Source organism: Asticcacaulis sp. P2_C5, from assembly GCF_056404555.1.
In genome coordinates, this window is sequence record NZ_JBFUDU010000011.1 from 173,015 (window position 1) to 230,685 (window position 57,671).

Annotated in this window: 44 protein-coding genes, 2 tRNA genes and 1 pseudogene (2 of these 47 running past the window's edge); 15 read left to right on the forward strand and 32 right to left on the reverse strand. The window is 61.7% G+C overall.

Annotated features, from left to right (window positions below):
• The 5 genes from AC1DXO_RS19350 to AC1DXO_RS19370 all read right to left on the reverse strand — a co-directional run.
• Positions 1-1,183, reverse strand: the 5' portion of a protein-coding gene (locus tag AC1DXO_RS19350; RefSeq protein ID WP_476979821.1) for a M13 family metallopeptidase. Its footprint begins 869 nt before the window's first position; 1,183 of the gene's 2,052 nt are visible here — the first part of the coding sequence; the start codon lies at positions 1,181-1,183; its stop codon lies beyond the left edge, outside the window.
• A 114-nt stretch (positions 1,184-1,297) separates the two neighbouring features.
• Positions 1,298-3,346, reverse strand: a complete 2,049-nt coding sequence (locus AC1DXO_RS19355) for a M13 family metallopeptidase (RefSeq protein ID WP_476979822.1) — start codon at positions 3,344-3,346, stop codon at positions 1,298-1,300.
• 410 nt (positions 3,347-3,756) lie between these two features.
• A complete protein-coding gene (locus tag AC1DXO_RS19360; RefSeq protein WP_476979823.1) occupies positions 3,757-4,110 on the reverse strand; it encodes an Hpt domain-containing protein in 354 nt (117 codons plus the stop codon).
• A 114-nt stretch (positions 4,111-4,224) separates the two neighbouring features.
• The gene (locus AC1DXO_RS19365) at positions 4,225-5,997 is read right to left on the reverse strand and encodes an ABC transporter ATP-binding protein (RefSeq protein WP_476979824.1); all 1,773 of its coding nucleotides are present in this window, start codon (positions 5,995-5,997) and stop codon (positions 4,225-4,227) included.
• On the reverse strand, positions 5,997-7,706 hold the full coding sequence (locus AC1DXO_RS19370) for an ABC transporter ATP-binding protein (RefSeq protein ID WP_476979825.1): 1,710 nt from the start codon (positions 7,704-7,706) through the stop codon (positions 5,997-5,999). The genes AC1DXO_RS19365 and AC1DXO_RS19370 overlap by 1 nt, the downstream gene beginning before the upstream one ends.
• A gap of 651 nt (positions 7,707-8,357) precedes the next feature.
• On the opposite strand from AC1DXO_RS19370, the pseudogene AC1DXO_RS19375 reads away from it, so the two are divergent.
• Together AC1DXO_RS19375 and AC1DXO_RS19380 are read left to right on the forward strand one after the other, a co-directional pair.
• Positions 8,358-8,618, forward strand: a pseudogene (locus tag AC1DXO_RS19375) (DnaB-like helicase N-terminal domain-containing protein); the annotation flags it as partial.
• 45 nt (positions 8,619-8,663) lie between these two features.
• Positions 8,664-9,860 (forward strand): AAA family ATPase, encoded by a 1,197-nt coding sequence (locus tag AC1DXO_RS19380; RefSeq protein ID WP_476979896.1) that lies wholly within the window; start codon positions 8,664-8,666, stop codon positions 9,858-9,860.
• Between the two features lie 33 nt (positions 9,861-9,893).
• Here the strand turns inward: AC1DXO_RS19380 and AC1DXO_RS19385 are convergent, their stop codons facing one another.
• Both AC1DXO_RS19385 and AC1DXO_RS19390 read right to left on the reverse strand, forming a co-directional pair.
• Entirely contained in the window at positions 9,894-11,417 is a 1,524-nt protein-coding gene (locus tag AC1DXO_RS19385; protein WP_476979826.1) for a glycosyltransferase family 39 protein, read from the reverse strand.
• Positions 11,418-11,695: 278 nt separating this feature from the next.
• A complete protein-coding gene (locus AC1DXO_RS19390; protein ID WP_476979827.1) occupies positions 11,696-12,001 on the reverse strand; it encodes a hypothetical protein in 306 nt (101 codons plus the stop codon).
• 143 nt (positions 12,002-12,144) lie between these two features.
• Here AC1DXO_RS19390 and AC1DXO_RS19395 point away from each other — a divergent pair, with 143 nt between their 5' ends.
• On the forward strand, positions 12,145-12,579 hold the full coding sequence (locus AC1DXO_RS19395) for a hypothetical protein (RefSeq protein WP_476979828.1): 435 nt from the start codon (positions 12,145-12,147) through the stop codon (positions 12,577-12,579).
• Between the two features lie 115 nt (positions 12,580-12,694).
• On the opposite strand, the gene AC1DXO_RS19400 is transcribed toward AC1DXO_RS19395, so the two are convergent.
• The 5 genes from AC1DXO_RS19400 to AC1DXO_RS19420 all read right to left on the reverse strand — a co-directional run bounded on the left by AC1DXO_RS19400 (position 12,695) and on the right by AC1DXO_RS19420 (position 19,620).
• The gene (locus AC1DXO_RS19400; protein WP_476979829.1) at positions 12,695-13,843 is read right to left on the reverse strand and encodes a PDZ domain-containing protein; all 1,149 of its coding nucleotides are present in this window, start codon (positions 13,841-13,843) and stop codon (positions 12,695-12,697) included.
• Positions 13,844-14,077: 234 nt separating this feature from the next.
• The gene (locus AC1DXO_RS19405) at positions 14,078-14,596 is read right to left on the reverse strand and encodes a nuclear transport factor 2 family protein (RefSeq protein WP_476979830.1); all 519 of its coding nucleotides are present in this window, start codon (positions 14,594-14,596) and stop codon (positions 14,078-14,080) included.
• Between the two features lie 167 nt (positions 14,597-14,763).
• Positions 14,764-14,839: transfer RNA gene (locus tag AC1DXO_RS19410), tRNA-Lys, on the reverse strand.
• Between the two features lie 328 nt (positions 14,840-15,167).
• On the reverse strand, positions 15,168-18,740 hold the full coding sequence (locus tag AC1DXO_RS19415) for an ABC transporter permease/M1 family aminopeptidase (RefSeq protein ID WP_476979831.1): 3,573 nt from the start codon (positions 18,738-18,740) through the stop codon (positions 15,168-15,170).
• Position 18,741: 1 nt separating this feature from the next.
• The gene (locus AC1DXO_RS19420) at positions 18,742-19,620 is read right to left on the reverse strand and encodes an ABC transporter ATP-binding protein (RefSeq protein ID WP_476979832.1); all 879 of its coding nucleotides are present in this window, start codon (positions 19,618-19,620) and stop codon (positions 18,742-18,744) included.
• Between the two features lie 210 nt (positions 19,621-19,830).
• Here AC1DXO_RS19420 and AC1DXO_RS19425 point away from each other — a divergent pair, with 210 nt between their 5' ends.
• Positions 19,831-20,361 carry a hypothetical protein gene (locus AC1DXO_RS19425; RefSeq protein ID WP_476979833.1) on the forward strand — a complete coding sequence of 177 codons (531 nt, stop codon included), beginning with the start codon at positions 19,831-19,833 and terminating at the stop codon, positions 20,359-20,361.
• 11 nt (positions 20,362-20,372) lie between these two features.
• Here AC1DXO_RS19425 and AC1DXO_RS19430 read toward each other — a convergent pair whose 3' ends face one another.
• Positions 20,373-21,773, reverse strand: coding sequence for a hypothetical protein (locus AC1DXO_RS19430; protein ID WP_476979834.1), 1,401 nt, complete (start codon positions 21,771-21,773; stop codon positions 20,373-20,375).
• A 235-nt stretch (positions 21,774-22,008) separates the two neighbouring features.
• Here AC1DXO_RS19430 and AC1DXO_RS19435 point away from each other — a divergent pair, with 235 nt between their 5' ends.
• From AC1DXO_RS19435 to AC1DXO_RS19445, 3 genes are all read left to right on the forward strand, one after another.
• Positions 22,009-22,830, forward strand: a complete 822-nt coding sequence (locus tag AC1DXO_RS19435; RefSeq protein ID WP_476979835.1) for a DUF2336 domain-containing protein — start codon at positions 22,009-22,011, stop codon at positions 22,828-22,830.
• A 160-nt stretch (positions 22,831-22,990) separates the two neighbouring features.
• Positions 22,991-23,749 carry an NAD kinase gene (locus AC1DXO_RS19440; protein WP_476979836.1) on the forward strand — a complete coding sequence of 253 codons (759 nt, stop codon included), beginning with the start codon at positions 22,991-22,993 and terminating at the stop codon, positions 23,747-23,749.
• Between the two features lie 106 nt (positions 23,750-23,855).
• Positions 23,856-24,347: an Hpt domain-containing protein gene (locus tag AC1DXO_RS19445; protein WP_476979837.1), complete on the forward strand. Its 492-nt coding sequence runs from the start codon at positions 23,856-23,858 to the stop codon at positions 24,345-24,347.
• Positions 24,348-24,549: 202 nt separating this feature from the next.
• Here AC1DXO_RS19445 and spbR read toward each other — a convergent pair whose 3' ends face one another.
• Positions 24,550-25,746, reverse strand: coding sequence for a SpbR family protein (gene spbR, locus AC1DXO_RS19450; protein WP_476979838.1), 1,197 nt, complete (start codon positions 25,744-25,746; stop codon positions 24,550-24,552).
• A 204-nt stretch (positions 25,747-25,950) separates the two neighbouring features.
• Here spbR and AC1DXO_RS19455 point away from each other — a divergent pair, with 204 nt between their 5' ends.
• Both AC1DXO_RS19455 and AC1DXO_RS19460 read left to right on the forward strand, forming a co-directional pair.
• A complete protein-coding gene (locus AC1DXO_RS19455; RefSeq protein WP_476979839.1) occupies positions 25,951-27,744 on the forward strand; it encodes a sensor histidine kinase in 1,794 nt (597 codons plus the stop codon).
• Between the two features lie 283 nt (positions 27,745-28,027).
• Positions 28,028-29,668 (forward strand): winged helix-turn-helix domain-containing protein, encoded by a 1,641-nt coding sequence (locus tag AC1DXO_RS19460; protein ID WP_476979840.1) that lies wholly within the window; start codon positions 28,028-28,030, stop codon positions 29,666-29,668.
• On the opposite strand, the gene AC1DXO_RS19465 is transcribed toward AC1DXO_RS19460, so the two are convergent.
• The 16 genes from AC1DXO_RS19465 to AC1DXO_RS19540 all read right to left on the reverse strand — a co-directional run bounded on the left by AC1DXO_RS19465 (position 29,660) and on the right by AC1DXO_RS19540 (position 50,678).
• Positions 29,660-31,681, reverse strand: coding sequence for a TonB-dependent receptor plug domain-containing protein (locus tag AC1DXO_RS19465; protein ID WP_476979841.1), 2,022 nt, complete (start codon positions 31,679-31,681; stop codon positions 29,660-29,662). The genes AC1DXO_RS19460 and AC1DXO_RS19465 overlap by 9 nt on opposite strands.
• A 179-nt stretch (positions 31,682-31,860) precedes the next feature.
• On the reverse strand, positions 31,861-35,589 hold the full coding sequence (locus AC1DXO_RS19470; RefSeq protein WP_476979842.1) for a beta strand repeat-containing protein: 3,729 nt from the start codon (positions 35,587-35,589) through the stop codon (positions 31,861-31,863).
• A 152-nt stretch (positions 35,590-35,741) separates the two neighbouring features.
• Positions 35,742-36,665: a transglycosylase SLT domain-containing protein gene (locus tag AC1DXO_RS19475; protein ID WP_476979843.1), complete on the reverse strand. Its 924-nt coding sequence runs from the start codon at positions 36,663-36,665 to the stop codon at positions 35,742-35,744.
• Positions 36,666-36,720: 55 nt separating this feature from the next.
• Positions 36,721-37,797: an NAD(P)/FAD-dependent oxidoreductase gene (locus AC1DXO_RS19480; protein WP_476979844.1), complete on the reverse strand. Its 1,077-nt coding sequence runs from the start codon at positions 37,795-37,797 to the stop codon at positions 36,721-36,723.
• Between the two features lie 100 nt (positions 37,798-37,897).
• Positions 37,898-37,973, reverse strand: a tRNA-His gene (locus AC1DXO_RS19485).
• 240 nt (positions 37,974-38,213) lie between these two features.
• On the reverse strand, positions 38,214-38,675 hold the full coding sequence (locus AC1DXO_RS19490) for a hypothetical protein (RefSeq protein ID WP_476979845.1): 462 nt from the start codon (positions 38,673-38,675) through the stop codon (positions 38,214-38,216).
• Positions 38,672-39,418 (reverse strand): M48 family metallopeptidase, encoded by a 747-nt coding sequence (locus tag AC1DXO_RS19495; protein ID WP_476979846.1) that lies wholly within the window; start codon positions 39,416-39,418, stop codon positions 38,672-38,674. Before AC1DXO_RS19495 ends, AC1DXO_RS19490 begins: the two co-directional genes overlap by 4 nt.
• Positions 39,419-39,574: 156 nt before the next feature.
• The gene (locus tag AC1DXO_RS19500) at positions 39,575-40,279 is read right to left on the reverse strand and encodes a hypothetical protein (RefSeq protein WP_476979847.1); all 705 of its coding nucleotides are present in this window, start codon (positions 40,277-40,279) and stop codon (positions 39,575-39,577) included.
• Positions 40,280-40,529: 250 nt separating this feature from the next.
• Positions 40,530-41,159, reverse strand: a complete 630-nt coding sequence (locus AC1DXO_RS19505; protein WP_476979848.1) for a TonB family protein — start codon at positions 41,157-41,159, stop codon at positions 40,530-40,532.
• 90 nt (positions 41,160-41,249) lie between these two features.
• Positions 41,250-41,684: a biopolymer transporter ExbD gene (locus AC1DXO_RS19510; RefSeq protein WP_476979849.1), complete on the reverse strand. Its 435-nt coding sequence runs from the start codon at positions 41,682-41,684 to the stop codon at positions 41,250-41,252.
• A 5-nt stretch (positions 41,685-41,689) separates the two neighbouring features.
• Positions 41,690-42,577, reverse strand: a complete 888-nt coding sequence (locus AC1DXO_RS19515; protein ID WP_476979850.1) for a MotA/TolQ/ExbB proton channel family protein — start codon at positions 42,575-42,577, stop codon at positions 41,690-41,692.
• Positions 42,578-43,291: 714 nt separating this feature from the next.
• A complete protein-coding gene (locus tag AC1DXO_RS19520; protein ID WP_476979851.1) occupies positions 43,292-44,824 on the reverse strand; it encodes an ATP-binding protein in 1,533 nt (510 codons plus the stop codon).
• On the reverse strand, positions 44,821-47,367 hold the full coding sequence (locus AC1DXO_RS19525) for an Hsp70 family protein (RefSeq protein ID WP_476979852.1): 2,547 nt from the start codon (positions 47,365-47,367) through the stop codon (positions 44,821-44,823). The genes AC1DXO_RS19520 and AC1DXO_RS19525 overlap by 4 nt, the downstream gene beginning before the upstream one ends.
• A gap of 23 nt (positions 47,368-47,390) precedes the next feature.
• Positions 47,391-47,732: a hypothetical protein gene (locus AC1DXO_RS19530; RefSeq protein ID WP_476979853.1), complete on the reverse strand. Its 342-nt coding sequence runs from the start codon at positions 47,730-47,732 to the stop codon at positions 47,391-47,393.
• A gap of 1 nt (position 47,733) precedes the next feature.
• Positions 47,734-49,500 (reverse strand): hypothetical protein, encoded by a 1,767-nt coding sequence (locus tag AC1DXO_RS19535; protein ID WP_476979854.1) that lies wholly within the window; start codon positions 49,498-49,500, stop codon positions 47,734-47,736.
• Between the two features lie 221 nt (positions 49,501-49,721).
• Entirely contained in the window at positions 49,722-50,678 is a 957-nt protein-coding gene (locus AC1DXO_RS19540) for an SAM hydrolase/SAM-dependent halogenase family protein (RefSeq protein WP_476979855.1), read from the reverse strand.
• Positions 50,679-50,916: 238 nt separating this feature from the next.
• Here AC1DXO_RS19540 and AC1DXO_RS19545 point away from each other — a divergent pair, with 238 nt between their 5' ends.
• The 6 genes from AC1DXO_RS19545 (at position 50,917) to AC1DXO_RS19570 (ending at position 56,475) form a co-directional block, all read left to right on the forward strand.
• Entirely contained in the window at positions 50,917-52,182 is a 1,266-nt protein-coding gene (locus AC1DXO_RS19545) for a hypothetical protein (protein WP_476979856.1), read from the forward strand.
• A gap of 121 nt (positions 52,183-52,303) precedes the next feature.
• Positions 52,304-53,836, forward strand: a complete 1,533-nt coding sequence (locus AC1DXO_RS19550) for a PAS domain S-box protein (protein WP_476979857.1) — start codon at positions 52,304-52,306, stop codon at positions 53,834-53,836.
• Positions 53,837-53,838: 2 nt separating this feature from the next.
• Entirely contained in the window at positions 53,839-54,453 is a 615-nt protein-coding gene (fixJ, locus tag AC1DXO_RS19555) for a response regulator FixJ (protein WP_476979858.1), read from the forward strand.
• A 43-nt stretch (positions 54,454-54,496) separates the two neighbouring features.
• On the forward strand, positions 54,497-54,844 hold the full coding sequence (locus AC1DXO_RS19560; protein WP_476979859.1) for a hypothetical protein: 348 nt from the start codon (positions 54,497-54,499) through the stop codon (positions 54,842-54,844).
• A gap of 92 nt (positions 54,845-54,936) precedes the next feature.
• Positions 54,937-55,584 (forward strand): helix-turn-helix domain-containing protein, encoded by a 648-nt coding sequence (locus AC1DXO_RS19565; RefSeq protein WP_476979860.1) that lies wholly within the window; start codon positions 54,937-54,939, stop codon positions 55,582-55,584.
• Between the two features lie 192 nt (positions 55,585-55,776).
• Positions 55,777-56,475 (forward strand): VIT1/CCC1 transporter family protein, encoded by a 699-nt coding sequence (locus AC1DXO_RS19570; protein ID WP_476979861.1) that lies wholly within the window; start codon positions 55,777-55,779, stop codon positions 56,473-56,475.
• 17 nt (positions 56,476-56,492) lie between these two features.
• On the opposite strand, the gene AC1DXO_RS19575 is transcribed toward AC1DXO_RS19570, so the two are convergent.
• Both AC1DXO_RS19575 and AC1DXO_RS19580 read right to left on the reverse strand, forming a co-directional pair.
• The gene (locus AC1DXO_RS19575; RefSeq protein WP_476979862.1) at positions 56,493-57,386 is read right to left on the reverse strand and encodes a universal stress protein; all 894 of its coding nucleotides are present in this window, start codon (positions 57,384-57,386) and stop codon (positions 56,493-56,495) included.
• A gap of 75 nt (positions 57,387-57,461) precedes the next feature.
• Positions 57,462-57,671: the 3' portion of a hypothetical protein gene (locus tag AC1DXO_RS19580; protein ID WP_476979863.1), read on the reverse strand. 93 nt of this gene lie beyond the right edge of the window; only the last 210 of its 303 coding nucleotides appear in the window; its start codon lies off the right edge, out of view; its stop codon occupies positions 57,462-57,464.

Consider the following 57,671-nt stretch of genomic DNA (forward strand, 5'->3'; position numbering starts at 1 on the left):
CGGCGATCTCTGCGTCGACCAGGGCCTGGATCTTGGCCTTGGCTTCCGGCGGGAAGTAGCGTTCGACATAGAGCTGGCCGACCGCCTCACCCAGTCCGCCATTGGTGGCGCTGATGGCGCGCTTCCACCGGTCGCGCATCTGCGGCGTGCCCTGCAGCGTCCTGGCATAGAAGTCGAACACCTCGGCATAATAGGCCTTGGGCAGGACGGCGGCGTAATGCTCGATGACCCGAAAGGTCAGGTAGTCCTTCCACGTATCGAGCGGCTGGCTGGCGGTCAGGGCCGAAATACCGACAATGGCCGTCGGGTGCCACAGGATGAAGTCCTGCTGCGCGCCCAGGCTGGCCGCGCCGAAATAGGCGTCCCAGTCGAGGCCCGGCGCCTTGGTGGCGAAATCGGCGCGCTTCCATGGGTTATTGGCCTTGTTGACGTCGATCGAGTCGACACGCGAGGCGTGGGTCTTGGCGATCTCGGTTTCCAGCGCCATGATCTTCGCCGCCTTGGCGTCGGCGTCGGTAATGCCGGCCAGGGTCAGCATGGCGGCGACATGCGCCTGGTACTTGGTGCGGAACTCGGCCATCTTGGGCGACGGGTCGAGATAGTAGTCGCGGTCGGGCATGCCCAGCCCACCCTGCATCAGATAGGGCACGACGTGTTGCGGATCTTCGAAGGCCTGCTGCGCCCACATGCCGAAGATATTGTCGGTATAGAAGTCGGTGGCGTTCAGCGAGTCGACGTCGGCGCGCAGGTTGCCGCCCAGATAGGCCGACAAGGATGTGCGGTCGTGGATGGCGGCGATGGCGGCGAAATCGCCCTGCAACGGCGTCAGGCCCTTGGCCTCGATGCCCGCCTCATCCATGAAGCTGGCATAATAGTCGCCGACCTTCTGCGCCATGGTGCCCGGGGCGGGGTTGGATGCCGCGGCTTCCTGGATCAGACCCTTGACCTGTTCGCTGGTCTTTTCGATCAGCACCGTGCCCGGGCTGAAGCTGGAGCGGTCGGGCGCAATGACGGCGTTTTTCAGCCAGGTGCCATTGGCATATTTGTAGAAATCGTCGCCCGGCTTGACCGTCTTGTCTATGCCGGTCAGGTCGACATCGTGCGTCGCCGTTTGCGCCAAGGCGGTTGTTGACAGAAAGGCGGTGAAAATAACGGCCAGAGCCGTCGTTTGGCGAAGGGACATATGTCTGCCTCATGAAAGGAGCGCCCTACCCGGCGCTGATGATATCAGAATCCGGGCGGGCCTGCACAGGGTCAAGTTACAAAGCGGCAATGTTTCAGCCGTAACAACTGGCGCCTACCAGACCTTTACGCGGTCTTCCGGCTTCAGATACAGCTTGTCCTCGGGTTTGACATCGAAGGCGGCATACCAGGCATCGAGATTACGCACGGTGTCGCCGCGATATTCATGCAGGGCGTGGCCGTTGGTCAGGACACGCTGGCGCACGGCGGCTTCGCGCATCTTGATCCGCCAGCTCTGGGCAAAGGCCAGGAAGAAGCGCTGGTCGCCGGTCAGACCGTTCTTCACCGCGTCGGGCTTGCCGCCCAGCGACAGCATATAGGCGTCATGCGCCGCCGAAAGCCCAGCCACATCGGCGATATTCTCGCTCAACACCTGATGGCCGTTCAGGCACAGGTCGGTGAAGGGGCAATAGGCGTCATATTGTTTGGCCAGGGCCTCGCCCGCCGCCTGGAAATGCGCCAGGTCCTCCGGCGTCCACCAGTTGCTCAGCCGGCCTTCCGCGTCGAACTGAGCGCCCTGGTCGTCGAAACTGTGGCTGATCTCGTGGCCGATCACCGAACCGATGGCGCCGTAATTATAGGCGGCGTCGGCCTCGGCGTCGAAATAGGGTGGCTGCAGGATGGCGGCCGGGAAGTTCAGCGCATTGGCCATGGGCAGGTTGACGGCATCGACCGTCTGCGGCGTCATCACCCATTCGCCGTGGTCGGGCGTCTTCCCAAGCTTGGCCAGGCTGAGACGATAATTGTACAGTTCGGCGCGTTTGATATTGCCCAGTGCATCGCCGGGCTTCAATTCGAGGCCGGAATAGTCGGTCCACCTGTCCGGATAGCCGACCCCGACCCGCAGCGTGGCCAGCTTGGCCAGGGCCTTTTCCTTGGTAGCCGGCGACATCCAGGTCAGGTTCTCCATGCGCGTATGGTAGGCGGCGACCTCGGCATCGACCAGGGCCTGAATGCGCGCCTTAGCCTGGGGCGGGAAGTATTTCGCGACATAGATCTGTCCGACCTCTTCGCCGATGGCAAGGTTGGTGGCGTCCAGCGCCCGCTTCCAGCGCTCGCGAATCTGCGGCGTGCCGGTCAGGGTGCGGCCGTAAAAGGCGAAATTTTCGTCGGCATAGGCCTTGGGCAGGACAGCCGAATAGTGGTCGAGCAGGCGGACGGTCAGATAATCCTTCCACACGTCCAGCGGCTGGCTGGCCACCAGGGCCGAGATGCCGGTGATCGCCGACGGATGCCAGATGATAAACCTGGCCTGCCCGTCCAGCGACGCAGCGCGGAAATAGGCGTTCCAGTCCAGGCCCGGCGCCTTGCTGTCGAAATCGGCCCGCGTCCAGGGATTATTGGCCTTTTGCACGTCGATCGAATCGAGCCGGCTGGCATGGGTCCCGGCCATGGCCGTTTCCAGCGCCATGACCCGTGCCGCCTTGCCGTCGGCATCCGCAATACCGGCCAGGGTCAGCAACTTCGCGACATGCGCCTGATATTTCACCCGGAACTCGGCCATCTTGGGCGATGGATCGAGATAGTAGTCGCGATCCGGCATGCCCAGCCCGCCCTGCAGGAGATAGGGCACAACATGATCGGGGTCTTGGAAACCCTGCTGGGCCCACAGGCCGAAGATGTTGTCGGTATAAAAGTCTGTGGCGTTCAGCGAGTCGACATCGGCGCGCAAGGTGCCGCCCAGATAGGCCGACAACGACGTCCGGTCGCTGATGGCGTTGACGGCGTCGAAGTCGCCCTGCAACGGCGTCAGGCCACGCGCCTCGATCGTCGCGTCATCGAGATAGCTGGTATAGAAGAGGATGACGTCGCCCAGCGGCCCCGGGCCGACATCGTCACTGGCCGCCTGTTCGATCAGGTCGCGCACCTGCACGGCCGTCTTTTCGTTGAGCGTGGCGGCCGGACCGTAGCTAGATCGGTCGGCCGGTATCTCGGCCGTGGCGATCCAGGCGCCATTGGCATATTTGTAGAAGTCATCACCCGGCTTGATGGTCTTGTCGATTCCGGCCTGGTCGACATCGTGACGGGCCTCCTGGGCGAGAGTGGCGGTGGAAAAGCAAACGGCGAAAATAACAGCCAGGGCCGTGGTGCGGCGAAGGGACATGACGTCTACCTTGTACTTTTTAGGCGTGAGTGAGGCTCCTCCGCACAGTTCTAGCCGACACCCCACACGTCAAGTTACAAAGCGGCAATCTTGGGAGCCAAAGTCTTACTACACTACCAGTCCTCCACCGTAGCCCGCAGGGCGTTACGGGGGAGGTGGTGAGCAGCATGAAGGCCTCCAGGCCATAGGCCTGCGCCTTCATGCATGTCGAGACGGAGGGGGCGTCCTTACTTATTTGGCTTTTTTCGTTTGTTTTAATGGCATGTCTGAACCATTTGAAAAGGTTGAACTTTGCGCCAGAACGCCCCCTCCGTCGGCGACAAGCGCCGACACCTCCCCCGTAACGCTACGCTACGGTGGAGGACTGGCAGTTTGGTGCTTCAAAAAAGATTGGCGAATACGATAGGCGCTTAACCCCGCAACCCACGCAGTTGCAGCTCATGCAGATAGGCGCTGACGTCCATCAGCGCCGTCGCCATCGCGTCCTTGACCCTTTCGAGACGTCCGCCGGCGCCTTCGGCATCGCCCTTCTCGGCCTCCCCAGCCAGCTCCGCCAGCCGATTGGCGCCGATACCGGCGGCGGCCCCCTTCAAAGTGTGGGCGGCATCGCGCCAACCTTCGTGGCCGCTATCCAGCAAGGGCGCCCACAGATCGCACTGCTGCTGAAACAAGCGCAACACCTCTTCCATGACGACCGTGTCGTTCAGGGTATAGGCTTCCAGATGGGCGAAATCGACCGCGCCCGTAACGTCCCGCAATGCCATATCCGTCTCCGACTCGCCTGATTGCCAGCCTTTTCATAACCTGATTTTACCACCCTGCCACAGCCGAAAAACGCAACAAGATACGCCCCATTCCGCCGCCGGCTCGAACACCCCCTACGAGGTGCGTTCGTGGCCCAGCAACATGTCCATGGCGCGCGCCATCGACCCCGCTGCGGTCACAGCGCCCCCGCCGACGAAGAAGATTTCGTCGGCGTTCTGGATCGTGTTCAGCCGGTGGGCGATAATCACCTTGGTGGTGGTCTCCGGCAGCCTGGCCAGAACGTCTTCGAGCATCTGCTCGGTGACAGTATCGATATTGGCGGTGGCTTCGTCCAGGATCAGAATCTCCGGCGCGCGCATCACAGCCCGCAGGAAGGCCACCAACTGCTTCTGGCCGAGCGACAGGCCGTCGCCCGCGCCCTTGACCGGTGTCTCGAGACCACTTTCGCCGAACCGCGCCAGGAAGCCCGACAGCCCAAGGGCTTTCATGCGTTCCACCAGGGCCTCCGCGCCGAGGCCGCCGAGATCCGGGTGGCCGTAGACGATATTGTCACGGACCGTGCCGGATATCAGGAACGGATCCTGCAGGATAAAGCCGATTTTCGAAGCCCGCTCGGCAGCGGTGAAGGTGCGAATGTCGCGCCCGTCCAGATACACCGTGCCCTGGGTCGGATCGTAAAGCCGCGCCATCAACATGGCGGTCGTGGTCTTGCCGCCACCCGTCGGTCCCACCAGGGCATAGGTGCGGCCGCGCTCAAGCGTCAGGTTGACGCATTCCAACACCGACTTGCCAGCCGCATAGGCGAAGCCGACGTCTTCGAAGGCCAGAAGCGCTCCGGGCTGCGTCGCGGCCTTCGCGGCGGACTGCGGAATCTCCACGAGGTTGGTCTCCAGCTTCAGCACCTCGGATACCCGGTCCATCGCGGCCATCATGGTCTGCAGGCTGGACCACACCGTCGCCAGCTGGCGCAGCGGGTCATAGAAGGCCGCTACATACAGCAGGTAGCCGACCAGCAGGCCCACGCTGAGCTGGCCGTGAAGGATAAGCCAGACGCCGAGCCCCAGCACCAGGATGGCTCCGGCACTCCCCGCCAGCGTATACAGCGGGGCGAACAGGCCCGACGCCACGCCCGACGTCACCGAGGCGCGGTAGTTGCGCTGATTGGCGGCGTCCAGCTTCTCGCGAAAATAGTCGACCCGGTTGAAGGCCACGATCACCTGGAAGTTGGCCAGGCTCTCCGAGATATCGCCGGACAGCGCCCCCAGGCTCTCCAGGCTCTTGCGGTTGGCGCCCTTCACCCATGGCGACATGAGCTGGGTGATGACCAGCATGGCCACCGCCGGGACGAGCGCGACCAGCCCCATCCGCCAGTTGAGGACCAGCAAAAGTATCCCCGCCCCCAGGACCCGGAACAGGCTGCCGAACATCTGCATCAGCGCCTGGGAAAAGAACTGGTTGATCTTGTCGGTGTCGCTGTTCACCCGCGAGATCAGGTCGCCGGCGCGGTTCTGGGCGAAGAAGGCAATGGGCAGGCGCGACAGCTTGTCGAACAGGCGGCCGCGCAGCTTGAACAGCACATTACGCCCGACCGTGCCCATGCGCAGTGTCTGCACATACTGGGCCGCCAGCCCCACGAGATAGACGACCGCGAGCACGCCGGCATAGCGTAGCAGCAGGCCGTACTCGCCGTGTTTGATGGCCGTGTCGATGATGCGCGCCGTCACCACCGGCCCAAGGAGGTTGGCAGCGGTGCTGACGATCACGCAGGCCACGGCGACAACGATGTGGCTGCGTTCGTCGCCCAGCAGGGGCTTCAACGCCCGCCAGGCCGAGCCCAGGGTCTCGCGGGTCTCGCCGGCCGCGGCGGCTTTGAGAGCATAGTCCATCACACCACCTCGTAGCTTTCCGTCGAGCGCTGCGAGCGCAGGATCTGGCCGTATTCCGGGCTGGAATGGGCCAGTTCGTCGTGCGTGCCGACGGCCAGCACCTCGCCCTCCATCAACAGCACGATCTGGTCGAAGTCCTCGACCGGCGCGATCTTCTGGGTGATCGAGATCAGCGTCAGGTCGGGATAGTTCCGCCGCACATTGGCCAGGATGCGCGCTTCGGTCGTCACGTCGACCCGGGCGGTGAAATCGTCGAGAAACAGCACCCTGGGGTTCAGCGCCAGGGCGCGCGCCAGCATGATCCTCTGCTTCTGGCCGCCCGACAGCGACAGGCCGCGCTCAGCGGCCACCGTCTCCAGCCCCTGCGGTAGTCCGGCGATGAAGGCGTGCAGTTCCGCCGTCTCGATCGCCCGGTTCAGCTGCGCCTCGTCAACCTTGCTGTTGAAGGCGATGTTTTCGCGTAAGGACAGGTTGAACAGTTGCGAGTCCTGGAAGACAAAGGCGATCTGGGCATAGAGGCTCTCACGTGTATAGTCGTCGATCGAACGCCCGTCGTAGAGCACCTGTCCCGAGGTCGGCGACAGCAGGCCGGTCATCGCATACAGAAGCTGCGACTTGCCCGCCGCCGTCGGGCCGACAATCGCCGTGCGCGAGCGCGGCGCGATTTTGAACGACGCGCCTTTCAGCACCTGGCGCTCGCCATAGGCCAGGACGAGGTCCTTCACCTCAACGGCGCCGGTCAGCGGCAGGGCCGTTTCACCCCGGGCCGGCGGCGGTGGCGCGTTCAGGACTCCGCCAATACGCATGTACGAGGCCCGGGCCTGGCTGATCGACATGGAGGTGAAGCCGATGACGATGATCGGGAAGACCAGTATCGTCAGATAGGACAGGAAGGCCGACAGCTGGCCGATGGTCATCGCGCCGGTGATGACGAAATGACCGCCCAGGCTGAGGATGATCAGGACGGCCACATTGGCCAGGAAGGTGATCATCGGGATCATCGAAGCGAACTGGCGCAGGATCTTCATGCCGATGGCGCGCGAGCTCTCGGCCGCCTCGGTGAAACGCGCCGTCTCGCGCGCCTCGGTATGGACGAGGCGGATCAGCGGGGCGCCGACAATCGTCTCGGTCAGCACGCGGTTCATGACGTCAACCATGCCCTGGATCTGGCCGAACAGCTTGCCCACCCGTCTGATGATCACGAAGAAACTCGCCGCGATCAGGGGCAGCACGGCCAGCACCGGCAGGGCCAGCTTCCAGTTCAGCCACAGCAGAAGGGCGCTGGCGCCGATGATCACGGACACCGAGGAGATCAGGGTCGGCGCGGCCTGGGCAACAAAGCCCTTGATGGCGTCGATATCGGAGGTGAAATTGGTCAGCAGCTTGGCCGGCGTCATCGTCTCGACGGCGGAATAGGTCTGTTGCGAGACCACGCCGGCCATCTGCGTGCGCAGGTCGCGCGCGACGCGTTCGGAGGCTATGGTCTGTACGACGTTTTGCAGATTGCCGAACACGAAGGTGCCAAGCGCCAGCGCCGTCAGCGCCATCAGGGACGTAGTGAGGTCAAGGTGGCCGGCGGTGAAGGCGTCGATCGCGTCGGCGGCCACTTTCGGCACGGCCAGGTTCAGGGCATTGCCCGCCGCGGTCAGGACAACCATTATGGCCATCTGACCCTTATAGGGCTTGAGCAAGGGCCAAAGGCTGGGCATAGGCGGCCGCTGGGGCTTCGGCGGATGTTTCGGCGCGTCGACCAAGATCGTTTCCCCGTTCTTGCGCGCGCGAGTCGAGGTGCGCGCCTGTGAGAAGTTGGCGCGGAAGCTAGTTCAAGCCGGCCCGGCAGACCAGTCCTGAAAATAAATAGTTCGGCTCTATGTGACGCGGGCCCATGTCATGGCCCGATCTCCCCTTGCCAGGCCTGCCAATCCGGCGTCACAGCGTCACGAAATATCAGATGTGACGGCCCGTGACGCCCTGCCCTTGCCGACACCCCGAAGCGTCACAACGGTCACACGCCCCCTATAGGGGTGTGACCGTTGTGACGCTGTGACGGGACCATCAAAAATATTTCGGTCTTAAGGGCGTTAAACTGGACAAGTTGCGTGTTATCTCTGCCTGACCGTCCAGCGCAGGCCTAGGTTATCGAAAGCGATAATCCCGCGTAGCCATGAGCGCTCCGCGCCCCTCCCCCCAAGGACCGACCTGCTAAAACCTCCTCTTCCCGCCTGCGGGGAGAGGGTGGCGCGAAGCGCCGGGTGAGGGGCATTCCAATGTCAAAACAGCCTCTGCGATCGTGCAGACCTGAGCTCCCGCTGTCGGCGATGAAGAGTTTCCCGCCGTAGAGGCAATCAACCGTCGAGGTCGAGCAGGCCCTGTGCGGGGCCTGCCTCAACATTCCGGCCGCCGTCAACAACGCCCACGGCGTCACGGCCGACCACTTCGCCTCGCCTGTGCTTGGCCGGATGTGGCACCTGATCCAGGACCTGGCCCTGACCGGCGGCGACATCGCTCCCTCGGTCGTCGTATCGCGCCTGAAGGCCGATCCGGAGTTCGCGTCCATGGGCGGCAAGGGCTATCTCGCCGACCTTATCGACAAGGCGCCACCGGCCAATACGGTCCCCACCCTGGCGGCGGAATTGATCGAGATATGGAAGGCCCGGCAGGGTGCTTTGCTCGGTGACCAGATGGTGCGCGAACTGGCCAAGGGCGGACCGGTCGGCCATGTCCTGGCCCATTACGGCGCCGAACTGGACAAGATCCAATCGCTCGACACTAAAACCTCACGCTACAATCCCGAGCCCTTCGCTGCGGTGGCACCCGTGGCGTCGCCCTGGCTGATCAAGGGCGTCCTGCCGTCGAAAGGCGTCGGCTTTATCGTCGGCCAGACCAAGGCCGGCAAGAGCTTCCTGGCGCTCGATACCTGCCTGCGCCTGGCGGCGGGCGCACCGAAGATCTTCGGCGCAAAGGCCAGACGCGCCGGCGTTGTCTATATCGCAGGCGAGGACGACAACGGCTGCCGCGCCCGCGTTCTGGCCTGGCGCCGGAAACACCACCGCGCCACGCCCATGCCGTTCGAGCTGATCGGCCAGGGGCTGAACCTGCTCGACCCTTCCGCCGTGCACGATCTGAAAAAGGCGCTGCACGCCGCGTCCGATCGCTTTGGTGCGATCGGCTCCCATCTGGGCGTTGTGGTGATCGATACCCTGTCACGCTGCGCACCGGGGGCCGATGAGAACAGCTCCGCCGACATGTCGCGCGCCTTCCACGCCCTGGAAGACGTGGCTCGCTCGACCGGGGCGCTGGTCCTGGTGGTCGCCCACTTCGGCAAGGCCGGCGCCGACAAGGGTATCCGCGGCTGGTCCGGCCTCGACGCCAATTCGGACGCCACCCTGACCGTGGAACGCTCGACCGACGATGACGGTCTGCGCGTTGTCACCTTTGCCAAGGTCAAGAACGGCATCGATGGCGGCCAGGTCGCGTTTCGGCTGGAAGAGGTCGGGCTGGGTATGGTCGATGACGACGGCGATGAGCTGACCTCGTGTGTCGTGGCCTTTGAACCGGTGTCGGACAGGCCTGAGCGGCAGAAGCGGTCACGGTCTCTGAAACCGCCCGAAGCGCTGGTTTTGACCGCCGTCAGTTATGTGACCGACCACGAAAAGACGCTCCCCCTCCCCGCCACCATCGAAGGCCAAAAACCGTGGATGAAGGCTGTGACCCGGGAGCAGGTTCGGCTGAAATCCCTGGCCATGGGCCTGGCGGAAGACACCAAATCCAGCGCCGCCAGGATGCGCTTTTCCCGTGCCCTGGAAGGCCTTTGCGCTGCCCGCAAGCTCAGGATCGAAGGCGACCTGCTGTGGCTGATCTAGGGTCACGTGTCTGACGCGTTATGTTCGTTGGGCCTATTGGTAGTGCTTCGTCTCGGGCCAATAGGTCCCGAGAGGGGGCTTCATGTCGCGTAATACGTAGATGGGCTGGTCCGTTTCGTATGGCATGGCATACGGACTATCGGTCCGTCCGGCGAGAACGACCGAGCCAAACAGGCTGGCATATTGCGACGGGGTGCCGCCGATGATGATCACAACGCTACCGTCATGCCCGCGCGGTCCCCAAAGGTGATAATTGTTGTGACCGCTGACGGCCGGCGGCAGGCCCAAACGTTTTCCATAGACGTCGATGGCGGCGGCCTCGCCGTAATTGGAGCCGAAGAACACCGCCCTGGCGCGATCTTGCGGCGGCAGCGACCAATAGACCTTGGCGACCTTCTCCGCCATTTCAGGCCAGCCATGCATATCGGCAAAGAGCTGCGGCAGCTTTCCCTGCGCCTGGTTCTCGCCTGCGGTGGAGGATGCCGACATGCCCAGCGCGGTGGAGTAGCGGATGAACGCTTCTTCGGACATGACTGGAAGGGCGAACGGCGTACTCACGGCGCCGGAAATCGCGATCGCCACGAGAGCGCCGCCGCGCACAACCGCATTAACTATCCAGCCTTCGATCGCTATCGCGCCCATCGCCAGAAGGACCGGATAGATCGATGTGAGGTAAGACGATTTGCCGTGGTTGACGACGAAAAACGCGAACAGCAGGACATAGGCGATGGGCAGGGCGCGGAAAGCCGCAAAGCTGGGCTTACGTAATCCCATCCACAGACCTGAAAGCCAAACCGGCGCCGCCAAAGGCCCCATCAGGATGAGTTGCTGCGTAAAGTAGCTCCACGGCGACAGTGCAATGTTCTTGCCGTTCACGCCGGCCTTGCCCAATTCGATAAAGGGCCAATCGTGGGATTGCTGCCAAAGAATGTTGGGAAGCACGATAACCGCGGCAAGCGCCGCGCCGGCATAAACCCATGGCTTGAGCAGGGAGGTGCGAAGCGGGGTCGCCAACAGTCCGATGGCCAGTGCCACCACATAGAAGGCCATCATGTACTTACTGAGCAAGCTGAACCCGACAACGACGCCGAACGCCAACCACCATCGCTGGTCGCGGGTCTGCTCCAAACGCACCAAAATCCAGGCGCAGGCCAGCCAGGTGATGGGCTGGAAGGTGTCCGTGGTGAAGATCATGCCCATGGCCAGGAATAGCGGTGCCAAGGCCGTGCAAAGTCCTGCGAGCCATTGGGCATAACGCCCGCCACCGGCCACGCGGACAAACTCGGCTGTCATCGCCACGGTCGCCGACAGGGCCAGCGCAGGTATCAAGCGGAAGCCGATCAGCCAATCTCCCGCCAGCGCGTAAGACCAGGCCGCGAGCATCGGCACGAGCGGCGGCTGATCGACATAGCCCCAGGCCAGCCTCTGCCCACAGACGATGAAGTACAGTTCGTCACGTGAAATGCCGTAGCCGGTATTGAAAAACAGATGGACGAGCAACGTGAGTCCGCCCAGCACCAGCGAAGGGCGCAACCACTTTTCATATGGGACCAGCATCGGTCTCCCCTTTCGCGCGTGCAGCCATATCTGGGAGGGTTGGGTCTATATCCTTTGGTACAATGAGAAGCGCATCAAAATATCCCTTGGCGCGTCAGCCCAGTCGAATATCGAAAAAGTCCTGGCCTTAGCACTTAAACCCGTCCAACTTTTTATCCCCCGTGGCCGAAGCTTTCATCAGGTCCGCCTCCGAAGATATATGGCGTGAACGAGACACGCAAGGCTCTGTCACAGGGTAATCGCCAGCCAAGACATACAGGGCGCTTACAATATTGCCCCTATATTACAACTTCATTGTTGATTAGAGCCAATATTTTACCGTCTTCAAATTCCTTTTTAATAAAAAACACAACTTCTCCGACTAAATCAGCAACACTCTTATCATTTAAAGTTATTACAAACCGACATGTTGGGAAAAAATTATGCTCGAGAGCAATTTCCAGCCCAGTCTCACTGATGTCCAAAACCTCTGACAGTAAAAATTTTCCCATATAGACCATGTCATAGGATATTCTAATTCCATTTAATTTTACCTCAACACTTTCTTTCGATTCGGACGTGTAGAGAGATACGAATACAGACATGGCTAATTTCCAAATATATTACGATCAAAAGGGGGGGAGACATTTTCAGAATAGTTCAGGAACCATCGTCGTGCTATTTCGACATTCCTTAACATGTCGCCGAAGTCTTGCGTCTTGTAAAATCGCGTGACGCAGGAGCCTGCATGAAACCCTTCGACCGCAGCAATATCGCCCGTAATCTGATCGGCCATGGTCTGGTTTTCGCCGGCATCGGGCTGATCGTCTGGCTGTTCTGGCACATCGACGGCACACTCGGCAGATATCTACCAGAAACGCCAGACGGCGACGGCGTCATTGTTCACGCCCGACACGCCTTCCTGGCCACGAACCTGGCGGTTCCGGCCCTGTGGCGGATCGTGCCGCCGGCGCTGGTCCTGGTTCTGGCCGGGGCCTTCATCATGCCCAAAAAGGATATCCGGATGCGTACGGGCGGCCTGCAGCCACGCGTCAGTTTTGCGCTGGATGATCCGTACCGGCTGGCCAATGCCGGGCGGCTGCTGGGCGGCCTCATCGTCGGCGGGTTTAGTTGGGCGTTCAGCGACGCGGTCGTCAATGCCATCGCCGTCTCGGCCCGCTAAGCCACAATCCCGGAATAGCACGTCTGTAACCCTGACTTCCCTGGCTCGTGTCCGCATTAACGAGTCTGCTCCCTTAAACTGGAATTCCCAGTCGCTGACTTGCCTTGTGGCTGCATTACTGTGACTTGGCGGGCGTCCGTAGCGGCAGCGGCTCCAGGGGGCGCGCCGTCGCCATCACAACAATGTCAATCGCCTTGGCGTTGCGCTCTACGCCGAAGACAAGTTTGTCTCCGGCGTGCGCCTTCGCAAGGCCCCCTGTCAGATCGACGGCGACGCGCACCGGTGCGCCGTTGAAAGCGCGAATGATGTCGCCGGGACGCAGGCCGCCTCGCACGCCGGCCTGGTCGGGCGCCAGTTCAGCGACATAGACGCCGTCGCGGCTCTTGAGGTTCAGTGCAGCGACGATGTCGTCGTTGATTGGAATGATGCTTAATCCGATGTAGGCCCGCTGTTGCTCCAGATTCGCGCCAGGCGCCACGCCGCTGGGGTGCACGGCCGTGTCAATGACTGGGGGCGGCAAAGCCGGCGCTTTAGTCTGCCGTTTCAATGCAACGCGACTTCCCGCGTGGGCCGCCCTTGCATACCAGGTTGAGGCTGCAATTAAATCGAGCCTGACGCCGCGGCCGCTTTCGAAGCTCTGGCCGACCTCGAACTGCGCCTGGGCAATAGACGCCGGTTTCATCCCTCGCGCCAGTTGGGTAAGCGTCTGCGCGATCGCGGCGTCTTCGTTCTTGCCATTATCCCGTGCCAGTGTCAGGCATATGTAGGCCTTGACGGGGTCAATTCGAACGCCGCGTCCTTCTATATACATCTGACCGAGCGTGTACTGGGAGATGTAGTCGCCGCCTGTGGCCGCTTTATCGAGCCATTCGGCCGCTTTGGCATCGTCGGCGGGTACACCATCGCCGGTAAGGTGGAAAATGCCCATGACAGACTGCGCACGGGGCGATCCCAGGTCGGCAGCCTTCTGGAACCAATGCGCCGCTTCCGCGTTGTCCCGGGTGGTGATCTTGCCATTCCAGAATATCTGCCCCAGGGTAAGTTGCGCCCGCACATCGCCCGCCTCCGCCAGTGGTCGCAGCAGTTGCACCGCTTTTTCGCCGTCACCGGCTGCCGCGGCCGCGAACGCGGCATCTAATTGAGGATTTTCCGTGCGCGGTTGAATGACAGGGATGGTGGCGAGTATGGGCGGGGGCGAGTCGACGGCCAACGCCGGTGCGGCCGCGGCGAACATGGCACAAATCAAGATGGACGCAAATCGCATCAGAGCCCTCCCAAACTGACGCTCAAACCTGATTTCTCAGCCAGCTATGTCCGTAATTATAGAATTGGTAACCCCCACTTGTCACCCGCGGAAAAAGGATAACTTCGGTGACATGGCTGGCCAATGCTGGGCGCCCTGGTCATCGTCGGGTTCAACTGGGCGTTCAGCGACGCGGTCGTCAATGCCATCGCCGTCTCGGCCCGCTGAGCCCCAATCCCGGAACAGTGCTCCTCGCTATTGCGCCGGCATTGTCTTCGCGTCGCGCTCCCAACTGGACACGTGATCGTAGCTGATGACGCGCGCCAGTTTGTAGGTGTCGCCATCCTTACGCCATAGCATGACGAACCTGCCGTCCCCATTGGTCGCCGGCGCGCAGACAGGTGTTTCCACCAAATTGCAGAAGGTGTGCTGACCGACTTCCATGGCGCCATAGTTGGCCAGGGGATAAACCTCGAAGGTCTGCTGGACAAGTTCACGTCGTACCTTGTGGCAGAGGTTCTTTTCGGTCGCGGACACGAGCGACGCCTTGCCGGTGCTTAAGCCCGACTTATCGTGATAAAACTCAATGTCGTCGGCGATCAGAGCAGAAAAGGCAGCAATGTCGCATGCGTTCGACGCGCCAAACAAACTGAGGTCCAGACCAAGGATCGTCTGGTAGAGAGGGTCTGTCTTTGGCAGGCCTTCCGCCGCAGCCGGATTAGCCATCAGGACAACAGCGCTGGTCGTTATTGCGGCAAGCAGTCTGCGTATCATGTTCCGTTCCTTTTCCTATGGCCAATAACCTGGCATAGGTGCGGTCGGCTAACGGCGTCAGGCAAGTTAATTCGATTTCACAAAGTCCGGCCTTGCCCACACGGCATCACGGGATCAGAGCCCAAACGGGCTAAATCGACAGCCTATTGAAAAACAGGAAAAGAAAATGGTGGGTGGGCACGGACTCGAACCGTGGACCCGCTGATTAAGAGTCAGCTGCTCTACCAACTGAGCTACACACCCGAACCATTTCGTAACGCACCGGTCTTGGTAGCCCCGGCGGTGAGGCGCGGAACATAGCCATTTTTATCGGCGTTTCAAGCGCTAAATACGGTTTACGGCGTTTTTTACAGGAAGGCAGGTTTGAAGAAGAAAAGGCGTAGAATTATGCCAACTACCGTCGAAAGAAAGTGCCCCGCCCGGCGCTTCGCGCCACCCTCCCCGTAAACGGGGTGGGCAAAGATAGGTCGAACATTGCCGGCGATCGCTTTATCCATAGGCCGACGGCGTCGCTCGCCACGGTGCCCAGCCTCCTCGTGAACGGGGTGGGCAAAGACAGGTCAGGCGTCCCTCAACTTACCGGCAGGACATTGTCATCGGAGTCGCGGTCGATCCATGTGTTGTACGGATCGACACCGACAAAGGTCGGCTTGCGGTCGACCGTCACGGTCACTGTCTGGACACCGCTGTGGATCGTCTGACGGGCCAGGGAGATGACGTCGCGGGCATTGAACTTGCCTTCGCCTGGCTTCGCGGTGAACAGGCCGATATCGACCGGCTCGTTGAACGGACTGTCGGTTTCCTTGCCCTTGCCGCCCGAATAGGCCTTGTGCGCCTCAACCGTAAAGGTGACATCGAACCGGCCGTCCTTACGTTTGACGACCTTGGCGTCGCGAGCGCGCAGGTCGACCACGGTGATCTTTTCGAACAGGTCGGTGATCAGCGCCTGGTCCTCCGGCCGGGCCTGGGCGCGCAGGGCGGCGACCAGGTCAAGCGAGGTCGGGTAAGGCGCGCCCTTGAAGGCATGATCGGCCAGCAGAGTGCGCAGGGCGGCATTCACCTTGTCCTCGCCCAGCCGGTCCTTCAGCAGGTACATGACCAGCGAGCCCTTGTTGTAATAGATATATTGCTGATGCTGCACGCGATACAGCGGCATTTCCTCATCGGAATCGAGCTGGCGGTTAAGCAGGTAGGTGTCGAGCTCGAACTTCAGGAAGCGGCGGATCTTGTCGCGGCCATACAGCTTTTCCATCACCATCAGGGCCGAATATTGCGCCAGGGTTTCGGACAGCGATTCCGAGCCCTGTTTGTCGGCGCCGGCGATCTGGTGCGCCCACCACTGGTGGCCGATTTCATGGGCCGTCACATAGGTGGTGTAGTCGATCTTGTCCGCATTGCGGACGTCGGCAATGAACCCGATGCCTTCCGAATAGGGAATGGTATTGGCGAACGACTGGGCGAAGGTCGCATAGGCCGGGAATTCCTGGATGCGCGCCTGGCGGAACTGGTACGGCGAGAAATTGGCCTGGTAGTAGTCAAGCGACGCCCCCATGGCGGACAGCATGCGATCGACATTGTAAGGGTGCTGGGCATCGTAATAGACGGTCAGATCGATATCGCCGTGCTTGACGTGCTTTTCCTGGTAGTGTGCAGATTGCACCGAGAAGAAGTTGAGGATCGGTGCCTCGGACACGAAACGCGCCGTGCGGCGGCCATCCTTCGTCACGTCCGATGTCTTGTAACCGGGCGCCACCGGCGTCTGGTCAGCCACGGTCGAGACCGTGATGTCCGACAGCGTCCAGTCGGCGCCGATATAGTTGCGCTCGAGCCCTGCCGGGCCTTCCAGGGTGTTCATGCGTTTCAGCGGCGGCAGCTTGTACTTGCGGCGCAGGCGCTTGTCCTGCATGGCCTGGGCATCGGGAATGCCGATGCGCGGCGCGAACTCGAAATTGCTGACAAAGGTGCCATTATCGACAATGCGGGTGGTGATGCCGTCATTGCCGAAGCCCTTTTGCGCCAGCGATGCCTCGAAGCTGAGCAGGCGCTTTTCTCCCGGCGCCATCGGCCGGTCGAAAACGAATTTGCGCACGCCGTAATTGTACCACACCTTCACCTGGTGGGCGCCATCAATGGCGAGCTTGCCGTAACCCAGTTCCGCCGGCGAGGCGAGATAGACCTGGGTGATAGGCGCCGTGGTCTTGTTCTCCAGGACGTAGCTGCCCTGGGACGCCAGGCGCAGGTCGTGCGGATAGAGGTCGACCTTCAGCTTGACTTCGTCGATGCTGGGCACGGGCTGGCCGGCCACCTTGGCAAAGATCTTTTCGAACGCGACCTGGTCCTTTTCACCCTGTTTCTGGGTCGTGTAGACGTTCAGGACATTGGTGTTGTAGAAGATATAGCCGCCCAGAGCGACGAAGACCACCGCGGCCGCCGCCAGGATTACTCCGGCCGGCCCTTTCAGTCGCGCCGACGCCAGTTTCAGCCGCGCCATCATGCCCGACGCCACGCCGCGGCGCCACAGCAGGTGCGCCACGACGAGCAGCATCACAACGAAGGCCGTCCAGTACAGCTTGAACATCAGCCAGCCGATCCAGAACTGGCCGAGATTGTTCATGTCGGAGGTGAGCAAGGACGGGCCGCTGCCGTACAGGTAAAGATGGTGATTGAGGCCCAACTGGTTCGCGACGATGGTCAGTATCTGGTAGACGACCATGAAGGCCCAGCCGGCAAACTTGTTGGGTGACAGCGACTGGACGAAGATGGCCAATATGCCCATCAGGCTGAACGAAGCCCCCATGGGCAGGACGTACCACAACAGGTATTTGCCGAGCTCGAAATTGGTGTAGCCCTTGGCGGTCTGAACGACCATGTCGGCAACGACCGAGACCAACAGGGTCGAGACCAGGACGATGATCAGGGCCAGGGCCTTCGGCACCAGATGGGCCCAGTTGGGAATGGCTGTGGAGTCGATGATCTCGTGGATGCGGCGGCCACGTTCGCGCCAGACCAGTTCGCCGCTGTAGAAGATGGCGACGATCATGGCGAACAGGGCGAAGCCGCTGCTCACCACCGACGCCATGACGCGCGTTACCGGATAGACGGCCGTGCCGTAGATCTGGTCGGCGCTGAAGGTCAACAGGACGGTCAGGGCGATGGCCAGCAGCATCAGGATGAAATAGACCGGGCCGGTAAAGACCTGGGCCGCCTCGAACCGCGTGCGCTTGACCAATATGGCCAGGTCGCTGGCCAAGCCGAAGCGCGGCGAGGCCAGCGGGCCGGTGATCGGGCGGTTGGAAGTCACCTCCGCCTTCTGCTTCAGCTTCATCGCCTTGCTGGCCTTGATGCCCACGGCGTCGAAGCGCAGCATGGCCCGCGTCAGAAAGACCAGGCCAATGCCGAGCGCCGCATACAGCAGGCGATTCCACAGGATAACACCGATGAGCGGTGGCAGCTTGGTATTGCTCTCTTCGGCCGTCCAGTAGCGCGCAACCTTTGATATGGCGCCACCGCCGAACGGATCGAGCCAGGCATAGAGGTCCCGGGCGAATTCGCTTTTGCCGGCAAACGCGCTCAGCGTCATATAGATGACCAGCAAGGCGACAGCCGTCAGATAGCTGCCCATCATCGACTTGGTGAGCGTCGCGGCGCTGGAAAACACCGCCACCAGGAACAGCACCGTCGGCAGGGCGACGACGAAGTAGGGCCAGGCGTAGTAGGCGATATTGACGGGGCCCAGCGTCTCCTTGTCGATCCACGGCATCAATGTGCCGATCAGCACGCCCAAGGGCACCGACAGCAGGCACAGGGCGCAGACCAGGAAGGCACCAATCGTCCGGCCGAAGACATAGTCCGACTTGCTCATGCGCGTGGTGTAGAGCAAGGGTCCGAAGGCCGTTTCCTGGTCGCGGATGACGATATTGGCGCCAAACGCCGTCGTCACGAACATGAAGAAGGTGGTCAGGGCCGACAGGGCGACGATGATGGTGATCGGCGCATTCTTGTGCACATTGGCGCCGGCGGCGATGCTGATCTGCGGCGTCGCCATCATGGCGAAGCCGAGCAGCAGGAAGATGATGAACGACACCCAGAAGGTCGGACTTCTGAGCTGATAGCCGAGTTCGAATCCGACGATGGATTTCAACATCTTACGCCGCCTTTGCCGGAGCGTTGATGGTCATGAAATAGAGGTCTTCCAGCGAGCCTATCACCGGCTCGAAGCCGTCGCCCGGATCGCTGTCAGCCACGATGTGGATGACGGTCTTTCCGGCGAACAGGCGCTGCGAGATCAGGGTGTATTTCGCCTTGTAGTCGGCAAGCTGTGCGCGCTCGATTGTCTTCTTCCAGATGCGGTTCTTCAGCGACGAGATAAGATCGAGCGGCGCGCCGTCCAGTTGAATTCGGCCGGCCGCCAGGATCGCCATGCGCGGACACAGGTCGGCGACGTCTTCGACGATATGGGTCGACAGGATAACCACCACGTCGTCGGCGATACCGGCCAGCAGGTTGAGAAAACGGTTGCGCTCTTCCGGATCGAGGCCGGCGGTCGGTTCGTCGACGATGATCAGCTTGGGATTACCCAACAATGCCTGGGCGATGCCGAAGCGCTGGCGCATGCCGCCGGAAAACCCAGCCAGGGCCTTGTTGCGCACGCCCCACAGATTGACCTGTTCCAGCAGGGCGCACACCGTGTCGCGGCGTTCGTTGAGATTCGACAGCCCTTTCAGTACGGCCAGATGGTCCAGCATGGCATAGGCCGAGATACGCGGATAGACGCCGAAATCCTGCGGCAGATAGCCCAGTCGCTCGCGCAGCTTTTCCGGCTGGGCGATGACGTCGATATCGCCGAATTGGATGCTGCCCGAGGTCGGGGTCTGAAGCGTCGCCACGCAACGCATCAGGCTGGACTTGCCTGCCCCGTTGGGGCCGAGTAGCCCGAACATGCCGGTCGGCAGGTCGAGGCTGACGCCGTCCAGGGCGCGCACACCGTTGCCGTAAACGTGGATCAGGTTTTCGATACGCAGCATGGCATTCCCCTGGCCCTGAGATAGTCGGCTTAGTTTTATACGATGATTATGACGGGTAGCCCGGATTTGTCACGGGGGGGCAGGTTAATTTTCGGTAAGGTTGCGTTTATGGCCGCAATGCTGAGCAGTTGCGGGCCGTGGCGTTTTGTCCGGCTGCGTGTGCGTCCTGCCTATGCGATAACGGGCTGCGCAGCCGCAAAGGCGTCCCCCATGACCGTGACAACCGTCACCCCCCTGCCCGATCCGTCGCTTCTGGCCGGCTATCGCGACGCCAGGGCCTATACCGACAGCTACAGCATCGACCTGCCGTTTGCCGTCGACCTGGCCGACTATATCGACGCTTTCTACACGACGCCTTTATTCAAGCTGGAACGGCTGATCCTGGCGCTTCTGGTGGCCAGGCCGTCAACCGACGCCCAGGCGGCATTGTTGGCGTATGGCGAGATCACCAAGTTCGCCGCCTGGACCGTCGAGGCCCGCACGGCGGACCAGATCGTCATGTGCGATTTCATGAACAAGACGCGTTCATGGCTGATGGTCGTGCTGGATACGACAACCGGCACGACGCGCCTTTACTTCGGCTCAGCCATCGTCCCGGCGCACATACGGCCCGACGGCAAGGCCTGGCTCGGCCTGGGCTTTCACCTTCTGCTGCCGTTCCATCGTGTCTATTCCAAAGCCCTGCTATGGTCGGCCGCCCGCCGCCTTACCAGACGATATGGATCAATACATCGACTTTGAGCAGGCCGGCTCTAAGCTTCCGGCAGCATGCCCGGCAGGGCGATCTCGGTATCGCGCAAGGCATCGGCCGCCCTGGTGGCGATATGGGCGGCGCCCTTTGGCGACATCAGGGCCGCCGTCTTCATGCTGGCGTGCGTCACCCCGGCCAGGCGCGCCACCGCCATCTGGCGGTAATTGTCAAAACCCTGGACCATGCAGGCGCCGGCGGATAGCTTGGCCGCGGCGCTGAGCGTTCCGAGATAGTCCTTCAGCCCCTCTTCGTCACGCTTGGCGCCGTCATATTCGATGCAAACGCCCGACAGGCCACACTTGTTCAGGCCCGATATGGTCTTGCGGTCAGGGCTGACCGAGCCGACCACGGTCATGCAGAACGGCTTGATCATCGAGACGATTTCCAGCACGCGATGCGGCGGCACACCGTCCAGCCCGCGCACTTCGAACAGGACCTTCAGCCCCATCTCGGCGGCAGCCTTGGCGACTTCGACCGTGATCTTCTGCCGGGCCCGTGCCGAGGCGAAGGTCGAGAAGGCCGCCGGCACCACCATCATCATCTTGCGTTGTTCGGGGGTGCGCATGCGCAGCAATTTCAGACCCTGGTCGATATTGACCAGGTCAACCTGCTCGCGCAGGTTCCAGTCGAGATTGGCCAGATGCTTGCGATCCAGCAGGGTGCTGTCGAGATGTTCCATGACCATCGCTTCGCAGCGGTGGCCGATCATCACCATCTTCTTCATCTCGAACAGAGGTTCGATCGAGCTGGCAACCTTCAGGGTCCGGCCGGCATAGGAGACGGTGGCGGCGACAATGACCGGACGCTGAATCGGCACGGCATTGGCCAGGGGATTGGCGGCCGCTCCGCCATCTGCGCCTTCATTGTGAAAGCTGCCGTTACGCGCTTTCAACGGCAGGCTGTCGCTTTCGCCGGGACCGAAATAGCTGTTCAAATCGATCTTGGTGATCAGCAGACTGTCGACGTCCTCCACATGAACCTCATAGATAGGGACCTCGAGCGCCGACATGTCGCCGACAAAGAAGCCGCATAATTCGCGCCACATGTCGGCAACAGCCAGCGCGCCTTTGCGCGATCCCAACTGCGGCAACATGGCCAGCCAGGCATCGCCATTCAGCGGTATGCACCAGTTGGGCTCGGCGTAGGGCTTTTCGAAACCGGTCTTCAGGTGTTCGAACACCAGATCGCATTTGCTCTCCCACTTGGCGCCCAACCGAACGATCAGGGTATCGAGCTTCAGCAGAAAGGCATGCCCCTGCACATCGACATGGGTTTCGCGCAGCCTTTCGACGATCTCCACCGCCTCGCGCTGCTGCAGCATCAGCCGTTCGCTGCCGCCCACGGGAGGGCGGGCAAGAACGGAGGAACGCTGCGCGACCCCGGCCGAAGCCTGAGTGCCCATGGTATTCCTTGGAGTTTCCTGGTCACTACCGGACATAGACTGCCCTTGTTGGGTACTAAACTACGGGGATATCAAAACTTATTCGTCTGACCAATTTAGGACATGTCAATTGAAACAAGATTAACACACGGGGTTTTCACGCGATTTACATATCGCGCGCAACGGTTGTGCCCCCGTTAAACAACTGTTCACCCTGACGGCGCACACTCTCATCAGATTCGCATCGGAGCGTGCCGTGCCGGCCTTACAGTATAGTTCCCCCCCACTGATACCCGAAACCCCGGTTCCGGTAACCCATACAGACTTCCACGGCATTACCTTTCATACACCGCGCTGTGAAACCCGGCCGGTCGCCGGCAACGGCCCGATCCGCTCCGACCACGACCTCATCGTCCGCCTGTGCCGCATGCCGGTCGATCTGGCCGCCCCTATGCTGCGGTCGTCCCTGCCCTCTCTCGACACGGCCGCCCTGCTGGCCCTGATCGCCGCCACCGGCGAAGCCCATCACATTCTGATCGCCCAGAGACCAGGCCTTGAATGGCGGGTCGTACGCGCCCTGATGAAGAGCGGTCACGACAGCGTCCTGGTCGCCCTGGTGCGCAATACCGGTATCGATCTCGACGCCGAAGACCGGACACGACTGGAACGCCTGGCCGCCGAACGCCCAGCCCTGGTCGATGCCCTGGTCGAACGTTATGGCATGCCGCGTGGCGAACTGGATCCCATGGCCTGCGACAGCCACAGCAATCTCAAGCTCCTGATGCTGATGCGCAACCAGGACATTGCGCGTTTCTGCAAGGAAGCCGCCAGGCGGCTGCATGTTAAGGCGCCGACGCTGCAAAACGTGCTCGAAAGCCCGTCGGCCGTGCCGCTGGCCCTGACATTTCGCGCGCTCGGCCTGGATCGCGCCGTCTTTCTGCACCTTTTGACCTTCTGGCAGGCCGCCCATGGCGGTGCGCCCGCCTTGAACGACGCCCATCGCCCGTTGATCCTGTCGCTCTTCGCCCTACCGCGTGATGCAGCGCAGCAGAAACTACGCGCCATGCTGCCGGTGTAACCCTTCAATTTCTATACTCCAAGCCGCGATGACGACGACTCATCGCGCTTGGCAAGGGCGCGAAAAGACGCTTCATGGCCGCCGCCGCGTTGCGGCGAGCCACGCGGCGTTTGAGCTAAAAAAAAATGACAAAACCGGCTTAAACAGGCTACAACGCCTCATGTCACTGCGCCTCGACTTCACCGCATCCGACCGCCCCGAAGCCCAGGCCGCCTGCGCGCGCCTCAAGGCCCTGTACGGCGCATCGGCCAATCCCGACGTCGTCGTGGCGCTGGGCGGCGACGGATTCCTGCTGCAGACCGTGCACCGCTACCTGAAGGACGGCATGCCCATTTTCGGCATGAACCGCGGCAGCGTCGGCTTTTTGCTCAATGATTTTTCCGAAGACAATCTGATGGATAGAATCATTAAGAGCGAGAGCACCCTGATCAGCCCGCTGAGCATGGTCGCCACCGGTCGCGACGGGCGTGAGCACCGTGCCCTGGCCTTCAATGAAGTGTCACTGCTGCGCCAGTCGCACCAGGGCGCCAAGCTGCGCATCCTGATCGACGGCAAGGAACGCCTGGACGAATTGATCTGCGACGGCGCCCTGGTATCGACCCCCGCGGGATCGACGGCCTATAACCTGTCGGCGCATGGCCCTATCATTCCCTTGACGGCCAAGGCGATGGCCCTGACTCCAATCAGCGCCTTTCGGCCCCGCCGCTGGCGCGGCGCCATCCTGCCGCATACCGCCCGCGTCCGTTTCGAAGCGCTTGAGGTCGACAAGCGCCCCATCAGCGCCACGGCCGACACCTATGATGTGCGTAATGTCGTCAGCGTCGACATCGCCGAGGCCGAGGATCTGAAGGCCACTCTGCTATTCGATGCCGGCAAGGGCTATGATGAACGCGTCCTGGCGGAACAATTCATCGCCTAGATGCCTTGCCGGGTTGCGCTAAAAGAATCGTATCAACGCTTATTAAACGACCTTGGTTTACTGTGATGGCGATATCGACTGTATTGCCGGAGCCTCAGGAGTAACCATGCAGGAAAAAGCCCAGATCATTCAGGTCCCCAACACCTTGCGCGCCAAGGTCGGTGGACGCCTGGGCGCACTCGACGCCGAATCGATCGCCAAGGCCGAAGCCGCGCTGGCCGACCTGTCGACCCAGTTCGACTCCTGGCTGCTGGACGAAGTCAAGAAGCTCGAGGACGTGCAGGCACAGATCAAGGTCGAGGGCCTGACGGTCGAAAATGCCGAACAACTGTTCTATCGCGCCCACGACCTGAAGGGTCTGGGTACGACCTACGGCTATCCGCTGATCACGCGTATCTGCGGCTCGCTGTGCAAGATGATGGACGACGAGACCAAGCGCGCCGAAGCCCCGCGCATCCTGGTCGACGCCCATCTCGACGCCGTCCGCGCCGTTGTGCGTGACCAGATCAAGGCCGAGAACCATCCCATGGGCCGCGTCCTGGCGGAAACCCTGGAAGCGCGCGTCAAGGAACATCTCGACAAGGTCGACAAGGCGTAGGTTTGGTCTGGTAAAGGTATTAAAAAAGGCGGCCGTCGGGCCGCCTTTTTGCTGTTGTGATGTGGGCTTTATTCCAAGCCGCAATGACGTTGACTCATTGCAGCTTGGCAAGGGCGACCGCCCGCCGCGCACGTTTGCGCGAGCCATGCGGCGCTTGAGCTGAAATAAAGCGAATATCGACCTGCACCTTTGCAGGTTGATATTAAGCCGCGGCGCGCGGGGCAATGGTCATGCCCGGTCCGGCGGACTCCTGGACCTTGTTCCAGCGCCGTCCCTTCGAGTCACGGTCGAGGCGCTCATAGAGATAGATAAGGTCTTCACGCGGCGCGAACGGTACCTGGGTGAGGAAACGTTCGATCAGGCGTTCCTGGAAACGCACGGGGTCGAGGTGGCCGGCTTCGGCCATCAGGGCCTGATAGGTCTGCACCGCCGCACGGAAGGTCTGGTACATGCGGCCCGGCAGGCCGGCACGGTCGTAGATGGCGCGGAATCCCAGGCTGCCGGCGTCGTGCACCATCAGCCAGGTGCGTTCGTGCGGCACGCCCGACAGTTCCGCCAGGGCATGTTCGAAGAAGCCCATGTGACCGCGCGCCAGGGCGCGCAGCATCAGGGACGGCGTCAGGCGTTCCGTCGTCATCAGGTGTTTGGCCAGGCCCTTCGGGTCCATGCTGGCGCCCGTCTGGTCGGCCATGTCGAGCGTGGCGCGTTCCTGGGTCGCCTTGACGATCTCGACAGCGGTTTCGGGCTTGATGGCGTGTTTGGTGACCAGTTGCTCGCGCAGGGCAACGCTGACGATGTGCACCAGGCGTTCGCTGACCGAAACCGGCAGGGCCTTGCGGTTGATCAGCACGCTGTGCAGCACTTCGGAGGTGCCGAAACGGTCCATGACGCGGTTCATCCCACCGTCGCTGAAACGGGCATTGTCGTTGGCGCAGGCGATGACGACGGCCTCTTCGACAGCGGATTCGGCCAGGGTTGTGGTGACCGCTTCGGACAGTTCGTCGCGCTTGGCGATCGCAACCTGGCGCACAGGTCCGCCCGAACGGATGATTTCGCGCAGGTCGGAATCGCTGAACAGCGGCGAATGGGTGAGAACCGGGACCGCGACGGTCGTGACATCCTGGGCCAGTTTCAGGGCGACGTCGTGCGGCAACAGCTCTGACGTGCGCAGGGTGACCGCCAGGGCGCGACGCACCAGCTCGGCAGCGTCCTGGGCCAGCATGCGGATGATTTCCTGGGCCGCCGTCCGATCGATATCGGTCATGTCGCTGCGTTCCATGACGCGGCAGATCTTGTGCGTGGCGACAGCGCGGTCGTCGGCATTCTCGCTCTTGACCAGACGTTTGATGTCGACGTCGGACAGTATGTTACGCTGTGACAACATGAGGTCGGCGGACATGGTCTTGATCCTTGGGGCCTGAGCCCGGGTTTCAGGTGTAGAAACACCTTTGAACCCTAAGTGTCGCGCCTTAGTCCTAACGAATCCTTTATCCGTGCTGTTAAGTTCGAATTTACCTTAAAAATAAGCGGTTTAGTTGCGGATTCGGCGCTCAATTCGACGTGAAGTAACCGGGTGGCAAGGTCTGTCTGCTAGGTTGCGATCATGTCAGCATCCCCTCCCCTCTCCACCGTCCTGCCCGCCGATACCGCGGCCATGGATTTCGGCCTGCGCGCCCAGGCGCGCCTGTCGCCCTATGTCATGGGCTTCTTCGGCATTGGGGTACCGGTCTTCGTATGGAGTGCCCAGTTGGGCCTGTCGACCTGGCTGCTGGCCTGTTACATGATTCTGTTCGTCATCAACTGGACGGTCTTCATGGTTCTGAAGAACCAGGCCGAGAAACGCCAGGCGCTCGAATTCAACGACGCAGCGGCCTATCGCGCCAATCTGCAGGCGCGACTCTGGCGCCAGGGTGTGGGCGGTGCGGTATGGGCTATCAGCCTGCTGATCATCACCCTGTCGGCGGCAACGGCCGGCCTGGGGGCGCAGATGTTCCTGATGGTCTGCGCGGGCGCGGCCGTCGGAATCATCTTCTTTTCCGCACCCGTGCTGATTCACCTGCTGATTTTAGGCCCGATCGCCGTGGCCGGGCCGATCTTCGCCATACAAGGCCTGCATCAGGGACCGGAACTGAGCCGGATGATGACCGGCGGCCTGGCCCTGGCCCTGGCCATGGGCTTCGTCCTCAATCGCCACATGCGCGAACACTATCTGCTGCAGCACCGCCAGCTTGAACTGGCGGGAGAACGCGAAGCGGCGCGCGCCGCAACCGACACGCTCAACGACGCCAAGCTGGCCTTGATGGAGACGCTGCAACGCGAGGTCCAGACCAGCCTGAAGGGCCTCGAACAGAACCTGATGCAGTGCCTGACGCACCTGGCGCGTGCGCCGACGCCGCGGCAATATATCGACGCCGCCCTGACCGAGGTCGGCCATCTTCAATCGATCCTGGTCACCACGCTGGATAACGACGTCGCAGCGGCGGGCCAGATCGAGATGGATATCAAACCGCTCGATATCGACCTTGTGTGTCAAAAGGTGACGGCGCACCTGGCGGGCCTCGGTCACGGCAAGGATCTGGGCTTCTTCTATAATTCCGCCGGCCTGCCCGAGAGCGGCGCCGTCCTGGGCGACGAACATCGCGTCGAACAGATACTGACGCACCTGCTCAACAATGCCCTTCTGTACACCCAGCAGGGCCGCGTGGAACTGAAGATCATCGCGCTTTCGAACGACGTCCTGCGCCTGGAGGTGGTCGATTCCGGCCCGGGCCTCGACGAAGATGAACTGGTTCAGGCCTTCCAGCCGCACATGCGCATCCAACGCACCTCTTCGGGTCATTCCGGCGCCGGTCTGGGCCTGAGCCTGTCGCGCGCCCTGGCCGAACTGATGCATGGCCAGGTCGACGGCCAGAGCACGCTGGATGTCGGCTCGAAATTCTGGCTGGACCTGCCCTTCGACAAAACGGCATCTCCGCCGGCGCGTCCGGTGGAAAGCGAAATCGCGCCCGAAGAGGCCAGTGACCATTCCCTGCGCGTCCTGCTGCTGTCGAACGACAGCCTGCGCTCGGCGCAACTGCGCGACTCGCTGGAGCATCTTGGCCACAAATGCCTGACCTCGACCTCACGCGAACGCGCCATCGCCCTGGCCCGCAAGGCGCCGGTCGATGCCTGCCTGATCAGCACAGGGCCATTCGAAAATCTCGACGACGCCGAGAGCCGCGCTGGGCTGGAAGCCTTTCTGGATCGCCTGCGCGCCACCCAGAGCGAAGCCACCTTGAGCATCATGGCGCTGGTCCCGGCCGGCGACCAAGTCGACGAGTTGCAGGCCCTTGGTGTGCGTCCCCTGTTGCTGCCGCAGAACCGCGAGAGCCTGGGCCGTGCCCTGGCGGCGGTGTAGCACCGTCGAAGATCGGGGTCTGGGGCCTGCGGCCCCAGCTCTTCGGCTTATCCGGCAACAAGTCCCGCGCCTCTAAGGCGCGGCGCTTGATGCCGGACAAAGAGTAAGGACCGGGGCCGCAGGCCCCAGACCCCGAAACCGGACAGCGCCACGAGTCGTCCCGCTCCCCAAGCTTCGCCGACAGGCGGCTTCGCACAGGAAGCCGCTTTGTTTGACATCGCCGGCCAGTCGACGAATAGTCGCGATCGAGGGACAGACTCAGTCCGGGTGAAGGGATTCGTCATTGTCAGGGGTTTTCCAGATCGGCGCCTGCACTGTCGACCCGTCGCGCAATGTCATACGCCGCGACGGAACAGACCAGACGATCGAACCCAAGGTCATGGAAGTCCTCTGTTGCCTGGCTGAGCATGAGGGCGAGGTCATGTCGCGCCAGGCGCTTATCGATGCCGTCTGGGGCGTAGCCTATGGTGGCGACGAAAGCCTGACACGCGCTATTTCCTTGCTGCGCAAGGCTTTGCAAACCGAAGCAGGCGCGGCCGATATCATCCAGACCATTCCCAAGCGCGGCTATCTGCTCAAGATTCCGCTGGCCGAAGCGCCCTTACCAGCCGCTGTATCTCCACGCGCCTGGCGTACGCGACTACCGGCCATATTGGCACTGGCCGGGCTGGCCATTCTTGGCGTGATCATAGGTGGACTCGTCTTCACGCGGCTATCCGCCCCGCCGCCCTCCCTTATTGAGGGTGTCGTCGTAGTCGTTCAGCCGTTCATTTCCAGTCCGGACGGCGGCGACAGCCAGGTGCTGACCAGCCATGTGACAGCCGCGCTGGCGCGTTTCGACCAGATCCATGTTCGTTCCCACACCGCGACCGACACCGCAGCCAACCGTCCGGACGCGCGCCGCTACTACATCTATGACGTCACCGGCACAGTATCGGGCGAAGGTGCGACCAGGCGGCTGGGCGTTCAGCTTCGCAACCAGGCCACCGGCGACACCCTTTGGTCCGGTGAGGAAGATATTTCCGGAACGGACCGCGACCGCGCCGTCTCGACCCTGGCCGCCGAACTCGAGCTGGCGATCCTGCAGGCCGCCAAGACGGAGGTGCAAAAAAAGCCCCCCATAGCCCTGAGCCCCTGGGAACTGGTGTTGCTGGGCACATGGGTGCCGGGCGCCGACCGTGAATGGCAGGGACCGCCGACCAGGGAGTCCTATTGGGTGTGGGAACGCGCCATCGCCAAGGATCCGGATTTTGCCCTGGCCCCTGCCAGCCTGGCCCAGGTCATGGCCAATTTTGCCCTGTTTGATCCGCCCTCCGACACACCAGCCCAGGCGGCCCGGGCCGCGGCCAGCGCCGATCATGCCCTGCAACTGGCGCCCTACGACGCCGGGGTTCTGTTCCAGGTCGCACTGTACCATAAATATGCCGGACATCGCGATCAGGCCGCCGCCATGCTGAAGCGCGTGCTGGAGCTGGAGCCCGACAATGTGGTGGCGCAGATCGAGCTGGCCTATGTCCAGGGCCAATGTTCGGTGCAGAGCGGCGACGCCATCGCGCGCCTGAAGTCACTGGACGTCACCCTGCGGCCGGCCAATCCCGCCCATTGGGTCGTCCTGTCGCGTATCGCCGACCTGTCGCTGGCGCGTGGCGATTACGCCCAGGCGCAGGACTATGCGCGACGCTCACGGCAGATCGTGCGCCAGATGTGGTCATCCATCACCCTGGCCGCCGCCGATGCCGCCCTGGGGGACACGGTCGAGGCGCGGCAGGTCGGCGCAGAACACGCGGCACAGTGGCCGGCGCTGAACTATGGCCGCTTTGCCGATAGTCCGCTGTCGCGCTGGTGCCTGGGCGGCGATACCACCCAGGCCCGCAAGGCCTTCACGAAGCTGGATGCCGCGATGACAGCCCCCCTGTCAAAATAGACGAGACAGGCTGAGGTTCAGCCACAGGCCAGCCTTGTGCGTCTGCGCCTCGACACGCGCGATATCGCTGCTGCGGTCCGGCGTATAGAATACGCGGTCGCGCAAGGCCGGCGTGCCGTCGAAACCGTACAGCGTCGCCTTGAACATATATGGCCCCAGATTGTTCTTTTCGACATAGAGGCCGGCTGTCGGCGCAACTTGCGTCGTGTCGCTTTCATCGAAGCGATATTTGGCGATGCCCGAGGCCGCGCTGTAGTCGATCCCCCACGCCATGTGGCGCTTCGGCAGGTCCTGGCGAAAGTTCAACACGCAGGTCGAGGTCGGCAGGTTGGAGATGTTGCGCGGGCGATGGGTCAGCGGGTCGATTACGCGTGTGCGCTGGCGCATCAGGCTGACCTGCAGCGTACCGCCCGGAACGACGCGATCCAGCGGCACATGCAGACCCAGGCTGGCGCCGGTTATGGTGCCCTTGCCGATATTACCCGGCGCATCATAAGCGACACCATCCTTGCGCACCGGCACCAGATCCGCCGTGTCACTTAGCGCGCTGTGATAGACGGTCAGGTTCAGGGTAAATTTGGGGCTGAAATGCAGATCGCCAGCCAGTTCGGCGCGCCATTGCGTCTGCGGCCGCAATTCGGGATTGCCGCCGTTGATGACCGCGTCCTTCAACGAGGCGGCCGAGACAAAGTCGGCAAAATTGATCTGGCCAATGTCGCGATATAGCCGCAACGCCAGCCGGTTGGGCCCGAACCGGCGCGTCAGGCTGAACGACGGCTTTATGAAGCGATAGGCGACGCGCCGGTTGGTGTCGCCGGCGAAGTCGAGGACCGAACGCTCATAGCCGAGCTTGAACTCCGCCGACAGGTTCGGCGATACCTGCCAGGCGTCGGACAGCGCCAGGTCGTCGCGGCGTTCGGCTATGTTCGAATTGGAATCAGGGACAAGGATGGGGAAGGTCGTGCCGCCAGCGGTAAAGCTGAGGTCGAGCGCTGCATCCAGGCTGTTGTTCGCCCTCTCATAGATGAGTTCGAGGCGATGGCGTCCGAAACTGCGCGCCAGGCCACCGCGCAGGATGTTCTCCGCCTTGCGGTGATCCAGGGTCTGGACGAAGCGGTTACCCGTCATGGCGTCGGTCGAACGGACACCACTGAAAAAGTGTGTTCGCGTGGCAATGGCGACCAGGCTCAGCCGCCATGGACCCAGGTCGCGCTCATATTGCGCCCCCAGTTCGCCCGTCTGTGTCGTTTCGGTATAGGGCGTCCGCATGCCCCCGATCGTTTGCCCACCCGGCGCGGCAGTGACCAGCGTAGTGTCTTCGTGATAGCGCGAATATTTAAGCTTGCCCGTCAGGTTGAGGTCGGCGCCCAGCACGGGATGGCTGGCCGAGCCGTTGAGGGCGTATTCGTAGTAGCTGCGCGGTGACGATTCCCGGCCGGTGCTGAGCGGCCTGCCCTGCCCATCACGGTCGCGATAGCCCCCCTTGAGATCGCGCGCCAGGCTGTAGGTCTCGCCGCCGATGCTGTAGCGCGTGTCGTGATAGCGGCCGGACCAGTTGATGAAACCGTTCGGCGCTGCCCGGCCGCGATTGGCGTATTCCGCGCCAGCGCCCCAGATGCCCTGCCCCGCCGCCGGAACACGGACAATATTGGCCAGGACGGAAAAGCCGGAGGCATCGCCGGCCACGTCGGCGCCACTGAGGATTTCAATACGCAGAACCTGACGCGCGGGAATAAGCTGCAGGGCGTCCTGCAAGGTCTGGCTTTTGCCGGCCGGGCGGTGACCGTCAACCAGGACATTGCCCAGGCTCCCGGCATAGCCACGGCGGTTATCGCCCTCCTGCAGCGTGAACCCGGGTGTGCGGCGGATCATGTCGAGCGCCGTCTGGGGTTCGATGGGCGCGTAGAAGTCGGCCGCATAGACGACCCGATTGGGCGTTTGGGTCGGCGTTTCGGCAAGAGCCGGCATAGCGACGAGCGCAAGAGCTGAAAAGACAAGAGGACTGAGACGCATGGCTGGAACTCCGTGATGGGGACACGGAACAGCCTGCCTCACCTTGAAACTTCCGGCCTGAGGCCAATCGGAAGTTTGCCTGAGGTTTGCCTGAGGTTTATTCGATGTCGGGCTTCCGGATCGGTATGACCAATCCGGAAGTCTCGCTCAGACGGTTTGCCTCGTCAGACCTGCTCGGCCTACCAGATCATATGGCTCAGCACGTCGGCCTTCAGCGCGCCGGTGATGGTGACCGTGTTGCCACCGCCGAGGCTGACGACGGTATCACCCCCGACCTGCGACAGGGTAATGCCCGCGCCATTGACCACGCCGTGCGCCAGGCCGTGGACATTGATCCGGTCGTTCTGCACCGCCTGGAAGTCCGTGACGCGATCGACACCCGAGCCGGCGCCGAAGACGAACTGGTCCGCGCCCAATCCGCCGGCGAGGCTGTCGTTGCCTGCCCCGCCGGTCAGCAGGTTGTTGCCGGAATTGCCGGTCAGGCTGTTGGCCAGGCCATTGCCGACACCGTTGATATTGGCGGTGCCCGTCAGGATCAGGTTCTCGAAATAGTCCTTCAGCGAATAGGACACCGACGCGCGCACCTCATCGATCCCGCCGGCGTCGCCACCGCCGAGTTGTTCCGAGATGCCCGTCGTCGTACTGTCGACTATGTAGGTATCATTGCCGCCGCGGCCGTAGATCTTGTCGATTCCGCCGCCGCCGCTCAGCACATTGGCGCCGGCATTGCCGTAGATGGTGTTGGCCAGGGCGTTCCCGCTGCCGCTGATATTGCCCGATCCGGCCAGGGTCAGGTTTTCGACATTGTCACCCAGCACATAGGATACGGCCGATTGTACAGTGTCCGTGCCGGCGTTGAGCGCTTCGATCACAACATCGCCGATATTTTCGACGATATAGACATCCCGGCCGGCCCCGCCCGACATGGTGTCGGCGCCCGACCCGCCGTTCAGCGTATTGTTGCCGGAATTGCCGTTCAGCACATTGGCGAAAGCATTGCCGCTGGCATTGATATGCGCGCCCCCGGTCAGGGTCAGGACCTCGATCGACGTGACATTGCTCAGAGTCCGCGACACGGAGGACAGAAGCGTATCCGTCCCCTGGTTATTCAATTCCGTTACCACATCGCCGATATTGTCGACTGTATAGGTATCATTACCCAGCCCGCCGACCAAGGTATCGAGCCCCGCGCCGCCAATCAAACCGTCATTGCCACCGAGGCCGATCAACAGATTATTACCGGCATTGCCGGTCAGGCTATTCGCCGAGTCGTTGCCGGTCCCGTTGATCGCCGCCGGTCCGGCCAAAATCAGGTTCTCGACCCCAGCGGTCAGGGTCGTGGTGACCACAGTCTGCAGGGTGTCAACACCTTCGCCTGCCGCTTCCACGACCAGGTCGCCGGCATTGTCGACGACGTAAAAGTCGTCCCCCATACCGCCCGCCAAGGTATCGGCGCCGGCGGCGCCGTCCAGCCGGTTGTTGCCGGAATTGCCGTTCAAGGCATTGGCGATACTGTTACCCCGGGCGTTGATATCCGCCGACCCGGTAAGCGTCACGATCTCGATAAAGGTCGAAGCCAGCATATAGGTCGCACTCGACAGGATCGTGTCCGTGCCCTGGTCCATGAGTTCCATCACGACATCGGCGCTGTTGTCGACGACGAAAGTATCGTCGCCGAACCCGCCGCTCAATCTATCGAGCCCTGCGCCGCCATTGAGCCAGTCGTTGCCGTCCCGCCCCAGAATGGTGTCTGCCGAGGCGCTACCGGTTATGGCATTACCGAGTACCGAGGCCGTCAAGGTGGCGCCGGCCGTCAGTCGCGTGGTAAAATCAACGCTGCCGGCATCGCTCAGTTCGATCGCACCGGCCAGGATGGTCTGGAAACTATTGAGCGCCGCGGTCGTCCCCAACACATGGCCCGACGACGTGTAGAGAACCTCCACATTGGTGAAGACGCCCGCAATTTGGTCCTCGCCGGCCCCGTTCCCCAGTTCGACCGTATCCATACCATCGCCGCCATCGACCTGGTCCAGCGTATCCGTGTTGCCATCATAGAGGAACCGGTCGTCACCGCCGCCACCATTGAGCGTGTCGCTACCCGCCCCTGACACCTGGGTGTCATTACCCGGACCGCTGCTCAGGGTGTCGTCCCCGGCGCCACCGAAAATGTAGTCTGCGAATGCGCCGCCGGTGATGGCATTGCCGAACGTCGAGGCCGTCAAGACGGCGCCTGCCGTCAGCCGGGTGGCAAAATCAACGCTGCCGGCATCACTCAATTCGATTGCGCCCGCCAGGACGGTCTGGAAATTGTTGAGCGCCGCGGTCGTCCCCATGACATAGCCGGAGGGGGAATAGAGAACCTCCACATTGCTGAAGACGCCCGAGATATGGTCCTTGCCGGCGCCGTTCCCCAGTTCAAGCGTGTCCGTGCCGTCGCCGCCATCGATCAGGTCCGCCGTATCGAAATTACCGTCATAAAGAAACCTGTCGTCACCGCCGCCGCCATCGAGCGTGTCATGGCCGGTCCATGACGCCAGCGTGTCATTGCCCAAGCCGCCGTTCAGGACATCGTCGCCAGCGGCACCGAACATGTGATCTGCAAAAGTGCCACCTGTGAGGGAATTACCGGCCGTAGAGGCCGCCAGGTTGGCACCGGCCGTCAGCCGGGTGGTAAAATCAACGCTGCCGGCATCGCTCAGTTGGATTCCGGCGGTCAGGATAGTCTGGAAGCTATTGAGCGCCGAGGTCGTCCCAAGTACATAGCCGGACGACGCGTAGAGAACCTCCACATTTGTGAAGACGCCCGCGATTTGGTCCTTGCCTGCACCGTTCCCCAGTTCGACCGTATCCGTGCCGTCGCCGCCGTCGATCAGGTCCGGCGCGTCAGTGGTACCATCATAGAGGAACCTGTCGTCGCCGCCACCGCCATTGAGCGTGTCGTGGCCTGCCCCTGAGGACAGGGTGTCATTACCCTGGCCGCCGTTCAGGGCATCGTCCCCGGCGCCACCGAGAATCTGGTCGGCGAAGGCGCCGCCGGTGATGACATTGCCGAACGCCGATGCCGTCAAGGTGGCGCCGGTCGTCAGCCGGGTGGTAAAATCAACGCCGCCGGCGTCGCCCAGTTCGATGGAGGGAGCGAAAATGGCCTGGAAGCTGTTGAGCGCCGAGGTCGTTCCCAGCACATAGCCGGACGGTGAATAGAGTGCCTCCATATTGGTGAAGACACCCGAGATATGGTCCTTGCCGACACCGTTCCCCAGTTCGAGCGTATCCGTGCCGTCGCCGCCATTAATCAGATCCGGCGTATCGATCGTACCGTCATACAGGAACCTGTCGTCTCCCGCGCCGCCCTCAACCGTATCCTGGCCTGTCCCTGACGACAGCGTGTCGTTGCCCGCACCGCCCTTAAGCGCGTCGTTGCCATTTCCGCCCCAAATGTGATCGCCAAATACGCCGCCGGTGATGCCGTTGCCGGCATTGGACGCCACCAGGGTGCTGCCTGTCGACAATCTGGTCGTAAAATCAATATTCCCCCCATCGCTCAGGGAAATAGTGTTCGTCATAATAGTTTGAAAGCTGTTCAAGGCGGAAATTGTGCCGATCACAGAGGCCGATGTATAGCCGTCGGCAAGATAAAGGACTTCCACATCAATGAAGACGCCATCCAGAAAGTTGTCGGAACCGGAAATCACCAGATTGAGCGTATCCGTGCCGTCTCCGCCGTCAATTATGTCGGCCGAGTCGGCGCTGCCATAAAACAGGAACACATCGGCTCCGGCGCCGCCGTACAAGATGTCCTGACCGTCTCCCGAAGAGAATGTGTCATTGCCGCCCTTGCCGAACATGACGTCGTCGTCGCTTGTCCCGGACAAGGCATTGTCAAAGTCGTTTCCAAATATCTCAGCCATTTTGTTCCCCTCGTTAAGTCCGCCTTGCGTCACCAAGTAACAGACATTTTTCGTTGTCAAACGATGTCTTCACGCATTCGGCGAATTTTATGTGACATGGCGCGACAGGCACAGGCCAGGCTGCCAGGGGCAGCACCTCTATCGCCGACAGTTTAACCGAGCTCGTTATCGCCCAGGCCGAAAGCCTTGCCCAGGCTGCTATCGGCGTTGTCGCCGCCGTCGCGGCGTTCACGATCATCCCCCGGACCGAAGGCCGACATCAACTGGGTGGTAAACAGCAGGCCCGGCTGGCCATCGTCGCCGCCGAACACCAGTTGCATGATGGCCTGGTCGGACTTGACCTTGTCCCAACGCGCAATGGTCAAGGGCTGGGTGTCGATCTGTGGCGCCTCGGGCATCGGCATGGGCGTATCGCCCCCCGTGTGCGTCAGGTTGGCCATGACCTGGGTGACGTTAAGCGCGCGGCCATGGCTATAGAAGATGCTGTGATTGGCGCGCGCCGCGGCCGGAAACAGCGCGGCGGCCGTGGCGCCCGGGCGCGTCTGGCTGGCGGTTATCAGGTCGGCGGCGCCGTCGGGTCCCAGGAAGTGCGCGGCGTACAGCTCGCCCTGGGTGGCGTCGCGGCCGATCCGCCCCTTCAAATAGGCGGCATGCCCCGCCGTCAGTTCAGCCCCCATGACGGCATTGGCGTCCGGATCATAGCGCAGATTGAGGATTTCGCGTCGCGCCGCCGGACTGCTGACCTGGTAGCGGCCGTCGCGGCCGCGTGTGATCTGGTCGGCATAGGCACCGTAGCCATGTTTGGCGCCACTCGATTTCAGCGTCCCCAGCCAGGTTTGTTCGATGAACTGGAACAGGCCGGCCGCCGACGAGGTGCGGGCATGGGCCTTGGGGTTGAGGGAGCTTTCGCGCTGTGCCGTCTTGACCAGATAGTCGAAATTCACCCCTGTCGCCGTCGCCGCGCGCTGCAGCGAGCCCATCACGCCTTGGGCGCCGTGCTGCAGAGTCCGGCCGACGCTGCCCGTAAGGTCGGACAGGAAATGTCCCGTGCCGGGAGATGTGGTGAACAAACGCATGGTACTGGCCTTCACTATGTCGGCAAATTTTGCCGCATACGTGGTTAATACCAGCTTAAAATCTGTCAGGGTTGTAGGCGGCCGCGTCAATCGGCACCCCGTTGGCCAGCAGATCGAGGATCAGCCGGGCCGCCAGAGGGGCGAAAATATAGCCATTGCGCCGCATGCCGACGGCAACATAAACACCTGACGCCGAATCACGGCCAATCATCGGCCATCCGTCCGGCGACGCAGCGCGGATACCGGTGCGGGCAATGGATTCGTCGGTGTTCAGCGCCGGCATGATTTCGCGGGCGTCGAATTTCAACTTTTCGACCATTGCAGGTTCGATGGCGGTGTCGGTGGCGCCGAACTGCATGGTGGCGCCGAACCGGCCTACCTCGCCATAGTCTGCCAGATAACCGTAGGAAGACCGCGTTACCCCCAGCCCGCCCTGCCCTGCCAGTTCGAGTATATGACCTTTGATCGGCTCAAGATGACCCAGGCACGGCACATCGCCAGCCAGTTGGTGAGCACCATAACCGGCGGCAACGATCACCACGTCGGCGGTCACGACCTCGCCCGTATCCAGCGTAACCGAGGTCGCCGTGACATGACGCACGCTTGCACTTCGATGGTCGGCAATCTCGGCCTCCAGGGCCGCCAGCACCGTTCCCGCCTCGATCAACAGTTCACCGGAAACAGAGACGCCATTGCAGTCGACGGCCAGGCCCTGCAGGTCTCTATCGTCGAGCGGGGTGAAATCAACGCCCATCACGGCCAGGCGCGGTGTGACATGGTCGGATGTATTGTCGCTCTGCGGCCAGACATAGCGGCTGTAGGCATGATCCTGCGCCCGCAGAATGGCCTGGCGAACGGCTTGCGGCCAGGCGTCGAACAGGTCGAACCACGAAGACTGCGCCGCCTTGAGTCGGGCATAGCTGTGGTCGGGCTCGGGGTCGTTAATGGCTTCCAGCGCGGGGGCGATCATCCCGGCCGCCACGCCGGACGCGGTGTCATCGCGCGCATCGCGGGCGACGACTGTCACTGCATGACCATGCGCCTGAGCGGCGACGGCGATGCACAGGCCGACAATTCCACCGCCGACGACGATCAGGTTCTGAGATATGGAGGCTGGAATGCTTTGCGCCATGACCGCCGCCTTACGCGATTCCGCGCGCGGGGGCTATGCGACAAGATGGCTGGGCGGATAAAACTTGAGTTTTGCTGGCGCATTTCGGATTGCGCTGCGATGGTACCGCCTGCTGGTTTCGAACCAGCTACCTCCAGAGCCACAATCTGGCGCTCTACCAATTGAGCTAAGGCGGCATACCATCGTAAGGGACGTGTCTCTAACGCGGGATGCGCCTATGATCAAGCCTTAAGGCTGAAAAAGTTCATGGGCAGTGGAACGGCAAGCTCGTCCCGAGGCAATCGTTATGCCGCGTCGCGCAATTCGAACACCTACAGCCCCCAAGTGAAGCCGATCAGACGACGATCGCCCGGCTGCAAACCGCCCTCAACTGACGTGCTGGTCAACGCAGGCGAAGGGACGGTCAGACCCGAATTTTACCACGGCGCGTTCAGTGACCATTTGTAGGTAAACTTCCGACGATCGCCGTCCTTTAAGCCTCCTTCAACCGAAGCCGGGTCGACATGGGCAAAATTTATGAACATGCTCGCGGTCATATATCCAAAGTCGTAGCCTTTTGGGTCCTCGGACACGATTCTGCACGCGACCACAAAGCCTTCATGGTCGAGTTCGCAATCGACAGTTGCTAGACCGGCCTTATTTTGCTCAAGCGCTTTTGGGGGATAATAGGCGACCTCATTATCCGTATTAGGATAGCTCCATTTGCCTGTGATGTAACGTGGTTCGAAATTCGTCGCTGTGGACGGAGGTGTTGGGGTGGGCGTCTCCGTCGAAGAAGGTAAGTTGCTCGCCTGATCTGAAAGTGCTGTAGTTTCCTGGCTCATAGCTACCGGGGCCGAAAGCGCCATGAGCACCAAAGTGGTGAGCGCTGATTTCACTTGTAGCCCTTTGACGCGATATAGGTCTGCAGATCGCTGATCCGCGTCTTGTCCGACGGGTGGGTCGACATGAATTCCGGCGGCTTATTCCCACCCAGCGCCATCATGTTTTGCCACAGGACGATCGCTTCGCTGGCCTTGTAGCCCGCCTGGACCATCAGGTCGACGCCGATGCGGTCGGCTTCGGATTCCTGCTTGCGCGAATAGGGTAGTAAAATACCAAGCTGCGCCCCCAGGCCACCGTAATTGGCCACCGCCTTGGAGACATTTCCCTTGGTCACGCCGGCGACGACCCCGAGCCCGGTCTGGGTGGCGATCTGTTGTGATGCGCGTTCGGCGGCATGGCGGGCGATAACGTGCCCGGTTTCGTGGCCGAGAACGGCGGCAAGCTGGTCGTCGTTCTTCACCACCTTGAACAGACCGGTATTGACGCCGACCTTGTTGCCGGGAATGACAAAGGCATTCGGCTGATCGTCCTCGAACAGCACATATTCCCATTTGGCGTTGCCCAGGCCGGCGGCGCTGACGATGCGCGCACCGACCTTCTGGATACGGGCATTGAGAACGGGATCCTTCGAGATCTTCGCCGTCCGCAACTGCTCCTGCCAGGCCGCCAGGGCGCTTTGTTCCAACGCCGCCTCGTCGACCAGGATCAATTGCTGACGCCCCAATGTCTCATTGGTTTCACAGCCGCCGATCACGGTAGCACTCGCAATCAGCACGCCGAAAATCAGGGGTTTCATCCAGGTCCGCTTCATTCGCTTCATCCCTTGGTTAAAGATTATGATGCCATGTTAGACGATTGGAATAAAAAAGACATCCTGAATGTCCGGCCAGAGGTTCGAGCCAAACATTCGGGCCAAACATTCGGGCCAGACATTCGGGCCGGATACCCGCTCCTACCCCAGCGTCCACTTGACGATCGTGCGCAGTTTTGAGCCGATCTGGACGTCGCCCTGGGTCGTGTCGACGCGCCCCTTGTCCTGGACCATCTTTACCGTGGCCTTGCCGAAGCCGTAGCCCTTGGGGGCTTCCGACAGGACGACGCAGGTCACGCGGCCACTGGCGTCGGTGACCGTACATTCCAGCGTCGCGGTACCTTCCGTTTCATCGTCCGTCGCTCTTTGGGGATAGTAGCTCAGCAGCGCCTCGGAATCCGGGAAGCGCGTCCATCTGGCGGTCACATAGGCGGGTTGCGCGGGCGCGGTTCCCGTGCCTGCGCTTGGAGGGCCCGGATCTATAATGGGCGGGGTCGGCCCCGTAGCCGTAACAGGCTCGTCCGGTGGAGTAAGGGGTACTGTCTCGATGGTCGGATCAGCCGGCGGCGTGGGATGGACATTGATCGTTGTCGGCGGTGGTGGCGGCGACGGCTTGGTGGGCTTGGGCGGTTCCGGCTTCTTCTTCGGTGGGTCCTGGGTGATGATGATCGGCGGGGTCTCCGGCGTTTCGGCGACCGCCAGAGCAAAGCGTTGATGGATCAGATAATAGGCCCCGCCCGCGTGAAGCAAAACGGCGACCGATAAGGCCAGCCAGAATGATGGCTTCAATTTACGCGACCTCGGCGTACCGAATATGGCCGAATGATACCCTGATACAGCGTTCATAATACTTACGTCTCCCACATGACAAGCTTGAGACAAAAGTTTAGCCACTCACGCAGACGCATGTCTGCCTGATGTGTTCAGCACATGATGCGCGTGAACATCTGGATTACTTTTTCTCTATTGCCACAGGATACGCTGTTGCAGTCGCAACGGCAAACGCCGCAAACCCTTGCGTCACAACGATCGGCGCAAAAAAAACACCCCGAAGTCGCCTTCGGGGTGTCCATTTTCGCACAAGTATCTCAGTTCGTCAGAACTGCCACTTGTAGATAAACTTCTTGCGGTCGCCGTCTCTAAGTTCGCCACCAACCGAAGACGGTTTGACGTGAGCGTACTTGATGAACAGCTTGACCGTCGCGGCGCCAAAGCCATACCCCTTGGGGTTTTCGCTCAGGATATCGCACGATGTCACCTTACCGGAGGAATTGATGGCGCAGTCGATCGTAACCGTGCCTTCTTTTTCATCTTCCTGGGCCTTCGGCGGGTAGTAGTCCGCCATTTGGTCCGTACCGGGATAGCTCCATTCACCAGCCACGTAGCGCGGTCCCGGAGGAGCCACTGGCGGCGGTGTGCCTTCATTCATCACTTTCGGCGGCTCTTTGTAGTCCACATGCTTTTCCTGCGGAACAGGCGGCACGGGAATAGGCGGAGGCGGTGCGATGTCCGTCGGCGGCGTTACACGAGGCTGGACCACAGGGGGCGGCGGCGTGTTAGGCGGCGGCGGAGGCGGAGGCGGTGGAGGCGGCGGAGGCGGTGGCGCGACCAGGTCGACATTCACCTTCTCGTCCGAGAACTTCACTTCCTTGATCATGAACCGGGCCTGAAGGAAGTAGTAGGCGACGCCAACGTGAAGGACTGCGGCGGCAGCTACTGCGATCATCAGAGCGGGCGTTACGCCCTTGCTCGGAGGCGGATCAAGAATAGGGTCCCGTTTTCTATGGGGTGTTTCGTCCATATGGTTAAGACCCTCTTACTGTGCGTCGTCTTCGCCGACGAGCGCGACGCTGTAGAATCCGTTATCCTGAAGTTTGTTCATGACTTTCATGAACTCAGCATAACGGGTCTTACGGTCGCAACGGATATAAATACGCTCTTGGTCGGGGTCCCGGGCGCCGATGGCTTTCTTGATATCATCCCCGAGCGTGTCGAGGCTGGTCGGAAAGTCACCGATGTACAGAGACGTGTCCTTCTTAAGCGAGATATAAACCGGCTTCGGCGGAGACGTTTGGGGTTTGGCGACGGCTTTTGGCAGGACCACTTCGATCGACACGGTGGCCAGCGGAGCCGCCACCATGAAGATAATCAGTAGAACCAGCATAACATCGACGAACGGCGTGACATTGATGTCCGAGGTCTGCTCGATGTGAAATTTCGAGCCGCCACCACCTGATAGCTTGGCTCCCATAGTGCTTACGCCCCCTTGTCGAGTTGACGCGACAGGGAGTTCATCAGTTCAGAAACGAACTGCTCAGAGCGCGTTCCGTAGTTCGAGATGCTGCTGTTGAAGACGTTGTACATGACAACGGCCGGGATAGCGGCGATCAGGCCAAGGCCGGTAGCCATAAGGGCTTCGGCGATACCCGGAGCAACGACGGCCAGGTTGGTGGTGTGCGAGTTGGCGATACCGATGAAGGAGTTCATGATACCGTAAACCGTACCGAACAGACCGATGAAGGGGCCCGTCGAGCCGACCGAAGCGAGGAAGGGCAGACCCCCCGACAGACGCTTGGCCAGACCAGCCTGAACGGCGTGGATCGAAGCTTCGGCGCGGGCCAGGGTCGAGTCGCGGTGTTCACCCGAAACGGACAGACCGGCTTGCTTGGAGAGCTGGATTTCTTCCGAACCCACGGCGGCCATGTCGGCCAGCGGGTTACCGGCGAACTCGTCCGACACCGCGATGCGGTTGATGTCGGCGATCGAGCGCGCGCCACGGTAGGCTTCCAGGAAGTTCGTGGTGACGCGGTTCAGCGAACCGAAGTCCAGGAACTTCATGATCAAGAGGATCCAGGAGAAGACCGAGCAGATGGCGAGGATCAGCATGACGAGCTTCACGACGACAGTAGCGCCCGAGATCATGCTGACGAAGTCAACATCGACCTTCTTGGAAGCTGACGAAGACGAACTGTCGTCCTCGGCCGGCGCAGGAGCGTCGGCGACCGGAGCCGCAGCAGATGCGGGGGCGGCGGCAGAAGCCGCGGCAGGCGTCGCAGCCACGAGGGCCAGAACGGGTGTGCTCATGATGAGCGCGGCAGCGCCGAGCAGAGCGATGAACGGATTAGATTTCTTGTGTTCGAGCATTTTTCGCCAATTCCTGAATATGGACCGAACCTGTAGGCCGACCAAGGACTAAAGGGGGAAGCGTTTACCCCATGTTAAAAACTATGGAACCTTCCAACTCCCAGGCCTCCACCTGGTTTTTGGTCAATCCCTCGTGTCTGAACGCGGCACGTACAGAATTCTGACGGTCCGTATCACGCCTTTGCCAGAGCACAAACCCTGCCATTATGAACCAAACCGATTCAAAAGGCGACCTCTTTGTTAACGGTTTTAAACCCTCAGCAAAGCGGTTTGAGGCTAAATGATCCGGCTAAGCGTTAAACGTCAAGGTGTCTGTTACAGACTTTTCACGTTGCCACACTTCGTAATGCTAACTGCTTAGAAAAGTGTGAATTAAAAATCCATACATGTCCGATAGTTATACATAGCGGATCGGGTAAGGCGTTTTCCGTCGCCGCGTCAAAAAAATTTCTTGACCGATGCCCCATGGTCACCCCAGGACTCCCGGAAGGCGAAAATGGCCTCCACGACACAACCTGCAAGCGCCTCGCATGGAAGCGCGGCCAGTTGAAGCGTCGAGTCGGATGTGAGCGTTAACATAGTTTATTTAATCTCGGATTCACGACCCGGTCCGCACCTCCGGCTTCCATTCAGGCTTTTTGTCCTTACGACATCATTTCGAAACCGTCGACGCACCAAATCCAGTCCCAACTGTCCGGAATTGAACGTATCTGTTTACCCCCGTTCATCCATACCGCGATACTGGGCTTCCACCTCGGGCAGGACCGACGGCCTGACCGTCATCATCGCCGCCTCGAACTGGTCCTCACCAATGTCGCAGTCTCCCTCCATCGCCTTGCGCGCGGCTTCGTCGACAAGGAAGCGTATGTCGCTGGCGGCATAGCCGGTAAGCGCCCGGGCAAGGGCCGGAACGTCGAGCGTGCCCGCCACCGGGCGCCCGGCCAGATGCAGGGTCAGCATATCGCTGCGCGCGTCTGGGTCGGGCGGGCCGACATAGACCAGCTTGTCGAGCCTGCCAGTCCGCAGCAGAGCCGGGTCGATCCGCTCCGGCCGGTTGCTGGCGGCGATGACGAAGATGCGCTTTTCCGAGCAATTGTTCAGGCAGGCCAGGAACTCATTGACCTCCTCGGCCTTGTAATGCTGATGCCCGCCCAATTCGCTGCGCGCCGGGGCCAGGGCATCGATCTCGTCGATGAAGATGACCGATGGCGCCCTTTGTTCGGCTTCGTCGAACAGTTCGCGTATCCGCGCCACCCCCTGATGGACAAAGGGACTGGCAATCTCCGACGGGATGATCTCGACGAAATGATGCCCCAGCTCTTCCGCGAGTTGCCGCGCAATATAGGTCTTGCCGCAGCCCGGCGGGCCGTACAGCAAAAGACCGTTCGGAACGGTCAGGCCGTAACGCGCGAATCGGTCCGGCTCACGTACCGGGGCAACAACCTCGGTGGTCAGCATGTGTTTCAGCTTCTGCATGCCGGCGACACGGACCAGTCCGCTTCCCGGCATCATTGGCGCCGTCACGCCTTGCGTCGCGCCGCCTGGCGATGGGGCAACCGGGCGCGCGGTGGCGCTAATCGCCAGAGCCTCCAGCAGGCCCGTAAAGGTCAGGTTGACGCCCTCCCCGGCCTCGACATAGCGGGCGACCAGATCGTTCAGTGCTGAGCTGGCGTGACGCGCCCAGGCCGCCAGGCGTACGCGTTTGCCGGCCACGACCTCGGGCTCGACGCCGACCACCAGGCGATAGAAGGCGCGCACGGTCTCGCGTACCCGAGCGCTTTCCGTCGCTGGAAAGAACGAAGCCGCACGTACCGTCACCACGGTTTCCTGTTGCGGCCCGACCCAGCACAGGCCGGGATCGAAATCTGGAAATGCCTCTTGCACAGTCGCCGCCCGGCTGGTCACCACCATAGCCCGGAGCAGGCGGCTGAGGTCGTCACCGGCCCAGCGCCCAAGGCCGCCATCGCCGGCGTAAGCCCAGTCGCCGGCCGGCTCACATGACAGCAGGAACGCGGCAGCCGTACCGCTGCCGACCCCGCTCAGGGGCAGACAGGTCGCCCCGCCTGTCGCCAGGGCCTTCAGCCACGCCTCGGGTGATTCACCGGCGCGCGACAGGACGAGCAGATGCGTCACCGTCTTGTCGAGCGCATAGACCTCTGTCACACCGTCGCAGAACAGGACGCGCTGAATGGTGCCCGTAGCCTGCACGCCCTGCCCTGTCTGAAAGGTCGGCCGTTGCGTGATCATTTGCGCAACCCGGCCAGCATGGCGCTTTCGCGCGCGGCCTCGACCTGGCTCTTCGGCTGCAGTTCCGACAGCTGGATGACGATCCGCCTCAGGCCATCGGAATCGTCGGCCCGGATGGCGGCATAGCCGTCCTGTATCAGGCCCTTTGCACGCGCCGGGTCGAGATAGACGACAGACTCATGGGTCTGGTTGTTGAAGACGTCGCGCAGGAACCAGTCCTGACGGCCCAGGACGCGCCACCTCAGCGACTCGAACTCCTCGATGACACGATTGACGCTGCGCGTGTCGCCCTTGTTCGTAGCCCGTTCCAGCTCCTTTTTCAGGAGGGAGACCTGCTGCTTTTCGAGTGCTGAGCCATACTGTCCGACGATGTCGTCGACGGCCGCGACCAGATCGACAAACCGTCCGCTGGTCACACCTGTATCCGACAGGCTGGCCTCGGCGCGATGAATGCGCCCCTTGAGCGTCTTTGCGTCCTGGACCACCCGCCGGGTGTCGTCGGGATCGGCCGCACCGGTGCTCTCGCTTTTCGACACGGTCGTCGATTGCAGCGATTTCAGTTGCGCCAGGTCGCGCCGCAGCTTGGCAAGCTCTTCAGCGACCGCAGCATTGTCGCTGTGCGCCGCCGCCTGCGATATGTCGCCGATCTTGTCTTCGATGACGGCCAGGTCGCCGCCGACATTCTGCGCCAACTCGGAAAAGTCCTGGCTGTTGCCCTGCGAAACATAGACGGTTTCGCTGAAACTCTGGTTCAGATGGGCGATGAAGACGTCGACCGTGATCATGCGCGACTCGCTGATGCGCAGGGTGACCTCGATCTCGGCCCCCTGGGGCACGGACCGGCGGACATCGCGCGGCTCGATCACCACATTGCCGATCCAGTCATTGGCCTCGGGCGTTTCGAGATATTCGCCTTCCCACAGCTTGATCGCCAGGCCGGACTTGGGGTCGAGCGGCGACAGATCGCGCACGGCGCGGTAGGCCAGGGTCCGTTCAGCCGGCAGGGGCGCGCCTTTGGCGAAGACGCTGTCGAGCGCCGCCTTGCCCGTCGGGGTCACGACCTCGACCGAAATGGTATGCGGCAGTGGCGGCGCCGACGGCACCAGGCCGTGGCGGATGCGGAACTCCTCGACATCGGTTTCCAGGGCATTGCCCTGGCCGTCGCGGGCATAGAGCCAGAAGGTCGTCACACCGCCCTGGACCAGGGAGACCGCAATGTCGAAGAAGTTGGCCGAGGGCGTGATCCAGCCGCTGGTCCATAGACCGCCCGCCGCCTCGATCTTGATCTGCAGGTCGGACGGCCCCTTCAGGACGCGGCCGGCAACGGCGCACTGATGATCGGCGCTGACGGCGTCATAGGCCAGCTTCAACTGCACGGGCTTGCCTTCGCCGTCTGTGGGGCCTTCCACCGATGCAGCGACCGCAACGGGTTTAGCGGCAGTTCTTTCCAAGGTCGAGGCGTAGATGGCGGCGCCCTTGCCGACAATGGTCATCGGATCGGCGGAAAAATCGATCGGCGCCCGCAACTCCGCCTCTAACATGGCGCGCAGGGTCGGCGACTGGGTCGGGCCGCCGACCAGCAATATCCGGCTGAGATCGCCGCCTGACAGTCGCGCCGCCGTCAGGGCTTCGCGCGCCAAGCCGCAGCAACGGGCATACAGCGGCTCGCACAGTGTATGCAGTTGGCCGCGCGACAGCGGAATCTCCATCTCAATCGGCCGGCCCGCGCGATCGTCGCCGACATCGTAGATCGACATGGTGACATCGTCCGTGGTGGACAGGTCGATCTTCGCCTCCTCGGCCCGCAGGCGCAGGCGCGACAGCAGGCCGCTGACAGAGGGATCGCCGGCTGTCAGATCCGGCAGGTCGAAGGTCGATTTCAGGGCTGGGACAATGATCTGCCCGACGATCAGCTTGTCGATATCCTTGCCGCCCAGCACGTTGTCGCCCCGATGTTCCAGCACGTTCAGCCGGCCGTCACGGGTCGATACGACGGCGATATCCAAGGTACCGCCGCCCAGGTCGAAGACCAGCCATTTCTCGGCGGCGTCCTGCGGACTGGCGCCGTAGCCGATGGCAGCAGCGATGGGTTCCTGCAGCAGGGGCGCCTCGTCGAATCCGGCCAGTGCCGCCGCCCGCGCCGTCGCCTCGCATTGCAGGGCGCCAAACGCCGCCGGAACGGTGATCACGGCTGCACGCATATCAATACCGGTCTGGCGCCGCACATCTTCCTTCAGCGCCTTCAGTATTTCGGCCGACAGATCTTCCGCCGAGAGCAGGCGATCGGTCGCGGGGAAGAGCTTGCGGTCGTTCTGGCCCAGCCAGCGCTTGAATTCGATGGCGACATTGTCCGGATCGCTGATCAAAGCCTGATAGGCCCGGCGACCAACGATCACCCGCCCGGTCTTGAAGATGTGCACGGCCGACGGCGTGACGTTCATCTGGTCGCTGTTCTGATAGACACGCATGGCGCCGTTTTCCCAGCGCGCGACGCAGGAATTGGTCGTCCCCAGATCAATGCCGAAGTCGATCGTCGTGCTCATTTGGTCTCCCTGTGACGTTTCATCTATCTGCCCGTCCTGCGCAGCACGATCTGGCCGCGCGTGACGATTCGGCCGCCGACGACGACGATCGGCTCCAGAGTCGTGGCCACCATATCATCGGCCTGCGCCCCCGTTGGGGCATATTCGACGTCGATAACATCTACCGGCATGCCCGGATCGTAAATCCGGCCGGCCAGGTCGATCACTTCCGCCTCGCACGACGCTACAGCGCCTTGGAGGCGCCGGCTGATCCGGCGCAGGGCCGCGGCGGCCGACAGATCGGCCAGACCGGAAATGACCTGGTCGAGGCGCCATATCTCGATCAGGATGGCTGCCAGATCTCCATCGGTCAGGTTGACAGCCATCTTACTGAACCTTCGCGTTGTAGATCTTGACCATGCGTTTATCGTCCACCACAAGCCGATCATACTGCTCGGCCAGCGGCCTGCCCTGCGCGACCAGTGCCTCGCGGGCCTCGACATCGTGATTATAGGTCGATGCGAGCTGCTTGTAATGCGCCTGATCGATCTTCTGGCCGGCCGTCTTGGCCTTATCCAGCCCTTCCAGTTCGTCGGCGATCGGCTTCATCTGAGTATCCAGCGCCTCGATCTGGTTGGACAGAGGCGTAAGTTTCGCTTCTAAAGCGGTTATCTGGGTTCGGCCGGCATTGATCCTGTCCTTCAACTCGTAGGTACTGAGATTGTCCGGCAGGGGCGGCAGGGTGGCGGTAATCGACGCTTCAGCGGCCTCCTCCTCGGCGATTTCCGATGCTGTATAGTGCGTCTTCTCGGGCGGAGCAGAGTCGTCGACATAGTTGCTGCTGGTCGATGCCGACTGTCCGCCGATGATGGCCATGATGAACAGGGCTGCAACGGCGGCGGCCGCGAGGCCGAGATGCCATTTGTCGAAGGTACGCAGCGGCAGTTTGCCGTAAAACTGATAGCTATTGCCATTGCGACGAACGCGGTAGCGCGCGATCGGCAGGATGGGGATGAAGACCAGCACAAAATAGTAGGTGGCCACCGACGTCCCGCTTTCGGCGTCGTATTCGTCCGAACCGTACAGCGTAACACCGCAGCCGTTGAGGGTGAACAGAGACGGCGCGCCCTCGACCTTCTTGCCCCAGCGCCGCCGCGCCCTGGCGCTCTGGGTGATGCCTTCCATGCCGCGTTCCAAACTCAGTTCCGCCATGGTGCCTCGGGACAGGCTCAACGCCTCACTGAACAGCTTTTCGGCGCGTTCGAAATCATCGCACCACGTAAAGGCGCCAGCCACCTGAGCCAGGCAATTGGCTACGGCTTCGCGCGCCCGCACATCCAGTGCCGGCACGCTGGCAATCAACGGCGTCAGGCGGGTCAGTTCGGGCGCCGCCTCTGTCCGGTAGCGGTTCAGGCCTGCGCCCGCCACGGCCGTATTGCCTTTGACATAGCCGTTTTCACGAACAAGATTGGCAGCCAGTTGATCGGTGATCTCGGTGCAACGCGTCTCAAGCGCGCGCAGGAGTTGCTGGCCCGCCTCCTCGGCCAGATCGGCCGCCCACGCTTCTTCGGACAAGCCTGACAGGGCGGACAGCCAGGGCGCCAGAGCCTCCGAATTACCCTGTAGCAGCGCATCACGCATGCCCTCGACAAAGGGTTCCGCCGCCATGCGGACCGCGGTCTTACGCAGGGCGTCGACTTCCGACGGATAGGCGGCGGGTTCGAAATCGCCGCCCAGTTCGATGGTCTGCATCAGGTCCCAGAAGCGATCCTCTGCGACGAGGCTGCGCCACGCAGCCAGCGCCTCGGCCAGCGTCGCAGGACCTGACAAGGATTCGGTTTCAAGGGCAGGCGCGATTTCGGGGCCTGTCCCTGTATCCGCTACCGCGTCATGCGAAAGCTCAATCTTGGGTGCCTCTTCGACAGTCGAAGCCGTGATCAGTTGCGCGATACAGGCCTCATGTCGCGCCTTCACATCGCTGAATTCGTCCGCGACGTCGGCTGCAACGGGCAGATGCCAGAACAGCCGGTGTTCCAGCCGTTCGACGGGATTCTCCAACTGACCGATCGCCATGCGGATGGTGGCCTCGGTGCGCATACACGGCCCCAATTGCGCTTCATCACTATCAGGGCTGTCGACGCCTAACGAGATCATGCGACGCGCCTGGGACGCCGCCTTATGGATGTCACGGCTGGCAGCATCGCCCGCCAGGCGAAGAATCCGATATGGATTCGCCGAAAAACGTGTTGGTGCCGTCAAGATTCGCCCCCGCCTGCAGTGCCCTGGCCTTGAAATCTCGTATTCGGTTTTTGAAACGAGGCAAAGCGCTTTTTTTGCCCGCCGTTTGCGCCGGACACCAAGCCATAATCTGATAGTCAGGATGCAGGCCCCGCCTTGCTGATTTCGACCGTCCAGTCGACGCCCGAGCCGATACCATGGACGGCGGCGTAGCTACCCTGGTTGAGGGCGACCGCGACGTCGAGCAGGCTGTTGATATAGACCAGCGGCTGGCCGACCGGGACATTACCGAAGGTATGTTCGTAAGGCGCGGTCACCTCATTGACCAGTTGGCGGCCATGGAAGAATTTCACATGCACGCGGTCGCCGATGGCGATGCGCAACTCGTCGAACAGGCTTTGCGGGATATTGGTCCACACATTGCCATACTGGATATCGAGCACCGGGATCAGGCCGGTCACCGTATCGCCGCTGCGGGCGGGCTTCTGATAGGGCAGCATCACCAGCTTGTCCGGCGACAGAAGCGGCCCGACCTGGTCGAAGGAGATGAGTCCGGCGGCCAGTTTGGCGCCCGTATAGCCGAAGACGTCGCGGCCGTGGAAGGTATAGGAGGCTTCGGAGCCCGGGCGGCGATTGGTCTTTTCGTCGATCTGGCGCAGCCCTTCTATGCCTTCCTGTTCGGCGATCAGGGTGAACAGTCCGTTGTCGGGGCCAACATAATAGTGTCCGGCTCTTGTTTTCAGCACAACTGACAGACGTTCCGTGCCGACACCCGGGTCGATCACCGTGACGAACACAGTCCCCTTGGGCCAGTAGGGCGCGGTCTGGTACAGGCGATAGGCGCCCTCGAAAATATCGCTGGGGTTTTCGTGGCTGAGATCGGAGATCAGCAGACCGGGCGCCACGCCATAGGCAACGCCCTTGACCTCCGACACCGCACCGTCGCGATTGCCGAAATCCGTATAGAGGACCAGGGGCGATGTGTGCACCGCGACATGGGCGTGGTGTTTTGCCGGTTTGGCGAGCGCGGCAGGCCCACTCGCCGCCATCGCCAGAAGCGTTACCAGGACCAGATAATTGTGATGAGATTTCATGGGATCGGCCTCCGACAGGCCAACCCTACATCATACCGCAGCGCACGCAACCCGGCTTTTCAACAACCCGTCTGGCCTGTTCTGCGTGACAATGGTACGATCGATCCGCGCGTTTCGGAACGCGCCCCGTCCGCGGGCAGGACCGAGTCCATCCGAAGCTTTCACGGCTGCATTCCGGTTCTCGCGAACCTCCTTTGCCCGATCGAAGCGGACGCCGGGCGTTGAAGGAGGCTTCGTCATGCCCGAATATGTCCTGCCCACCCGTCCCGACCTCGATCAGGTTCGCCGCCAGGCCAAGGATTTGCTTAAAGATTTACGCTCCGGAGATCCGGACGCCGTCGCGAGATTTAACACGCACCTGCCTGGCGCAGATCCAACATCGCTTAAGCTGGCCGACGCCCAATATGTTCTGGCCCGCGCCTATGGGGCGAAAAACTGGGCGCGCGTCGTCCAGGCTTGCCAGCTGACCCAGGCGATCCGAGACGACGATTTAGCCACGGTACGGCGGCTGATCTCCGATCATCCCCAGTTGCTGCATGAATCTGCGCGCATCCGCCCGGATTGCAATTGGGGGCCACCGATGAGCTATGCCGCCAATCTTGGCCGCGATCGGATTATCGAGGCGCTTCATGACATGGGCGCCAGGGACCTCGAAAAGGCACTGGACCGGGCCGTCCTGCAAAGCCGTATCGACACGGCGCGCCTGATTCATAAGCTGATGGGACGGCCCCAGGCTCCCACACAGTTGCTCGTCAACGCGGCCTATACGCTCAGCGCGGAAGGGACGGCTTTCGCCCTGGAAATCGGAGCGGCCGTGGTGGACGACAGGCAAGGACGGCTCGTGCCCGTCGATGTGGTCCTTGAAACCGATTCGCGTAATCCCGCTGCCAAGTCCGCCATCCTGGAGATGTACGTCGCACATGGCCTGATCCTGCCCGACACCGCGCCAATGGCTGTGCATCGCGGCAGAATCGATTTGCTCGAAACCCATCTGGCCCGCGACCCAGGCCTGTTGACGCGGACATTCGCGTTCGAGGAAATTTACCCGCCGGCTCTCGGTTGCCACGATGAGATCATGGCGACGCATGGGACGCCGCTGGGTGGCGCCACCTTGCTGCATATGGCGATCGACTACGATGAAATGGAGATCGTCAAATGGTTGCTTGATAAGGGTATGCCGGTCGACGCGCCTGCGGCCCTAGACCAGGATGGCTTTGGCGGCCATACGGCCCTGTTCAGCACCGTGGTCTCGCAACCCAACATTTGGATGAACCAAAAGGGCGGACCGTTCACCGCGCCCATGACAAAGCTTCTGCTCGACCATGGCGCCGATCCAAATGTCCGGGCATCACTACGCAAGCAGATGCATCCGGGTTATGGTCCTGACACGCTGCATGAATATCGCGATGTGACGCCGCTAGGCTGGGGCCGGCAGTTCCATTTCCGCCGGCTGGTCAGCGAACCTGCCATGGCCCTGATAGCGGCCGCGGGCGGAGAGTCGTGAAGAAGACGATCCAGTCCCGATACCTTGCCTAGGCGCCTTGCCTCAGGCGCTATATGAACCTATTGGATCTTTCATGAGGCCGCAGAATGAATCGTGACGACCTGCATCAACGAGGTTTGTCTTGAAAGACGTTTTCGAGCACCTGAAACAGCGTCGTGCGCGATTTTATGATGGATTGCTGGCCGGCCGCTACAGCGGCTGGCCCAGCTATGTTTTTGCTGTGGTCAGTTGCCTGCTGGCCTTCCTGGTGCGTGAGGCCCTTGGTCCCATCGTCGGCAACCGCCTTGCATTTGCCTTTATCCTGCCCGCGATCCTGTTCAGCTCCATTATGGGCGGTCTCTGGCCGGGCGTGACCGCTGCGGTCCTGTCAATGGTCATAGCCCTTATCGTCACGGACCTGCATGGCAGTTTCGCGGAGGCCAGCAGCCTGATCCTGGTCTATGTCGTGACCGGCGGGCTCATTGCCATGATGGGTGAAGTCATTCATCGCACACGTCGCCGGTCAGACGAAGCCGAAGCCAGGCTGGATCAGCGCGAGGAGCAGATCCGTTCCATTCTGCACACCATTCCTGACGCCGCTATCGTGATCGACGACGCGGGCCGCATCATTTCCTTCAATGCCGCCGCGGAACGCCAGTTTGGCTACAAGGAGGACGACGTGCGCGGTCGCAATGTCGATCTGCTGATGCCTCAGCCGTACAAGGCCGAGCATGACGGATATCTGCATCGCTATCTCACCACCGGAGAAAAACGCATCATCGGTATCGGACGCGTGGTGGCCGCGCAGCGCGCCGACGGCTCGACCTTTCCTATCATGTTGTCCGTCGGCGAGGTCCGTTCGGGTGACAAGGTTTATTTTACCGGTTTTATCCGTGACCTGACCGAACGCGCCGACGCCGAGGCTCAGCTCGAGCAGTTGCACAGCGAACTGGCACGGTTGTCGCGGTTGAATGAATTGGGTGAAATGGCCTCGACCCTGGCACATGAACTGAACCAGCCCTTGTCGGCGGTCGCCAACTATGTCCAGGGCAGTATCCGGTTGCTCAAGGACGCAACGGCGGAACCGGCAATGATGGTAAGGTCGGCCCTCGAAGAGGCCGCCAAGCAGGCCTTGCGCGCCGGTAAGATTATCCATCATCTGCGTGAATCGGCGACCCACGGCACGACCGAGTTGAAAAGCGAAAGCCTGCGCAACGTCATCGAAGAAGCCGCGGCCCTGGCCCTGGCGGGTTCGAAGGAAAAGGGCATAAAGACGGTCTTCAATTATCGCGCGGAGAGCGACACCGTTCTGGTCGACCGCGTGCAGATCCAGCAGGTGCTGATCAACCTGATTCGCAATGCCGGCGAGGCCATGCGAGGTTCGAATCGCAAGGATTTGACCTTGACGACCCTGGACCTGGATGGCGATGTCATTGCGGTTGAGGTCGCTGACACCGGCCACGGCATAGGTGACGATGTCGCGGCGCAACTGTTTCAGCCTTTTGTTACCAGCAAGCCGGGCGGTATGGGCATCGGCCTTGCCATATCGAAGCGAATCATCGAGGCCCATGACGGCGAGATCAATGTCAGGCGAAACCAGGATGGCGGCGCCACTTTCCGCTTCACACTCCCGGTGGTAAGGGACGACATGTCCGGCGAAAACATCGGGAAATGACCATGAGTGACCGCATCGTTCACATTGTCGACGATGAAGCACCCGTGCGGGCGTCGCTGGCCTTTCTGCTGATGAGCGCAGGCTTTGCCGTCAAGACGCACGAGAGCGGACCGGCCTTCCTGGCGAATCTCGGCGATCCCACGCGTGCTTGCCTTGTGACGGATTTACGCATGCCCGACATGAATGGCGTGGAACTGCTTGAAGCGTTGTCTGGCAGCGGCTTTAACGTACCGGCTATTGTTATTACCGGCCATGGCGACGTCCCCATGGCGGTGGCCGCGATGAAGGCGGGCGCGATTGATTTTATCGAGAAGCCCTTCGCCGACGATGTCCTGATCGACGCCATCCAGCGCGCTACGGCTCTGGCTGATGCACGCAGTGAGGTCGGGCCGGCAAATGCCGCCATCCAGCAGAGGCTCATGCACCTGACGGCACGCGAACATGAAATCCTCGTCGGTATCGTCGCCGGCCTGCCGAACAAGACGATTGCCTACGACCTGGAAATCAGCCCGCGTACTGTCGAGGTCCATCGCGCCAGTATCATGAGCAAGATGCAGGCGAAGAGCCTGCCCGAATTGGTGCGCATGACCCTCACAGTCGACCTGAAGCGCAATTGATTCTGGTCAAGGCGGGCACTTTGCCCGTGTGACAAGTAGAGTCATGCCTTCCGAGCCTTTCCATCCGCATGTCCTTGTGGTCGCCCCCAGTGCCGATTTGCGCCACTCGCTTGCCTTCATGCTGACGGCAGAAGGCTTTGCCGTGTCGGAATGCGCGGCCTGGCCGCCCGAAGCGGGAGCGTCGGGGTGCGATGCCCTGATCATCGATCATGCCGGGCTCGACCGAAGGCTGGCCGGCGACGCGCGTCTTGTCGCGCTCGGGCCCAAGACGATCATCCTGGCCAGCCAGGCTATGCCATTCCCGACCTTGCGGCAGGCGACGATCATCCGCAAACCGCTGCTGGAAGGCGTCGTTGTCGACACCCTGCGCCAGGCTTTGGCGGAGCCCTAAGTAGAAACCCTTAGGATAAGACCGAATTACGCGGCTCGTGAATTTCCGGCATCACTGTCTCAACGCTTCATCAAGACAGTTGGAACCGCCCCATGTTCGACGCAGCCCCCGCCTTTGATACCAAGCCTGCCTTGCGCATCTCCCAGACGGAGGATGCTCTGGCTGCCCGTTGTGGTCCGATGGCTACATTTTCGGCCGGTGCCGAAATTTACGCCGAAGGTGACCGGTCGGGTGCGCTGTATCAGGTTGCGTTCGGCGTGGTGCGCATCTACCGGCTGCTCGCCGATGGCCGCCGCCAGATCTGCGCCTTCCATATGCCGGGCGAAATCTTCGGTTTCGAAGGCGGCGCGCAACGGCATTTCTTCGCCGACGCGGTCAATATTGTGGGGCTGCGTCTGTTGCGTCCCGGCAGCGAGAGCGAACTGTCACACGAATTGCTCAAGCTGGCCCTGCAATCGCTGACACGGGCGCATGATCATCTCCTGACGGTCGGACGTAACGACGCTGCCGGCCGGGTGGCGGGTTTCCTGCTGGAAATGGCCGAACGGCAAGGGTCGCGCGATGCCGACGTCATCAGCCTCCCAATGTCGCGTACGGATATAGCCGACTATCTGGGTCTCACCATCGAAACGGTGTCTCGCGTCCTGACCAAGTTGCGTGAGGCGCGCATCATCCGCCTGACCTCAGCGCGCGAGCTGGATGTGCTGCGCTGGGACGCCCTGGAAGACATGACAGGCTGAAAATACCTCTTGCCGGACGGCATTTTCCCCCACTTGCCGACCGGCCGGAACCGTACGACGTGCGAGCCGACCACAACGACGTGCGGAACGGCGCCGGCAGACAGGACATCGTCCTCACTGCCGGCGCCTGCATTTCATGCCGGCAGTACTTATCTTGACAGCCAGCACGGATATTTTACCGGAGGCAACCAATTGGCCCGTCACGCAGCGCAGGAATCGCATTTCATCTCCCGGATTGGCTGGCTTCGTGCCGCCGTCCTGGGCGCCAATGATGGTATCGTTTCAACGGCCAGCCTGATCGCTGGCATAGCCGCCAGTCAAGCCGACAAGGCGACCGTGCTGCTGACCGGTATTGCCGCCCTGGCTGCCGGCGCCCTGTCGATGGCGGCCGGAGAATATGTCTCGGTCAGTTCACAGGCCGATACCGAACGCGCTGATCTGGCGCGCGAGCGTCAGGAACTGAAAGACTTTCCCGAGGCGGAGCTTGACGAGCTGACCGAAATCTATACCGCCCGCGGCGTTAAAGCGGATCTGGCACGGCAGGTCGCGGTTCAACTGATGAAGGCGGATGCGTTAAAGGCCCACGCCCGCGACGAACTCGGCATCAGCGATCATCTCGAAGCGCGACCGGTCCAGGCGGCCCTGACTTCAGCGGCGACCTTCGCCACGGGCGCTGCCCTCCCCCTTCTGGCCGTCGCCGTCGCGCCGCGGGCGTGGATTTTGACCGCGGTTTTTATCGTAACCATGGTGTCGCTGGCTGGACTGGGCTTGGCCAGTGCCCGGAGCGGTGGCGCCGGCGGTCTGCGCGCTACGTTGCGCGTCACGCTTTGGGGTGCTGCCGCCTTGTTGGTGACGGCGGGTATCGGGCGACTGTTTGGTACCGATTTATAAAAACGCGTCTCGGGTCATCACCGCGCCAGGAGAAGGGGAAGACGGCTGTGTTTCAGCACGTGGTCGGTCGCGCCGCCCAGGACCATCTCTCCGATATGGCTCTGTCCGTACGCCCCCATGGCCAGCAAATCGGCTTCGAGCACGGAGGCTTCATGCAAAAGCGCTGCGCCAACGGAACGCCCCTCCCGGGCGACATGAACAAACTCGGCCTTGATGCAGTGGCTGTGGAGATAGGTCAATACGTCGGACTCGGCGATATCGTCATATTGGTCGACTCCGCTGGCGATGCGCAACAGGAAGACCTGCTTGGCATGCAGCATATGCGGGACCGCTTCGCGCAAAGCCTGCGCCGCCGCGCGACTTCCATCCCACGCGAAGACGATCGTCCGGGCAAACCCTGTTGACGACAGGGGTTCTCCGGGCACGCGCGGCAGCAGCAATATCGGCCGCCTGGCATTGAACAAAGACGTCAAAACGGTCTGAAGATCGACATCCGGCCGGTTGCTGTAGCCGCTTATGACCAGATCGGCTGTATAGGCCTCCTTGATCAGGCAGACGTCGGGAACACCGGTAACGACGCGAAAGGCGGCGTGCGCCTGCCCCATGACGGCAGACGCGCCATCGGCCAGGAGTGCAATCTCCTCACGGCGACAATAGTCCCTGGCATAGGCCGACGCACGGTCGCTGCGGTCACGCGCATCCTTTTCCAGCACGTCGATGATAGAAGCGTCGCCCGCCGCGACAACAGCATAGCCCATAATATCCATCGTTGCGGGCAGGATCGGCGGCGGCGCGATATGCAGAATGCGGACGAAGGCGCGGCTGACGCGCGCCAGGGCCAATGCCGAACTCAGGGCGTTGAGTTCGTGTGCCTCGCCTCCAAAGACATGAAGAATGGATTTGATCGACATGAGTGCCTCCTCGTTTCAGAGGACATAGTGGCCGTTCCATCGCTAAGTTACCTTGATCCCAATCAAGCGCTCGGGCTACGCGCGAATAGCGATTCCCGCCGTATCGGCGAGATCGAAAGCACCGCGCAGGGCGTCCATCAGGGCGCCCAAGGTTTGCGGCTTCAGTAAACCGGGTGAACCGCCGCCGAAATGCAGGGCGTGAACCTTCGGGCGAAAGCCGAGTGCTGCCGCGATCAAGGCAAGCTCGGCGATCAGGCTGGAGACATAGGTTTCCACGGGCTCGTA

Bases quoted from the DNA above. Each gene is read 5' to 3' on its own strand.
- fixJ (WP_476979858.1), top strand. From the start codon at position 53,839: ATGAGTGACCGCATCGTTCACATTGTCGACGATGAAGCACCCGTGCGG.
- AC1DXO_RS19525 (WP_476979852.1), bottom strand. From the start codon at position 47,367: ATGAGCACGACGATCGACTTCGGCATTGATCTGGGGACGACCAATTCC.
- AC1DXO_RS19565 (WP_476979860.1), top strand. From the start codon at position 54,937: ATGTTCGACGCAGCCCCCGCCTTTGATACCAAGCCTGCCTTGCGCATC.
- AC1DXO_RS19425 (WP_476979833.1), top strand. From the start codon at position 19,831: ATGACCGTGACAACCGTCACCCCCCTGCCCGATCCGTCGCTTCTGGCC.
- AC1DXO_RS19475 (WP_476979843.1), bottom strand. From the start codon at position 36,665: ATGCGTTTGTTCACCACATCTCCCGGCACGGGACATTTCCTGTCCGAC.
- AC1DXO_RS19445 (WP_476979837.1), top strand. From the start codon at position 23,856: ATGCAGGAAAAAGCCCAGATCATTCAGGTCCCCAACACCTTGCGCGCC.
- spbR (WP_476979838.1), bottom strand. From the start codon at position 25,746: ATGTCCGCCGACCTCATGTTGTCACAGCGTAACATACTGTCCGACGTC.
- AC1DXO_RS19400 (WP_476979829.1), bottom strand. From the start codon at position 13,843: ATGCGATTTGCGTCCATCTTGATTTGTGCCATGTTCGCCGCGGCCGCA.
- AC1DXO_RS19390 (WP_476979827.1), bottom strand. From the start codon at position 12,001: ATGTCTGTATTCGTATCTCTCTACACGTCCGAATCGAAAGAAAGTGTT.
- AC1DXO_RS19545 (WP_476979856.1), top strand. From the start codon at position 50,917: ATGCCCGAATATGTCCTGCCCACCCGTCCCGACCTCGATCAGGTTCGC.
- AC1DXO_RS19505 (WP_476979848.1), bottom strand. From the start codon at position 41,159: ATGATCGCAGTAGCTGCCGCCGCAGTCCTTCACGTTGGCGTCGCCTAC.
- AC1DXO_RS19405 (WP_476979830.1), bottom strand. From the start codon at position 14,596: ATGATACGCAGACTGCTTGCCGCAATAACGACCAGCGCTGTTGTCCTG.
- AC1DXO_RS19465 (WP_476979841.1), bottom strand. From the start codon at position 31,681: ATGCGTCTCAGTCCTCTTGTCTTTTCAGCTCTTGCGCTCGTCGCTATG.
- AC1DXO_RS19520 (WP_476979851.1), bottom strand. From the start codon at position 44,824: ATGATCACGCAACGGCCGACCTTTCAGACAGGGCAGGGCGTGCAGGCT.
- AC1DXO_RS19370 (WP_476979825.1), bottom strand. From the start codon at position 7,706: ATGCCCAGCCTTTGGCCCTTGCTCAAGCCCTATAAGGGTCAGATGGCC.
- AC1DXO_RS19455 (WP_476979839.1), top strand. From the start codon at position 25,951: ATGTCAGCATCCCCTCCCCTCTCCACCGTCCTGCCCGCCGATACCGCG.
- AC1DXO_RS19510 (WP_476979849.1), bottom strand. From the start codon at position 41,684: ATGGGAGCCAAGCTATCAGGTGGTGGCGGCTCGAAATTTCACATCGAG.
- AC1DXO_RS19530 (WP_476979853.1), bottom strand. From the start codon at position 47,732: ATGGCTGTCAACCTGACCGATGGAGATCTGGCAGCCATCCTGATCGAG.
- AC1DXO_RS19360 (WP_476979823.1), bottom strand. From the start codon at position 4,110: ATGGCATTGCGGGACGTTACGGGCGCGGTCGATTTCGCCCATCTGGAA.
- AC1DXO_RS19500 (WP_476979847.1), bottom strand. From the start codon at position 40,279: ATGAACGCTGTATCAGGGTATCATTCGGCCATATTCGGTACGCCGAGG.
- AC1DXO_RS19560 (WP_476979859.1), top strand. From the start codon at position 54,497: ATGCCTTCCGAGCCTTTCCATCCGCATGTCCTTGTGGTCGCCCCCAGT.
- AC1DXO_RS19420 (WP_476979832.1), bottom strand. From the start codon at position 19,620: ATGCTGCGTATCGAAAACCTGATCCACGTTTACGGCAACGGTGTGCGC.
- AC1DXO_RS19395 (WP_476979828.1), top strand. From the start codon at position 12,145: ATGAAACCCTTCGACCGCAGCAATATCGCCCGTAATCTGATCGGCCAT.
- AC1DXO_RS19430 (WP_476979834.1), bottom strand. From the start codon at position 21,773: ATGGGCACTCAGGCTTCGGCCGGGGTCGCGCAGCGTTCCTCCGTTCTT.
- AC1DXO_RS19440 (WP_476979836.1), top strand. From the start codon at position 22,991: ATGTCACTGCGCCTCGACTTCACCGCATCCGACCGCCCCGAAGCCCAG.
- AC1DXO_RS19540 (WP_476979855.1), bottom strand. From the start codon at position 50,678: ATGAAATCTCATCACAATTATCTGGTCCTGGTAACGCTTCTGGCGATG.
- AC1DXO_RS19470 (WP_476979842.1), bottom strand. From the start codon at position 35,589: ATGGCTGAGATATTTGGAAACGACTTTGACAATGCCTTGTCCGGGACA.
- AC1DXO_RS19515 (WP_476979850.1), bottom strand. From the start codon at position 42,577: ATGCTCGAACACAAGAAATCTAATCCGTTCATCGCTCTGCTCGGCGCT.
- AC1DXO_RS19495 (WP_476979846.1), bottom strand. From the start codon at position 39,418: ATGAAACCCCTGATTTTCGGCGTGCTGATTGCGAGTGCTACCGTGATC.
- AC1DXO_RS19535 (WP_476979854.1), bottom strand. From the start codon at position 49,500: ATGATCTCGTTAGGCGTCGACAGCCCTGATAGTGATGAAGCGCAATTG.
- AC1DXO_RS19415 (WP_476979831.1), bottom strand. From the start codon at position 18,740: ATGTTGAAATCCATCGTCGGATTCGAACTCGGCTATCAGCTCAGAAGT.
- AC1DXO_RS19575 (WP_476979862.1), bottom strand. From the start codon at position 57,386: ATGTCGATCAAATCCATTCTTCATGTCTTTGGAGGCGAGGCACACGAA.
- AC1DXO_RS19365 (WP_476979824.1), bottom strand. From the start codon at position 5,997: ATGGACTATGCTCTCAAAGCCGCCGCGGCCGGCGAGACCCGCGAGACC.
- AC1DXO_RS19355 (WP_476979822.1), bottom strand. From the start codon at position 3,346: ATGTCCCTTCGCCGCACCACGGCCCTGGCTGTTATTTTCGCCGTTTGC.
- AC1DXO_RS19480 (WP_476979844.1), bottom strand. From the start codon at position 37,797: ATGGCGCAAAGCATTCCAGCCTCCATATCTCAGAACCTGATCGTCGTC.
- AC1DXO_RS19385 (WP_476979826.1), bottom strand. From the start codon at position 11,417: ATGCTGGTCCCATATGAAAAGTGGTTGCGCCCTTCGCTGGTGCTGGGC.